Below are 43,203 nucleotides of genomic sequence, written 5' to 3'. Positions count from 1 at the left end.
TTCCTGGCCGCTTGCCTGCAACGCGAGGTCGCCGCTCGCGAGTCCCACGGCGGTGAGGGACGTATCCGCACCGCCCGGTTCCCGAGCAGGAAGTCCTTGGAGGAGTTCGATTTCGACCACCAGCGTTCCCTGAAACGCGACACGATCACGCATCTCGGGACACTGGATTTCATTGCAGGAAAAGAAAACGTAGTGTTCCTCGGGCCTCCCGGCACCGGCAAGATCCACCTGTCGATCGGGCTGGGCATCCGCGCCTGCCAGGCCGGACACCGGGTCTCCTTCGCCACCGCAGCTCAATGGGTCGCCCGCCTTGCCGAGGCAAGCCACGCCGGCCGACTCCAACAGGAACTGGTCAAACTCGGCCGGATCCCGCTGCTGATCATCGACGAGGTCGGCTACATCCCCTTCGAAGCCGAGGCCGCGAACTTGTTCTTCCAACTGGTCTCTTCCCGCTACGAGAGAGCCAGCCTGATCGTCACCAGCAACAAGCCGTTCGGCCGCTGGGGCGAGGTCTTCGGTGACGACGTCGTCGCCGCAGCCATGATCGACCGCCTCGTCCACCACGCCGAAGTCATCTCACTGAAAGGAGACAGCTACCGACTCAAAGACCGAGAAGACCTCGGTCGCGTCCCCACAGCCACCAAGACCAACGACTAAACATCAACAACCAAGGGGGTGGGTCCGTTTTCAGCCGCCGCAGCCGGATCCACATTCGGCCGCCGTTGACACACGGCTTTCGTGGTCTGGTTACGTAGACCGGTGACAGTGTACTTCGGCATCGTTCCCTCCGGGGTATTGTCGTGTGGCGTGGAATCAGCGGGTTGCTGTCACACTCGCTCCTTCCAGGGATGCCAGCATTGGCAGGAAATACGGGCGCCTCCTGCAGCACCGAGCTCCCGAGATTTGGGCGACATCTCGGTTGCTAGCTGGTTCCGGGCTAGCACCTAAACACTGGGCGCTCATATTTCGCCGGCTGCTTCGTCTGCGTGTCGCTCCGCTCCCTTCTCGATGATCTCTTCGAAGTTGATGCCGAATGCGTCGCAGAAGTGCCATAGATCGGCCACCAGATCCTCAACAACGGTCTCGAGCGGTTGGTCATCCGACCCATGCACCTGCTCAATTCGGGCAGCTAGTGCGTGCGCTGCCCACTGCGCACGCAGCGTGTTGTCGTGCTGCACGTTCTTGGGGTCGTCGGGCCGCAGTCGCGGGTGCAAGTCGGTTGGCCGCGCAAGAATCGCCTTCACCGCGGACATCGGCGCGCCGTCGACCGGTTCGTCGGCCCACGCCAGCAGCGAACGATCTTCAGAACCCACCACGGACGCCTCCCAGCTCGATCGTTTCTTCTGTCCATCGGCCGAGCCTGATCGCGGCCGAGAGCGGCAGCTCACGCATCACGTCCTGCATCTTCCGTCGATATCCGTCTGCGCCGTGGCGCAGCAGCTGGTCATCCGGGGTGACCTGGATATCCCTGCGCGGAAAGATCTCGATTCCGTTGACAAAGAAGGACTGGACTAGCTGTCCATCCTGGGCGTAGGCGCTGATCCTGATCAGCTCATCCATTGCAGTCATCTCCTGTGCCTGATGCGGATCCAGTCAAACTCATTGCTGCTCAATGTGATTTCTCCGATGAGATACGTTTTCCTCGTAGCGCGGTGTGTTGGATGCTGCGTTGCTACACGCGGCTCGCTGTCCTCACCAACCTGCAAAATGCGATCCCCGGCGTGGCGAAAGATTGCGAGCCAGTGGTGTGCAGATCTTCAGACGGAGCCAGCGAAACTGGACGCGCAAGCGGGGTGAGGGTGTGACGCGTCGGTGAGTGGCGGCTGGGTCCGAACCCATGCGAGCAGATCGTGTCCACCGGCGAACGCAGTAGATGTGACGAGAGCTGGGATGTCCTAGAGGTGTCGTCGCCCTAGAGTTGTGGCGGTGTGGTCAACTCAGCGAGGTGGGACGCTGCGTCAGAAGAGTCCGAAAAGCCGCCATGTGATCGGCTTGATCCGTAGGGGTCGGTTGTCGGCGTAGGACGCCATGAGGTGGCCGTGATTGGTGACGACTTGGTACGTGGTTAGCCATACGGCGAACCACGGCTCGGCTGGTGCGCCATGGCGCGCCGTTGCGTCTGGTGCCGGCATCATGGTCGAGTCGAGCTGCGGCAGGGTTGCCCGGTAGTGAGTGAGACGTCCACCGACCATTGGACAAGCCGTGATGGTGTATGCGGCGCACTGGGGATGCAGAGCCGGTTCGTTGGTGCACTGGCGCGGCAGATCGGACAGTCGCATCAGCAGTACGAGGCGGTCGCCTAGCTGTTGGCCACACACTCCGCACCATCCGCACCGAAGGGCATCTCTCATGCGAGTCCGGTCTACGGACCCGAAGAGGTATCGGCCGTCTGCAGTACGAGGGGTGATCCACGGGACCACCAAGCCGCCGACGGTCGGTAGATGTGCTAGCCACACCGGGATCGGGGGAATAGTTGTGCCGGTCATTGCTGTGTTCCTGTGCAGGGCTTCACTTTCGTGGGCTTCCTTGTCGAAGGGGCCGAACATCGAAAGAAGTGGCCCCAGGGCTTCTCGGTCGGTGCAGTGGGATCGGCAGTCAGTGGCCTAGTAACTCCGTTGCCACGAGGATCACTGGTGTGCAGAAAAGCGATCAAGACCGGATGTCAGGCCACCAGTTGCCGGGAACCTTCATGTCTTGCGGATTCATATGTTCGGGAAGTGCTCGCCGGGCGCTGCGCTTATTTGTCGCAGTGCCCTCCGGCAGGCCTGGAGTTGGTGGTGGCGATCGTTCTGGGGCAGGTTCCGTTGGTGGCTTCACAGCGACGACGTCAGCAGCGCTGTCCATGCAATCGCCGAGTTTCACAGGCCGCAGGGGAGGCCGTGCCCCCCATTGCTCACTGTGACGAACCTTCTTGACGGGGCTCGCAATGGCGAGCCGATCCCGAGCCTTTGCTGCGGTCGATGTCCGTGTTGACGATGTCCTCGCCAGCTAGTCGGATTTCTCCGGGTACTCCTGCTGTCAGCGGTTGGTCCTTGATCGTCGACACCGTCAGGTTGAACACTCTGTCGTAGTAGTCGTGCTCGAATCCGTCCGGCCAGCGCACGGAGACCTTCGCCGTGCCGTTGTACTCCGTGCCTCGCGTGACACGGACGAAGGTCGCGGTCTCCCCGCGGAAACTCGTCACCTGGTCGCCGGCCTGGATCTCCCTGCCGTCCGCGTCAGTCACTCGGTGCGTCGCGTCTGCCATGTCGGCCGTTCCTTTCGGTTTCGCGGAGCCAAGAAACCGGACTGGCCCCAGCGAGCGGGTGTATTGCTGGCAGCTTGGGGCAGCGAGTGCTCATGTCGTCTCATTCGGGTAGATCCCGAGGACCACGCCGCTGATCGCCTCGAGGTGCACCCCGAGGGGCACGGTCCGTTCGGCGTGCTGGCGTTCGGTGAACAGCCACGGCCAGTTATAGGGGGCATCGCCATCCTCCCAGTCGATCGACCAGGAGCCTGGCAAGCTGACCTCTCCATGCGTGTAGTCCCGGAGGGTCGGTCCGTCCTTCGGCATGCTCGATCGCCAGGCCTTCTTGATTTCGGCCAGCACGGCCTCCGCCAAGCGACGTGTCACCGGTCCCGGCCGCTGTACTTTGACCATTCCTCGGTCGGAACACCGGAAGGTACGGGCCTCACCGTCTGCACACTGAACCTCAAAGACCCGCCGACCCCGGTCGTCGGCCGATGTCGCGGCGTTGCGCACGACACCCCAGCCGTGCCGGTTGTTCACCCACATCGTGTGCCCTGGCTCTAGGCTGGAGCCGTAGACGAGGCGCGTGTTTGGTTCGGTCATGCTGTTCCCTCCGCCTCCAGGCGTCGTCCTCGGCTCCTCAGGCCTGTCGGCGCCGCGACTTTGTTGTGAGTCACGGCCGGTCGGTTCGTCTCCGGTACCTCGTCGGCAAGCTCCCAGTCGTACCGTCCTGGGCCGATCCAAGTGATGGAAAGTCCGCAGTATTTGCAGCGGTTGCCTTCTTCCGGAAGGTCGTCGGGAACGTGGGAGTTGCCCTCCCACCGGTAGCGCGGATACTCAGACATTGCTCCTTCTTTCTGCGGCTTCCGGCCTTATCGCCACCGGTGACCCGCTGCGGATTTCTTAATGACCCCAGGGCTCTCACACCTCCGCCAGAATGCCCAGCAACCGCACCACCTCGTCAGTGCAGGCACCGAAGTACTCGAACTCGTAGGCGTCGGCCAACTCCGCTTCGGCCTCGACAGCCGCCACAACGTCGCTCTGGTGGAGGCCGGATCTGTAGTATCCGCACTCCTCGAACAATTCTGCGGTGCTGTAGTCGTCGGCGAACTCGCCGGACAACGGAACGTGGGGGATCGAAGACATCGAAGAAATCTGGGATATCGTCCTCGTACATCTGGAGCGCCCGCCGCGCCGACTCAGCGCTTGCGTTCATATCCACCAGCCACACCGCCTGTGCCCTGCCGTGCTGTTGGCCCAACTCCTTCGCGCGCTGTTTGCAACTTTCGAAGGCGTCTACCTTCATCGCTGTCATGCCTTTCCGGCTTTCGAAGGACTTCTCTGTGGTAGAAGGAGCCGGACAAACCCGCAGGACTGCCCAGCGCCCAAATTGCACGGTCCGCGCCTTTCTGGAAATCTCTACCCACGGGCCTGCATGGCAGGCACATAGCAGCAGCACGACTCCACGTACTCTTCGCAGTCCACGCAGCAGCCGCAAATCTCACAGAACCCGTAGATGTCAACCATCTCTGCGGCAGACTCGCAAAGTGGACACCCGTCGCTGAAATCATGCAATGGCTCGAGATAGCCGAGGTTTGAATACCAGACGCCGTCGTCCCAGATTCCGCACTCTTCATTCAAGAGGTAAGAATTTTTTCGATAGTTTGGATCGACTGTCAAGATAGCCAGCTTGTTTCCTCTGCCCAGCCATTGAGTCAGGCGGCGTCGTCCCGCTCGAGTGGCGAATGACCCGAACGAGCTTTTCGGCAGAAAGTCCTCTGCGGCAACGCGAGTGTCTGATCTATTGTCTCCCCGTCGGGGGTGTACCTCTTTTGGCAGGATGCCGTTATGGGCAACGACAGTACGTCGATCGCCTCCCATGTAAAACGGGTGGCAATTCTGAACGCCGATAGATCCGTGAGTGCTGAGGCGACTGTGAAACAACGCGGGACCGTCAAGATTCTTCTTGCGCATGCGTTCGAAGGATTCCACCAGTTTTTCGGGGTTCATGCTGCGCCGGACCACGATTTGATTGCCTGTCACAGTTGCAAAACCGTGGCCATCGTTGTTGAGATGCGCGCCGTTCAAAAGTGCGTCCGTTTGCGGTGCCACGCCCGGCGGGTAGTAAGTCAGGAGGCACATGCCAGCTCCTCAAGCTCGCGCGAAAGCGGCGCATACTCGGGGTGTTCGCGGAGCCACGACACGAAAGCCCACCACGTCCACCCACCACGGTGGACGACATCCGAGACACGGAGTGTTCGCGAATATTCCACCGATGCCGCCGACAACCCCAGAGCTGCCTTCACTTCACGCGACTCCACCGTGCTGGCAAAAACACGGAGCTCGAACGTGTGATCATTTTGCGTGTTGATCGCGCGGTATCGATCACCTTTGAACCCCTTGGCATAGTCCTTAATGTGCCTTCGATCTGACTCGTAAAATGCTGCCCACTGCTCCGAGGTGCGGCGCGCAAGAATTGTTACTTGTTTCGCGTTTCTGTGCAGAAACTTCATCCACCGGTAAACGTGGGACGGTGAATCAAAAGCATCGCGACTGATATGGATATGCATGCCGTTTTCGAAGCCATCGGCTCCATCGTCTGCGAGATCAGAGAGCATTCCCCAGGGAAAGTGATCCATTGCCCAGTCATAGGACATTGGATGTGTCACAATTTCAAATCCGCAATCTATGGAACAATCCTCTTTGAGGTATCCTAGGCTGCCCAAGTGGCGCAGTGCCATTTCGGCGCAGTCCCGCTTCTCGCCGCTCGGGGTGTTGAGTTCCAGTTCTAGTCCGAGAAAGACCGGACCGGGACCGTGAAACCTCGGCACGGGTTTGTACGAGTAGCGTTCGATCAGGTCGGAGCTATTGTTATCGTCCGCTTCGCATTCCTCGCAGAGGGATGCGAAGCGTGTCAGGTCTCCGCAGCCCTCGCAATCCCAGAAGTCGTCCGCGCAGGAATCGCATACTTCGGTTCCGTCGGCGGTGTATCGAAGGTCGCGAGCGAATAGATTGCAGTGATCGCACAGCATGTAGATCATGCGGGCGCAGTGGGCGCAGATATTGCCGCCGTCCACTGTCTCGAAGGTATCTTCGGAACGTCGATCGCAGTGCTCGCAAATCGGGTAATCGTCGGCGCAAACCGTGCACATGGTGTAGCTATCCACCAAGCACGTTTCCGAGACCTGATCACCACATTGTTCGCACTCGATCTGGTCATCTATAATGGTGGCGGGCATAACAGAGCTACCTCTCTGGTATGTCAAGAGCCCTGGCAGGGACCGGAATTCCCTGTCAGGGCTCGCCTTTGCGTGCGCGACGCTTATTTTTCGACGCGCGCAGTGGCACGAACGGGGCGTGAACCCGTACACCCGCAAGATGCGGCATTAGCCATGTAGGGGAGGGTTTCTGCGAAAGTTTCGCGGACCCTTTCCTTTGGTTGGCTACTCGTGTCTCATTTGGGGGGCTCTTAACACTTTTGAGCCGCGCCATCAGTTAAGGTGTGCCGCATGGTCAATTGGCTTGCGTACGGAGTACTGTCCGTTTTGCTTTTCGGCCATGCGGCACACCTGTTGCGATGTGCGTTGGCCTACTGTCACTAGGCCGGTGCTTTCCGCCCCCGCTGCATTCCTGTCATCCTTCGGATCACGACGTTGTCGCTAGGGTCGTCGCGTTCGTCACGCTCGCCTAGGTATCCCCACGGGTGCGGTGCTATATCACGTGATCTCGGTATCCACACCGGCCACGCTTTTCCGTGCCAGAACTAGGCACGTCAACTAACCCCATTAATCTGTCCCGCTCACGCGGCGGACGCTCTGCGCGTCCAATGACCTCTTATCGGACCTGGCTAGCTGGCGCTGGCTTGTGCGCTTAGTGGCGGCATTCCACTCGTGGACGAGTGGCGCAAGCACATCTAGCACTCACAAACGCGGACCACGCCAGGAACGTGGGTTAGTTGCTCTGTTATCGCACGGCCCGTTCGGGCCGCATGACTGCGCGATGCAGTCGTTATGTCATTCAGGAACTTTGCAGTGTTAATTGACTCGCAGGGACGCCGTGCCCTGGTCTTCGCCAACTCCCTAGCTTGTCCTTCTGATATGTCTATTACACATCTAAATAGGACACCGTGCAACTTGGAGCCGTCTCTCGTTATTGTTTTGTGATCTGACTGGTTGAACGGGCGGGTTCAATGCGGTTGGTATGGGGATATGTGAGATGTTTTCGCCTTAAGGTCGCGCGGGTAGACGCGACCGAAGATGGTGAGCTGGCGCAGGTATGCATAGTTGCTGCAACTGCCCCGAGGGGGATTGAACGGGAATGTGCGGCAACTCTTTCGGGGTATTGACAAGCTGGCGGGGGAAGGGCTGACCTGGCGACGAATGGGCTCACATTGTCCGGGCTGTCTGGTTGATCGACGCTTCGAGCTGTCTATGGCGCCATCGCTTCGCGGGCGTTTTCTCGGCTTGACTTTGGCCCTGCGATGCAGGGGAGTCGAATGATGCTTCAGTGTGGTTTATTTTTTTCGCATTTCGGGGGTTACCTGTTGCTCTTTTCTCTAGTCGTCAACAGGTTCCCGTGGGGTACCGAGGCTGGGGAGGGTGAGGTAGGGGCCGTGGTGCTGTGACCAGCGACAAGCCGACACGGTGGAGCTTCCTGATTAGGAAGTAGATGAACGGGTGCATGAGTGGGCATACGATGAGGAATATGGGTCGCCGATGTAGGGTCTCATTTCCTGCTGCACTTTCTCATCGGCGACTGCATCTTGGCTGCACTTGTGCGGCAGGGTATGAGACTGGGCCGTTCGTGTGGAGCATCGACGTCTTGCTTATGGTCGGCAATGCGGCTGCCGATGGTCGGTTGTGGCTTCAGATCAGGTGGTTGGTGACGTCGTGGAGACGTTGCCGCTAGGGCAACCGAGTAAAGGGACGGTGTCTGTCGCCTTTCGGTGGTCCGTCAAGGAGCCTGAAGTCGTTATCTCGTGGGACGATATCGATGCTGGTGGGTTGAACAGGATCGTACCGTGGCGGACATTCCGTTGGCGGCGAGGGCAAAAACATTACTCGGGCGCGTACTGGTCGGCGACGGTGAAAGATCACGTCATTTATGAGTCGCGACTGGAGTTGGCGCGACTTCTGCTCGCGGATTTTGACGCGTCAGTGCATCACATTGTTGCTCAGCCGTTTCTGTTGAGGGCCACGGTGTCCGGGCGCGAACGCAAGCACGTTCCAGACTTCTTGCTGTGCACTGACGCCGTTCCCATCGTGGTTGATGTCAAGCCTGGTCACCGGGTTGCCCGGCCGGAGAATGCGTTCACGTTCGCCTGGACGAAACGGGTGGTCGAGTCGAAAGGGTGGTGGTACCAGGTGTGCAGCGAGCCACCACGCGTCGAGTTGGAGAACGTGCGCTTCCTGGCCGGCTACCGCCGCGACTGGCTGTTCGAAACTGGTTTGCTGGGCGAGTTAGGCGTGGCGGATCTGGACGGTCTTCCGTTGGGAGAAGCGCTGAAAGCTGCACCGGGTTACCCGCGGCCGTTGGTGCGGTCAGCCCTGCTGCATTTGCTCTGGACACAGCACTTCACGTTCGATCTCACCGTGCCGTTGAACCACGCCACCATGCTGAGGAGGTTGGCGTGAACAGCGCCTCTGTCCGTGTTGGGGTGGGGACGCGCTTTGTCTATGACGGCGAAGTGGTCGAGGTTGTGGAGATGCTGACCACTACCGCCGGCAACGATGTAGTCCTAAAAAACAGCGGCGACGGCCGGATTTCGCGGGTAGCGCTCAGAAAGCTCTTGACCTCCGGCCAGGTAAGAGTGATCCCTGACGGGCCGGGGCCTTCTTCTGACGGCTCCGTTGAGATCGCCAGCGTCGTGCTCGCTGAGCTTACCGAGACTGAGATGCACCAGGTCCGGGTGCGCGCCGCACATATCCGAGAAGTCCTCACGGGTTACCGCTCGGGAAGCAGTGACATCGTAGAAGCCGGGGAGCCTCGGAAGCAGTTCGACCCGCGCTTGCCTTTGACCAGCCGGTATAACGCAAAAGCGGTGGAGTTGGGGGTCGGCCTACGCACGATCAAGCAATGGGTGTCGGATTTCCGGAACGACGGCGAAGCCGGACTGGCACCCAGAAGGAGGCCGTCGGTCCGCCCTTCCAGGCGGACTGATGAGCGGTGGGTCGAGGTCGCGTTGGAGGTGATGGTCGAGCACACCGCGGAGTCGAAGCCGTCTCGGACGATGGTGATTGACCGGACGAACGCGCGGGTGGTGGCCCGGTTCGGTGAGGGAGTGGTGAAGTTGCCGTCGCGGGCGACGGCGTTTCGGGTGCTGGAGGAGTTGGAGAAGCGGCATCCGACGTTCCGGTTGAGTACGAAGCGGAACCGGGACATCGCCGACCGGCCTGATGGGGCTTATGGGAAGCTGCGGCCGACGAGGCCGGGTGAGTATTTGTTGATGGATACCACGCGGCTGGATGTGTTCGCGCTGGATCCGGTGACGTTGCGGTGGGTTCAGGCTGAGCTGACGGTCGCGATGGACTGGTACACCCGTTGCATCACCGGGCTGCGGATTACGCCGGTGTCGACGAAAGCGGTGGACGTCTCCTCAGTGCTCTATCAGTGCTATCGGCCGCGGCCTGCCGCCCCTGGGTGGCCTGAGCATGCGGTCTGGCCCGAGCACGGTATTCCCCGCAGCGTTCTGGTCGACACCGCCGCTTTCGCGCTGGCGGAGCAGCGGGGACCGGGTGCGGCGGGGCCGGCGGTGGTGCCGGAGACGATCGTGGTCGATCACGGCAAGGTCTATGTTTCCGAGCACGTGACCAGCGTCTGCCGGCGGATGGGGATTTCGATCCAGCCGGCCCGCCTGCGCACCGGCCGCGATAAGGGGCCGGTGGAGCGGTTTTTCCGCACCCTGCGGGAAGACCTGCTGCAGGCGCTGCCCGGCTATAAGGGCCCGGATGTTCACTCCCGCGGCCTGGACCCGGAATCGGAGGCGTTCTTCTTCCTCGACGAGCTGGAAGCGATCATCCGGGAGTGGATCGCGGTCTATCACCACCGGCCTCATGACGGCTTGGTGGAGCCGCACCTGCCGAAGCTGCGGTTGTCACCAGCGATGATGTTCGAGCACGGCCTGGCCCGCGCTGGCTATATCGAAGCCCCACGGGATCCGGATCTGGCCTACGAGTTCCTCCACACCAGGTGGCGCACGATCCAGCACTACGGGGTGGAGATCGACGGCCGCCGCTACAACGCCCGTGACGCGGTACTGAAGAAATACGAAAACGCCACCAGCCCCTACACGGGAAAGGCTCGGGGCCGGTGGCCAGTCCAGGTCGACCCAGACGACATCACCCGCGTCTACTTCCGCGACCCACAGGCCCGCACCTGGCACACCCTGTGGTGGGAGCACGCCCCCGCGCTGGACATGCCGCTCAGCGATGAAGCGCTGCGGTTCGCCCGGCGTCTGGCGGCAGAGAAATACACCTATCCCGACGACAAGATCGCGGTCGCTGATCTGCTGGAACGCTGGAACCTCGGCCTGGACCGGAGCCTGGTCGAGCGACGGATGGCACTGCGGCTTTCCCGGGAGCGCGCCGCTATCGACCTGCCCGAACAGGCCGGAGAACCCGACATCGCGGAGTTGCCATCGGTCGCCCGAGTCCTGCATCCCGCCGAGACCAGTGCCTCCGATGATCAGGATGCTGAGCGGGGGCCGGAGATGGGTGATGGCGACACCGACGACGAACTCGATGACTTCTACGCCGATGCCCTGGAGGATGTGTGACCGCATCACCAGCGGAAGCGGCCCCGGAAACCCAGTCGGGCCTGGACAACCTCACCCTGGCCCGCAAGGAAGGCTGGCACCGGTTCGTGCACGCCCCAGCCCGGCAGCGGCCGGATGCGCTGACACTCAAGCAGATCCGCGCCCTTCGGGAGGAGGCACGTGCGGACTATGACAAGCAACGGCGAGTCTGGCACGCCAACGTCGGTCCGCTGAGGACTCCGCAGCTGGCCGAACTGCATGAGGACTTGTGGGACATCGTCGACAGCAATGCCCAGGACGGTGACAAGGCCAAAGGCGCGATCGCCATCGATGCGTTCCCTGGTCTGGGCAAGACCACCGCGGTCCTGGCGTTCGCCAGGCAGTTCCATCTCCGCGAGATCACCGAGGACGGTGAGTGGACACCCGATGGGCATGAGCGCTGGCCGGTCTGCCGGGTCGGGCTGACTGGCAACACCGGGATGAAGGATTTCAACCGGGCCATGTTGGAGTTTTTCGCTCACCCCGGGACCAGTCGTGGCACCGCTGCGCAGTTCGCTCATCGTGCCCTGGACTGCATGCTCTCCTGCTACGTGCGGCTGCTGATCGTCGATGACCTACATTTTCTGCGCTGGCGGGCGAAAAGCGGTGTGGAGGTCAGCAACCACTTCAAATACATCGCCAACGAGTTCCCGGTGACGCTGTTGTTCATCGGTGTCGGGCTCGCCGACCGCGGCCTGTTCTCCGAAGGTTCCTCCTGCACCGACGCGGTGCTGGCCCAGACCGGGCGCCGGACCACGCCTTTGGACATGCGTCCGTTCACCGTCGACTCCGACACCGGCCGGTGGGAATGGCGGCAGATGCTGCTGGCGCTGGAACAACGCCTCGTTCTGGCCAACGTGCACCCGGGCATGCTCGCCGAGAACCTGTCGGATTACCTGTTCGCCCGCAGCACCGGTCACATCGGCTCCTTGATGACGTTGATCAACCGGGGGTGCCAGCGGGCCGTCCGCACCGGTGTCGAGCGGCTCGACCAGGACCTGCTGGACGGTGTGAAAAATGATGCTGCTGCGGAAACCGCTCGTCGTGAACTGAATGCCGCGATCCAGGCGCGCCGTCTCACGACTCGCGCCCCACAGGCTCGTGGTGCTCGATGAGGCCTGCTCGCACGTTGCCGATCCGGTTGGCGCCGCTGCCGGGTGAAGCGCTGGACAGCTGGCTGGAAGCTTTCGCGGAACGCTTGCACACCAGCATCTTCGACCTCGTTCGGTCTGCGGGGGTGGCTACGCGGTGGAAAACGCTGCGAGGCCGCAAACCGTGGGTGCACCACCTCGGCACTGATGAGCTCGCGGCGTTGAGCATGGTCACCGGAGCCTCCGCCGGAACCCTGGCGGCCATGACTCTGGACCGTTACGTCGGAACCGGTCTGGTCCCCGACCGGTCCGCGCGAGGGGGCGGCCGCACACGATGGTGGCGTGAACTGACCGGATCGCGGTTTTGCCCCCGCTGCCTGGCCGGCAACGGAAATCGGTGGATGCTGTCCTGGCGGCTGGCCTGGAGCTTTGCCTGCACCCACCATCACCTACTGCTGCGGGAAATCTGCCCGGCCTGCGAACGTCGCCACGTCTGGACCCGCACGACGCCACCACCCGGCTCGCCCGATCCTGGGGATTTCGGGTTCGACTCGTCGCGTGGTGGAGCACCCGTCTGCACCTTCCCCTTGGCAGAGGCGGACATAGTCCCCCTGGCCCCTGAGGAGCCCGTGCTGCGCGCCCAGCACCAGATCAACGCCACGATCACCGCGTTGCTGGCCGCGCGGCACACCGGCGCCGATCTGGCACCGTTACAGCAGGTCCTCGATGATCTGCACGCCGCTGCGCGCGCAGCGCTGGCGGCATTACGCACCTCGACCGCGCCACCCGAACCCATCACAGCGATCACACACAGCCTGCTCGCTCCCGACGGCTTTCCTGATCACCGATACCACGATCGGGTCGCTCATGTCGCTTTCGGCACGACCGCAGCGCACCTCATGCTCGCCACTGGACCGAGCGCACCGGACCCGGTGATCACCGACTGGCTCGCGCACGCCACCGCAGGCGGTTCCAAAGCCCACCTCTCCCGGTTGCTTGCTCAGTGGGACACCGCGAGCCCCGAACTTCAGGGCGCGCTGCTCAAACGCATCGGCCCGCACCTGGGCTCCGCCTTCCAGCTTCGCTACGGCATCGCGACCAGCACACCGCGCCGCCCGCGCTCCGGGAACAGCACAACGCGAGCGGCCAGCGTCCCCAGCCTGTTCTGGAGAGGATGGGCACTGCGTCTCAATCCCCAGGGCCGGTTCGACCCGCTGTCCTACCGTCAAGCGCTGAGTATGCTGCTGCAGATCGCCGGACTCGGAGACCTCGACTACACCGCCGTTCGGGACCTGCTGGGTCTGCCCTCGGCCAGCAACGTCGTCTGCTCCGGTTTCACCAAGAAACTCCGCCACAGCGGCGCCTGGGAGCCCGTGCTCGCCGCGCTCGGTCAACTCGCCCGCACTCTCGACGAGGAGCCCGCACCCATCGACTACGGGCGCCGCCGCCGATGGCGGCGCATTTCGGCCGCCGCGCTGGACCGCACAGCCTGGCGGGCCGCCTGCAAACACATCCGCTACCGCACCTCCGAGCGCCAGGAACGCTTCGCGCAGCTGCACCTGATCGAGCTGCTCACCGGCAGCCACCCCTACCTGTTCCGCGAGCCGCTGACGCTGTCCCCAGCACTCGACGGCGTTGACTACACCGCGTTCGTTTTCAGCCTTCCCTCGCAGCTATCCGCACATCTGCACCAGCAAGCGCAGACCCTGTTGCGACGCTTACGCATCGAGGAACCCGTGACCTGGGAACCTCCGTTCGACCGGGTCGGCACCATCGCCTGGCCAGGTCCACACCCTGACGACGTTCGCCCCGAACAACTCTGGGCCCTTGCCAGGGCAGGGCTGCCCCGCAGCGAGATCGCCACCCGCCTGCACACCACGTCCGAACACATTCACCTGACCGCTACCCGCCATCCGCAACTCTGGACTCGACGACGGCAGCATGGGCGCAGCCCCGAGCCGGTCACCGAAAGGCACGGCACAGCCCTACTCAGCGAGCATGAGCTGCGCGGCTATATCGACCAGGGACTCCGGCCCGGCCAGATCGCGCGACTCATCGGTTGCAGCCACCAACGGATCAGCAAGCTCATGGTCGGCAGCGGAATCGGCCCACGAGCGCCACGTGAAACGCTCCGCGGACTCGACCCGGCCTGGCTGCGCGAGCAATACGAAGACAACCAACGTTCCTTCACCGACATCGCAACCGAACTCGGCATCCCGGCATCGGATCTCGCCCGGCACGCCCGCAAGCTCGGACTCGCGATCCGCCGAGGTGTCGCCGCGCACCAGCACGTCCTCGCCGACCACGGCGGACCCGACGCATTCTCGGCCACCATCTGGACTGTCTTCGCGTCCCGCGGGGCCGAACAACGCATCACACGGCTGCTGGCGATTCCCGGACACCCCGACCTCAACCGTGCCGCCAGACATCTCGGCATCAGAAAGGCCATCCTCGCCGCGCAAGTCAGCCACCTCGAACGCGACGTCGGTGTCCCGCTCCTGGAGACCGCACCTGGCCCTGACGGCATCAGGCTCACTCCCGTCGGCGAGAAGTTCACACAAGAAGCACTCCCGGTCCTGGCCATACTCGATCGAGCAGGCGACGACACCGGTAATGACCCCCAGAGCTAACCCAGTGCTTCGTCGTGGCCATCCCTGGGAGAACTCGGGCCGGCCAGTCGTGGGTGGCGGCTACGTCGCTGCACCACCATGCCCGGCGGCGCACGAGCACCTAGCCCTGCCGCGCGGAGGCGTGCACGTCCTCCCCCTGTCCCGAGCCGCAGGGGGTGAGCATGACGGAAACCCGCAGGTGAGCGGAGTTTCCTCACCTGATCGATGAAATCTATGATCGCCGGAGTAGACATTCCCCGCTGAGTGTGTGTAATCTTCTGCTCGTCGCAAGAGAGAGAACGTCAGGTGGCACGGGAGATGACGAACTACCCGTGAGCAAGCGCAAGACGGTCAGGTCTGCCGGGGCCGATCAGTGGAAGGGGCTCCGGTAGGCGACCAAGGACAGTCGGCAAGGCGTGACCGGCATGTGCAAGAGGCCGGAGCCGACAGTCGCGTGAGGATAGGTAAGTCAGGAAACAGAGGAGAAGGGAAGGGTTGCACGCCATCGGATCGCCTGCCTCCGGCTGAGTTGCGCCGGGCGGGTGCCGCAGTCCCATCGGATTGGAAGGTGGTCTTCGGTTACGCGAACGCGATCCCCGCAGTCTCCGCCTCTAGTGCGGAGCACGCGGACACAGGAGGCCGATCTCACGGTCGGCTGATGGAAGTGGAACCCACAACCCTGGGGCCCCGGTGCCATGGCACCGGGGCCCCTCTTGATGCGGAGGCGCCGATGACCCCAGAAACCCACGACCCGCAGACCGCGGACGAGAAGTTCGATGACGAGCACTACCCCGCCTACACCATGGGCCGCGCCGCCGAGATGCTCGGCACCACCCCGGCGTTCCTGCGCAGCCTGGACGAGGCACAACTGATCGAGCCGCAGCGCTCCTCCGGTGGGCACCGCCGCTACTCCCGCTCCCAGTTGCGCCTGGCCGCCCGCGTCCGGGAACTCGTCGACCAGGGCACCGGTCTCGACGCCGCCTGCCGCATCGTCACCCTGGAAGACGAACTGCAGGAAGCCCGAGACCTCAATGGTCCGACGCCACCCTGACGATCCCTCTCTCGCAGTGGTAGCGACCGTGGCTGCGGCGACGGCCACCGCCTTCTGCCGGACCATGGCGATGCGCTCAGTCAACGTGATCACGCCTGGCCGGATCACCCGAGCTCGCTGATGACTTCGGCGAAGTCCCGCCAGCCCCGGTGTTCTGGGTTTCTGCGACGAGGTCGACGACGGTCAGCTGGTGATCCTCGTGGTCCCCAGCAGCACCCCCGCGACGACGTCTACACGGCGGTTTGCCGCGAACGCGGCCGCTGACCACACGCCGAGCGGCCGGGCTGAATGTCACGGCCCCTGGAGATACCCCGTCACTCGGCACTGACGCACCTCGGTGAGCAGGGCGCGGCAGGCGACCTGCCGGGGCGAAACCTGGTGGGATACAGGCCGGGCTGAACGTCGTTATCGGGTCCCGTCGTGTTCGAGTTCGGTGAGGCGGGTGTGGGCGGCGGCGAGGTCGCGTTCGAGTTCGGCGATGCGGCAGGCTGCGGTCAGGACAGTGTGGCCGGCGTCGAGGAGTTCGCGGACGCGGGCGGCGAGGGTGAGTTGGGTGCGGCTGTAGCGGCGGTGCCCGCCAGTGGAGCGGTCGGGGGACAGCAGGCCGGTGGCGTCGAGGCTGCGGAGGAACTCCGGCGTGACGCCGAGCATGTCGGCGGCTCGGCCCATCGTGTAGGCGGGGTAGTCGTCGTCGTCGAAGGCGGTGGCGGCCCGGTCGGTCGGGGGATGATCGGTCATCTCCACCTCACATGATGTGCGGGAATGGGCGTCCAGGCCCGCACTGTCGCGGGCCTGGACACCGGGTGATCAGTGGGTGGTGCCTTCGATGATCTTGCGGCCGCTCCCGTGACCGACTTCGATGCGCCGGGGCTTGGCCCGCTCGGCCACCGGCAGGGTCACGGTGAGCACCCCGTCGGTGTAGTCGGCGCTGATGTTGTCCACATCCAGGCCGCCACCCAGCGAGAGCTGGCGGGAGAAGGTGCCTCGGGGGCGTTCGGCGGTCAGGTAGCTGACCTCGGCATCGCCCTCGCCACTCGGCCGCCCGCGGCGCTGGGCGCGCACGGTGAGGGTGTTGTTCTCCGCGCTGACTTCCAGCGACTCGGGGTCGATGCCGGGCAGGTCGAACTCGACCACGTAGTTGTCCCCGGCCCGGTAGGCGTCCATGGCCATGGTCTGCGGTGCGCGGGCGCTGCCGAACACCTCGGCGGTCAACCGGTTGAGATCACGGAAGAACGGATCGAACGCCAGCGTCATCACCCACCACGTCCTTTCACACGCTCGTCGTCAACTCACACGCCATCAGCAGCGGAGCGCGGGGAGCGGAGCCCTCGGTCCGGACGCACCCCGGCACTCCGCGGGCAGAAATGACCGACAGCGCCTCACCTCCCTTGTTTTTGCTGGTAAACCCCTTGCCAACAGCCCTGCATCACTTATTCTGTAACTGCCAATGCAGATTTGCAAGACCACTGGTTCACAGTATATGTCGCCGTGTAGTGAGGTATTCGGTAGTGGAAGGTGGTGCAGGGGTGATGGCTGCGCGGCATGTGGTGTATCGGTGCGAGCTGGACCACGAGGTCCGGTGGCGCGGCTATGCGACCGGCGACGATGGCATCCCCGTTGACGTGCGCGCGGACTCGCTGGGCCAGGCCCAGCAGCTGATGGCCGCCACCGCCGTCGGCAACGGCCACCGATCAGAATGGGTCGAGCACACCGAACACGCGGCCGGTGATGGCCTGTGGGTGCGCGAAGCCCTCGACGACCGGGTTCTGGAGCGTGAGCACGCCACCCGGGTCCTGATGGAGACCCTCGGTGATCAGCGGTTGCGTGCCCGGCTGGCCACGCTGCCCGCCTGCCGGGTGGGTGGTGTGCCGGTGGTCGTCGGCGTGCCCGGTGACACCCTGGACTGGGTCCTGGGCCAGCACGACCGGCGCGGGACTCTCATCGTGGCCGCGGCGGTGACCAACCACCGCCTGTGGTGGAACGCGCTGGTGCCCGCCGATCGCGCCGCCGACACCGACCTGTGCGTGGCCGGCAGCCTGGCCGATCTCGATCTGACCGACCCGGAGGCCACCCTCGATGACTGGATGGCCACCACCGCCTGCGGAGGTCTGGTCCTGCTCGCCCCCCGGCACACAGCAGCCGGCACCCCGCCCGGCGGTCACGCGGCGCGATCCGACGCCTACACCGGTCGCCGCGCCGCAGCGCACAATCTCAGTGCCCGGCTTCTCGACCAGTTCGAGTCGACCGACGACCCACTGCGAGCAGCGCAGCTGCGCATGCGCAGCTGCGAGCTGGAAGGAGTACTGCACCGACTCGACGCCCCACGCCCCGGACCGGACTCGCTCCCGCCCGCGATGTAGCGCCGGTGCGGTAACTCCGAGCGGAAATGGCCTGTCGGAGGGAGTGCTCCCTTGCCTGTTCGGGTCCCCGGGGTGCTGAATCCCGGGGACTCGACCGTCAGTCGTCTTCGTCCAGATAACAACATGCTCGGCCGCTACTCGTTTCTGACTCCGGAGCTGGCCGGTGGCCTGCGGCCGCTGCGCGACCCGTCCGAACCCGACGAGGACGCCAGCGTCTAAGCCGTCTCCGGCAGGCCCTATCCGCCCCGAGTTTCAGGCTCCTCGCCCCGGTGGAATTTCTGAGATCGCCGTTGTAGACATGGTTGCTTTGTCCTGTTATGGTTTCTCACCACAGACGGAGAGCACTAAAGCGCCATCACCGACGAATCGGCGCCGCGAGTGATGGAAGTGGAGCTGTAGTGGCAGGCCCCTGGGGGCAACCGGCCGGTTGCCCCCAGGGAGTGAAAAAGGGGTAAGTCCGTAATCCGTACGCGAGTGAGAAGGGGGTCGTCGAGTCACTGTTTTCCCCGCCGCCCCACTCCCGGTGTTCGTGGATGGATGAGCGGCCTGAGTAGTGAGTAATTACCTTCTCGCGGCCCCCGGTGCACCACTGGTGCGCCGGGGGCCTTGTTGAGGGGTGAGGGAGCGGTATTGAGCCAGGATCGGCCCGGCGCCGGCGCGAAGTTCGACGACGAGGATTACCCCGCCTACACGATGGGGCGGGCTGCGGAGATGCTTGAGGTGACCCAGCCGTTCCTGCGGTCGCTGGAAGACGCTGGCCTCATTGATCCGCAGCGTTCGGCCGGGGGGCACCGGCGCTACTCGCGCCGTCAGTTGCGGCGGGCTGAACGTGCCCGCGAACTTATCGATCAAGGCACTCCGGTGGCGGCGGCGTGCCGGATCATCACTCTCGAGGACCAGCTCGCCGAGCACACCGGCCCGCCGGAGCCTGGCGCCCAGAGTTAGCTCGCGCGTCGACGTCGCGTGCGCCCTAGTCACGATGCCGCACAGGTGGTGTTCAGAGGCGAGCAACGCTGTCGCGATGCTGCAGAGATGAGGAGAAGTGCCCGTGCGTGCCCGACTGGCCACTGCATGGCTGTCTGTGGCGTGGGTGGCCTACTTCGTGGTGACCGGCGCCGGTTGAGGCCGCTGATCTGACCCGCAGCCTGCTGGGCCGACTCGCCGCCGCAGCCCACAGCGGCATGGTCTTTCTGAACAACCTCGCCACGTGACAGACCCCCGGCGCCCCCAAGTGGGAGAGCCGGGGTCTGCTCGCCGCGTCAAGAGGTGGCGGGTGTGATGGGCAGGAGGAGCCAGACGGTGATGTGGTGGCAGATCGCCGCTGCGGTCACGGCGGTGTGGAAGACCTCGTGGTAGCCGAACGTGCTCGGCCACGGGTCGGGCCACCGGGTGGCGTAGCAGAGGGCTCCGACGGTGTAGAGGACGCCACCGGCCAGCAGCAGCACCAGTCCCGCGACACCGGCGGTGCGCAGCAGATCGCCGAGGACGAACACCGCGACCCAGCCAAGGGCGATGTAGAGCGGCACACCGACCCAGCGCGGCGCGTGGGGCCAGGCGAGTTTGAGCAGCATGCCGCCAAGCGCTCCGGCCCAGACCACGCCCAGCACGATGCGGCCGGTGTCCTGCGGCAGGGCCAGCAGGCCGATTGGGGTGTAGGTGCCTGCGATCAGCAGGAAGATCATCGAGTGATCCAGCCGCCGCATCCACGTGCGGGCGCGCTTGGAGCGCCACGTGATGAGGTGGTAGACGGCGCTGACACCGAACAGGCCGAGCACCCCGGCCGTGTAGAGCGCCACGGCCACGGCTGTCGCCGGCGGGCCGGTCGTGGCGGCCAGGGTGATCAGCACCGTGCCGGAGGCGGCGAACCCGATCACGCTGGCCAGGTGAATCCACCCTCGCATCCGGGGTTTGACCGAAGCATAGGCGCGACGCGTCGTCAGAACTTCGCTCATACCACCAGGATACGAATGTTCGTGCCGCGCACGGCTGATGCGTTCGATCACGGACCTCCGGGCTCGTCGGCGGTAAACGGGGCGCGGAGGGGGCGCAGAGTCTCCTCGTCCTGATCCGTGCGCCGACGCTGAGGGGCTGGGGTGGTGCGGGGCGGGCCGGGCTCGAGGAACGCCACGGGCGCCACCGGCTTCCGGTCGCGGGATTTGTCTGCGCGGGGTGGGCGCGGGTCGTGACGCGGGAGAGCCCCGCGCCGGTCAACCTGCGCGGAGCCGCTCCGAGGCCCGTTGCCGGGGCGGAGGGAGGTGGAGAGGTTCACAGGAAGGTCCTTTCGGGAAGGCTCACCACGGGCGCGGCCTTTTTCGGCTTCACGTTCAGCGGGCCGGTGGTGGGTGGTCAGTCGGCGTCGGTGAGGAACACGCGTCCTCCGCCGTAGGCGGCGAGCTGGTGGTGGGCGCGGGCGATCGCCTCGTGCTCGGTGCCGGCGATACGCGCGGTGTGCTGGCCTTCGGCATCGGTGATCTGCCAGGCGTCATCGAACAACGTCCGCGCGACGTGGCGGCAGTGCCGCATCAGGCCATCACCGCCGCGGTGTGCTGCGAGGTGCAGGCGGCCGTGGTGGTGGCGAACTCGGCGCGGGGGCTGCGGCCCGGGAGTGCGCTCACTCCGGCCGCATGCAGCACGCGAAGCACCCGGGGCGCCGCGTTGACGATGTGGAGAGGGATGTGCCGATGGGCCGCGTAGGTGTGTGCGGCGACGAGGAGGTCGAGCCCGGCGGTATCGATGGTGCTGGCCCGGGCCAGGTCCACGAGCGTGTCCGGTGGTCCGGTCAGCACATGCGGCCAAAGCCGCTCGGCCAGCAGGGCGACTCCCTCGCCGGCGAGGTCACCATCCACTGTGAACACGGTGGGCAGGGTCGTGATCAGGCTGTAGTTAGCCCGCATCGGGCTCCAATACACGTCGAAGGATCCTGCGGCCTGGCGCAACGCAGAGAGTCGCCGCTGCAGGACCGCAGGCAGAAACAAGGTTCGGCTCCGGGAACCCGGCCCGCGCAAACGCGCTCGGCTCAACCGGAAGAGAAAGAAAACTGGTGCTGCAGCAGGCTGCGGCCCGCCGTTTCGTTGCGCGCCCAGTGGCGGGCAGCGTCGTCACGGCGGAGAGCGTGCTGCTGCGCTAAATCGGTTCGGCCCGTCTCAACCGCACCGCAAGTGGCGGGTTCGGGAGCTATGCCGGGTGAAACCGTAGTCCCCGGCCCGCACACCAGGTGCGGGCCGGGAAGAAACTCAGCAGAGTCTCAGACCGCGCGCACGAGGTCCGCCTGCGGGCCCTTGGGGCCCTGGCTGACCTCGTAGGTCACCTGCTGGTCCTCGTCCAAGCTGCGGAAGCCGCCGGCGTCGATGGCCGAGTAGTGCACGAAGACGTCAGGGCCGCCCTCGTTCGGGGCGATGAAGCCGAAGCCCTTTTCCGAGTTGAACCACTTCACGGTTCCGTTGGTCATGTCAGTCTCCTTCGGGAGCTGGGGTATGGCGGGCCACCACACCGTGCGGAGGCCCGGGCCGGGGGATCTCAGACGGCGGCTCACTCCAGCTACAACCAAAGAAAGAAGCCCGCCCGCATCAACATCCTGCGAGCATGCACAAAACACGAACCCAGAAATACAACGACCACCGATCACCCTACACGCCCCGCGTGCCGTCAACACCCGGGGCGCACCGGTGGACTCACTCAGCGCCCGGCTCTGGGGCGGCATCAGGTGGTGCCGAGAGCCGCGAAGCGCCAGCACACGACTCCGCCGCCGGGGCAGGCACATCGTGGCTTGGGCCACGCACCACGCGCCGCGTCGAGATGTCCCGATCAATCCACAGCAAAACCGCCCAGCGCCCGTTGAAGCAGCAAACGGCGGTTGACGTCACCGGCGGGCATCGCCTGGCGCGAGCAGGCTGGTGACCTCGGCGATCGCCTGGTCGGAGGGCTTGAAGTAGCGGCGGAGGTTCTCCCTTGCCACAGATAACAGGGTCGCTTCAGGCGTCGCCGCAGGTGTGTTCCCGCAGGCCGTGATCAGCGATGGCGCAGATAATAGAGCGTTATCTGGGGGAAGACTTCAAGAACCGGCGGCAGGCGACACCTCGCCGAACGGCGACCAGGATCGACGAGGGTCAAGCGCACGATCCGACACGGATGTTCCTCGGGCCCCGATCCACCGAGGAGCAGGACCTGCGGGCGATCGAACGCAGCCATCGCTGCCATCGTGGTCTGCGGTGTGGTGGACAGCGAGTCGTCGACCCACGTCACTCCCTGCCTGATCGCGATGGTCTGGAGCCGGTGCGGCAGGGGTTCGATCGTCTGGATGCCAGCACGGATGACGCTCGGATCGTTCTCCACGAGTGCGGCGGTCGCGGCGATGGCGGCACCGATGTTGACGAGGTTGTGGGCGCCGGGCAGAGGCACCTCGGCGACGTCGATGATCCGGGTAGAGCAGAGGTGGAGAGCTTCGTCGTGCACGTGCACCCCGTCAGGGCGACCGACCGGAAGGCGGCGGGCAGGACTCGTCGCTGCGATTGCCGCCGCAACGGGGTTTTCTGTGACATAGACGACCAGATCACTGGGTGACTGATGCGCTGCGATGGCGGTCTTGGCCTGCTGGTATTCGTCGAAGTCTTGGTGCCAGTTCAGGTGGTCGGGCGTGACCGACAGGACTACCACGATATGCGGAGAAAACGGCAGGTCGATCAGCTGGAAACTCGACAGTTCCAGCACGACGACATCATCGGACCGCAGCTCAGCGAGAAAGGCCAGCGGAGGGGTGCCGATGTTGCCGCCGACGAACACCCGACGGCCTGCGGTTCGCAGGATGATGCGATCGTGGTGCCCTGCCCTTGGTTCCGGTCACTCCGATCACTGGCGCCGGAGACCGACTGAGGAACTCGGAAACAACAGTTGTCACCGGCACTTCGGAGGGCAACGCGTCCGGGCGAACGCTGGGGCTACGCACAACAAGATCGACGGAGTCAAGTCCGGCCAGGTAGTCCTCACCGCTAGCGATGTCCAGCCCAGCAGGCACATTCGTTGCGTCTGCGCGGTCATGCACCACTACGGCGGCGCCACGCTGCCGCCAGTAGTCGACGGCAGCCCGGCCCTCGACCCCGTAACCGATCACAGCCACTCTCATCCAGTCCACCTCGGGCGTCATTGTCCTGCTTACCCGAAGGGACGCCCAGCCGGGCCAGAGGTGGCGTCTCCTCGGAAGGCGGTGGTGCTTATCCGGGCAGACACGGCCCATTGAAGAAATGCCATCAAACTGAGACGCCGGGGCTGACATGCCGACTGAGACACCGAGCAAGACCGCAGGTCAAACAAGATCAAGATGTCACGGAGTTTGAGACCCTACAGCCGAATGGTTCGCCTAGCGGATGGTGTGACTTAGCGAAGAGATGCTCCGACTGAATTTTGCGGCAAACGCGCAAGAGATTTCGAATTTGTCGCGCCAGTCGCGAGGCGCTCACGTATTCCTGAGGCAACCTGCTTGAAGGTTCAGTTGCTGATTGCTAATCTGCCTATTTGCCCTGTGGCTACGGAAAAATCATAGCTCATCTTGTCTATGTTTCTCGCCTGAGCGGAGGCTGATTTCAAATGGCAAAGGTGAATGCCAATGAACTTCTTTAGGTCACTGCTTGTTGGTGTCGGGTCTGCAGTGCTCGGGCGAGCGTTAGTGTGCTGGGGTCTGGTCGCTCGCCGATATCGGCGAGGTTAGTGCTGAGCAGGTGAACGGTGCGGCTGATGGCGTCGGTAAGTCCGAGTTCGGCTTGGACGCGCATGATGTCGCGGTAGATGGCTTCGTTTTCGGGGTTGAGCATGCGGGCGTGTTCGAGGAGCTGTAGTTGTCGGTGGGGATCGTGTCCGCGGTAGTGGGCGGCCATGCCGGCAAGGGCGTCGAGGACCGTGCGGTGGGCGTCTTCTCGGGGGCCGTCGAGCCAGAGCGCGGACATTCCGTCGGCGAGTTCTCCGCGGTAGGTGGCCGCGATGCGGGACCACGCTGCCATTCGTTGCTCGCTGGTGGTCGCGATGTTGCGGTCATGTTCGGCTTGGCGCAGCTGCCAGTAGTCGACCTGCACGAGGTCTGCGTTGAGCGCCACCGTCTCATCACGCTGGCTGATCACGTCAGCGGCGCGATCATCGGTGGCGTCGGTGAGGGCTTTACGGATCTGGGACAGGCTTGCGTAGAACGCGTTGTAGAGGCGGCGGCCGCGCGCATCCGGCCATAGGGCTTCACGGACTGCCGCGCGGGACGTGCCGTTGGGGTGCAGGGCGAGGAACACCAGCAGCGCTTTGTGTTTGGGCGCCAAGGCTGAGGTGAGGTCGTGGTCCTCGCCGTCCGGTGAATGCCAGGTCAATGTGGCAGGCCCGAATACCCCGAGCGTTACAGGCCGATCGTCCTGGTCGGCAGGATGCGCCATTCTGGCAGAAGTGACCGTCCGAGTCGAGCTCGGTGTGCGGTCTTCCCCGCTGTCCGAAGGCGGTTCTGCGTGGCTGTCCGCGCCATCAACGACGCCGTGGTCGTCGGTGTTGTCCACATGAATGCCGTCGTCTTCGGCCTCGTGTTCGGCCGTGGTCTCCCGCTGTGCATGCTCGGTGTCGGTGGTCGGGTGGGCCTTCGTGGTGTCGGCGAGCAGGTCGATGAGATCGCGGGTGTCGGTGGCGTCGAGGTGGAACAAGCGTGAACCGCGCAGTTCGTCGACAGCTGCGCTTGTTGCGGTGACGAGTCCGTCGGCCATCACGTGCACGGTGGCTCCGGCCGACCAGCTGCCCAGCAGGATGCCCGCGATGCCGCGCGCGGCGCCGTTGTCGAGAATCGCCTGGAGCCGTGGGTTGTGCCGGTCAGCGCCGACGACCAGCACAACGTCCAGCTTCCCCGGCATGTGTGTGTCACCGGCGGGCGCGTGGTGACCGGCAAGGTAGGTGGTTGCTTCGGCCAGGTCAGCTGTGATGCGCAGCCGCGATGAGGTGGACAGGTCCTCCGAGATCAGGGAGCGGGCGTCGCGAGCGGGAATGATGATGGTGGTGCTCGTGGTGGCAAGAAGTTGAACCAGGAGGGCGCGCGCGGCGGCCTCAGCGCCGGGTCCCGCCAGACCTAGTCCGTGGACGGCGGCGAGGTCAAGCGCACGAGCCTGGCCGTCACGAACTCCGATCTCGACGTCCTGCGCTGCCGAGTCAGCCTCGGGAAGGTCTGCATGGCCGACGAGCGACGGCGTGATCGGCTCGGTCTTGCCGTGGCCGGCATGGCGAGTCGAAGTCTGGCCTCCATCGAACGCTGACCGCAGTGCGTGCACTGCGGGCGCGAGTGTCGTCCACGGAGCCCGATCGCCACTTCCCGGTCGGTAAGTCCGTCTCCGCCGTCGGCGGCGGACGAGCAAGGCTAGTGCCACGACAGCGGCCAGACTGGCGGCCACAAGCCCGCTGCTACCAACGGCGAGTGCGGCGCCGGAGGTCGTGGTGACGGCACGCCCTGGGGATTGCTGCCGGTCAGGCGCTGGCGTCGGCTGCGGCTTGGGATCCGCTTGCGCAGCCTCGTCTTCTGGGCTGTCGACGGGGGCTTCATCGTTCTGGTGGTGGTCGGTGGCCGGGAGTGCGAGAGACCAGCCGGGGAAGACCAGGTCGGGGTCGCGCAGGACGCGTCCGTCTGGCTGCGGGTGGTGGGCGTTGAGCCGGAAGACTTCCTCCCATCGATCGCCGTCGCCGAGGTGGCGCTCGGCGATGGTGGTCAGGGTGTCGCCGGGTGCGGTCGTGACCCACTGAGCGTCCTCCGGGATGGCCGGCGGGGTGGGCACCTGGGCGGCGTCGGGTGGTAGCAGGAGGATCCAGCCTGGCTGGAGGTGGCGGGGGGCGCCGATGCGGTCGGCGTTGAGATCGCGGATTTCGGTCCAGCGGTGGGGGTTAGCGAGGTGGCGTTGGGCGAGGCCCCAGAGGGTGTCGCCGTGGGCGACGCGGTAGCGGGGGCAGTCCGGGCGCACGGCGTCGGCGATGTGGGTGGGGGTGCTGGGTTCGGGCGGCGGGATGGGGTCGGCGTAGCCGCCCGAACCCAGCGTTGTGGTGTCCCTGCTGGGGAAGGGCAGGACACCACCGGAGGGATGCTGCGGTGCGGTGACAGCAACCCGATCGGCCGCGGGGGACGCGGAGGCAGAGGGAGCGTTCAGCGAGATCACGACGCTGGCGAGCAGCGCGGTGGTCCATCCTCGAGGCCCGGTGACGTGGAGGCGGTCGCGCAGGGCTCGGGCTCCGTACCGGAGCAGGAAGACGAGGTCGCACAGGGTCCACCACATCAGGCACGCCCACGTGACCCATCCGGTGGTGAGGACGGCGAGCAGGAATGCTCCGTCGGCGCCGAGGTCCAGGCGCAGGGTGTGCCAGGTGTGCTCGGCCCAGTTCGCGAGTTGGTCGTGGATCGGCAGTGTTACCCAGGGCGAGGTGTCGAGCTCCGGCCAGGTCAACGCGGGGATGGTGATGACGTGTCCGGCGAACAGCAGGATCACCGGCATTCCGGCGAGTAGGACGAGGATCCCGATGCCGGCCAGGAGGATGCGGATTCGGCTCATGGCAGTCCACCTGGGCCCTGGGTGCCGGTGGCGAGCGCGGCGGTCGCCCGCCCGGTGACGGTGTGGGTGGGCCAGAGCAATCCGATCCGGGCGGGTTCGGAGTAGGTGACGGTGACCTGCACGGTGGTGCTGTCCAGGATGACCGTGCCTGTGTGATTCGTGGCAGTGAGGTAGCGCTGGGCGGTGGCGGTGGCGACGTGGGAGTCAAGGCTGAGAGTGTGGCCGCGGGTGTCCACCGCGGTCAGCGCGGCGCGGGCGGCCTCTGCCGCGATGGCGTCCGCGCGGACTAGGACGCGGAGTCGGTCGGCGCCGTCGATGAGGATCGCGAACACCAGCAGCAGGCATGGCACCAGCACCGCAGCCAACACGCTGACCGATCCCGCATCGCGCTGGCGTCTGGCGTGATGATTCATGACCGACTCCGGTGGGGATCGACGGGGCTGGTGAAGGCCGCATGCAGGGGAACGGCCACGGGCAGGCCGGGAATGCTGGTGAGGTCGGCCAGCGCCACCGCACAGCGCAAGGTGACGGTGACGATGCCCGGGGCGCCGACGCGTCCGAATCCGCTGGTGTCGGTGGTGAGCTGGATGTCGGTGCAGGCGAGGTCTTGGTCGGCCAGTACCCGAGCGCCGGTGTCGAGAGCAGTCGTGCGAGCAGCGGTGGGGGTGCGGGCCAGGCTGGCGGCGCGGGCGGCGGCGGTGGCGGCGTGCTCGACGGCGGTGTCGGCGCTGACCACGCGACCGCCTGCGACGATCAGTGCCAGCAGCATGAGCAGTGCTGGTGTGAGGATCGCCAGTTCGATGCTGGCCGACCCGTCGTCGCGGACGTAGCGGTTCATGGCTGTTGCCCGGGGGTGGTGAAGCGTTCCTTGGCGGCATGGGCTTCCTGCTCGATGCGGTCGAGACCGGGAATCGGCAGGATCAAGGGGGCGGTTGCCGTCACCCGCACCCGCGCCTGGCGGTCGTCGGCCTCGGCGCTGACTACTGGGTCCCCCACGAGGCCGCCGGCGCGGGTGAGGAAGTCGGTGGCCGCGATTCGGGCGTCACGCGCGGTTCCGGTGACCGTCCGCGCGGCCTGCACCCCCTGCTGTGCGGCCGACAGGCAAAGAGTGCGGGTGTGCCACCACACCCCGGCCTGCAGGACGGTGACGAGCAGGACCAGCGCCAACGGGGCGAGCACGGCCAGTTCCACGGCCACCGACCCCGCATCACCGGCACGGGGATTCGTGGTCGCGCGGTGCGGAAAAGGCCGGACTCTCCAGGGCGAGCGTGCGATGATGGGCGGCATGTCGCACACACGAGAGGACCATGGCGCGTAAATCGCCTGCGCAGGTGCGCGCTGATGCATGGCAGCCGTCGATGCCCGGGCTGGGCGTGCACGCAATTCCGGGACTGTCGCGCCCAGGCGTGGCTGCCCTCGTTCGGCTGGAACGGACGCGGTTGTGGCCGGGCGCCGTCGCCCACTTTCTGTATTTGTGGTCGCAGTTCGTTCGTGACCCGGCGCTTCGCCTGCGGGTGTCGGAACACGGTTGTGGTGTGCCGGAATGTTGCCCTCACCCCGATGAGCTCCGTCGGGTTCTGGAGATCGCGGCGCACGCCCTCCCACCGAAGGACGCTCGCCTGCTTCGCCGCCGTATCGCGCGACTTGACAAGCAGTCCTAACAGCCGTGACCACTCGGCGCCTCGCAGCGCTTGTCGCGTCGAGACCTGGATCGTTGATCGTTGAGTTGCTCACGACACCCCCTGGATGTTCGCCGCTGGCGCGGTTAGTGGATTTGGCCTTGGTATTTCTGGACGACTGCGGTGATGGCGGCACCGAGCCCGAGTGCGGCTGCCAGTCCGATCGCGGTGAGCACGGCTTTTTCGGTGCTCTCCGATCCGGTGTCGTCGAAACGGGCGTGCTCCCCACGCTGCTGCACGCTCTCGCTGGCGAGCGTGATCCAGACCGAGAGCACCAGTAGGGCGGTCGTGGCGTTCCGGCGGAGGAGGCGAATGGCAGACATGACGATCCCTTTCGATGGGCGCTGGGTTTGTGACGGTTAGCCCAGGAGTCGGGCGACGGCCGGGTAGAGGACCAGCAGCAGGATGCCGAGCATGAGCAGGGTGACCGGCAGGGTGAGGCGTTCGGTGCGGGTGTTGGCGTCGGCCTTGTCGGTGCTGATCGCGGCGGTGCGGAGGCTGGCTGCGTGGGTGGTCAGGCTGGTGTAGATCGCGGCCCCGTCCGCGGCGGTCGCCGCCAGGTCCGCTACCGCCACCAACTCCGGCAGTCGGATCATGGTGCCGAGCGTGCGGAGCGTGTCCCACGGTGAGTGTCCACTGTGCTCGGCGTGAGCGAGGGTGCGATGTAGCCGGGTCAGCAGCCAGTGGTCGCCGACTGCGGCGGCCTCGCGCAACGCCGGGCCGGGCGCGTGACCGGCAGTGCGCTGCTGGGCCACGAGGTCCAAGTAGACGGCCAGAGCCCGCCGCGCATCCTCCCGTGCCACCGCGGCCTGGTCGCGGAGGCGCGAGACCGGCACCACCACACCCACCAGTCCACCGGCGGCCACGAGCCCCACCGATACCCCGACCGGCACGCCCGTGACCGCGAGGGAAACAGCGAGAAGGGTGGCGGCGGCGAGGCTGCTCACGGCCCACCGTAGCCGTGTCATCACGTAGTCGGAGGGGCTGCGTTCGAGAAGGCCGAGGTCATAGGTGGGGATGCTCAGCCAGGGGTGCCGGGCGTGATCGGCTCGGTCGGTGGCGTAGGTCAACAGGCGCGCTCGCCAGGCCCGCCACCCGGTTGCAGGGATGGAGGTGGTGGTCCGGGTGGCGAGATGGCCGAGCGCGGCGGATACGTCCATCGGCGCGGGCCCGGCGATCGCGCGCAGTCCGAGGGCGAGGCCGATTCCGAGGACGGTGCCCATCCCCGCGGCCAGTACGAGTGCGGTGTTCATGATGGTCGCCCGTCGTTGAGGTAGCGGGGTCTGGCGGGCATCGTGGAGAGCTGGTGCATTCGCCATAGCGACACAGCGAAAATGCCTGCCACGACGGCCAGAACGCCTTGCCCGGTCCAGGTGTGAAGCGGGGCGAGGAACTCTCGGGCGAAGAGCACCAGACCGACGACCATGACGGTGGTGATGGCCACCAGGCTGCGCACGGTCGTGCGGGGCTTGGCGCGGTCTGCCTCGACCTCGCGAGTCGCGGCGGCGCGGGCGCGCAGCGCGGCGGCTTGGGCGTGCAGGATCTCCACCAAACCACGTCCACCGGTCCGCAGACGCAACAGCAACGCCAGCACGACCTCATCCACCACAGGAACACCGAACTCCGCGGCGAACGCCCGCAACGCCGTCTCCGGATTGTCGGTGCGCAGCCGGTCCGCCAAACGCCGAACCGGCGCGGCCAGCGGTTCCGGAGCGGTGTCGGCTGAGCGCGCGACAGCGTGGTGCAAGCCTCCGACGCCCGAGCCCAGCAGGTCCCCGACCCGCCGCGTCCACACCGCAAGGGCTTCCTGCAGCACGATGGCCTCCCGCGCACCGCGTGAGGCCAGCACGACAGGCAGGCCCACAACAGCTGCGATGGCGGCTGCGGCGGCCACCGGCCACCCGGTCACCCACCACACCACCGCCGCCACCAGCACGGCGAGCACGCCACGCCGCCACCACCGGAGCATCCACGGCTTCACCGCAGCGCGCCGCTTGTTCGTAGTCTCCTCGCGGGAGCGCATCGGAGGCGGGGGTATGAGAGAGAAGGCGCCGAGCAGAATCCCAGTTCCGAACAACACTCCACACAAGACAGTGACAATGGCGATCACGGCGTCTCACTCCTCTGATCGAAGTTGTTCCATTGGCCATCGGGCCGGTTGAAGAGGGTGCGGTCCAGGCCGTGGGCTTGCAGACGGGCCATCAGCGTCGGGCTGGGAGGGCATGTCGGGACGGCACGGCCGTCACCGGGGCGAGGGCCGAACAGCGTCGTTAGGTCCGGAATGGCCGCATCGCCCACGGGGCCGACTTCGACGATCTCGGTCACGAAGCGTTCCCGGCGGTCGGAGTGGTCCCGGCGGGCGAGGTGAACGATGAGGTCTAGGGCGGAGGCCGTCCACCGGTGCGCGGCTTCCACGGACAGCGGTGGGAGGGCGAGTTGCCCCAGCGCGGCGATGCGGTCCGGGACAGCGCGGGCCGATGTCGCGTGCAGGGTGCCCATTCCGCCTGCGGCGCCGTTACCCAGCGCCCGCAGCAGCGCAGTGATCTCCCCGCCGCGCACTTCGCCGACGATGACCCGGGATGGCGAGTGTCGGAGGGTTTGTTTCAGGAGATCGTCGAGGCTGATCTCTCCGACGCCTTCGGCGTTGGCGGTGCGTGCCTCGAACGCGGTCACCACGCGCTCGCCGTCGAGATGCAGCCCGAGCTCGTAGTCGTCCTCGACGGTCACGATGTGCTCGTGGACAGGGATTTCGGCGCATAGTGCACGCAACAGCGTGGTTTTGCCGGCGAACGGGCCGCCGGTCACGAGCAGGTTCACGCCCGCGGCCACGGCGACGGCGAGGAAGTTCTCAAGGCCGGGGTCGAGGGTGCCGCGACGGCGCAGGTCGGTGAGGGTGGTGTGGGTCAGGCGATGACGTCGGATGGCGATCCGCGGGCGGTCGGTGACCTCCCGTACTGCCGCCAATCTCGCTCCCAAGGACCCTCCTGCTGGTAGTCGCAGGTTCACGATGGGCTGAGCCGGGCTGAACTCGCGGGAGGTCTGCCCGAGCCGCGCGCACATCGCCTCTAGCTGTTCAAGAAGCTCGGTGTCGGAGTCGGCGACCGGGTAGGGCCAGCGTTGTAGGTGGCCGTCGGCCAGCTCCAGCCAGACTCGGTCGTGGCCGTGGATGTGGATGTTCTCCACGTCCTCCAGTTCCAGCAGTGGCTGGAGCTGGCCCAGGCCGAACACCGCGGCCAGCACCGCGTCGGCGAGCCGCTGCTCCTCGGCCACCGACAATGGCGGGTCGCCCCTGCTGGCGCGGTCGTGGGCCCATGCGGTGATTTCCGCGGCCACCACCGATGCACGTTCGTCGGCGCTGCTGTTCCGCAGGCGGGCAGCGACCTTTTCCCGCAACGCCTGCACGGTCGCGGTATCCGGTACCCTTCCCACGGTTTCGCGCGCGAGAGGCAGGTGTGTGCTGCCGTTGATTCCGGTGGTCATGCTGCACCTGCTTCCGGGACACCGTCGGCCACCCTTGTTGTGGGTGGGGTGAGGCTGCGGTGCAGCCGGAGGGCGGCCTTCCGGCTCGTGCGCAACAAGGCTGAGTGACGGGGCGGGCAGTTGCCGGCCGCGTCGGAGAAGAACTGGGCGGCTGCCGGGTCGTCGGGGAGCTCGACACCCACGGGGACACCTAGAGCCTGGGCGACTCTGTCGGCTTGGCGGCTTGTGGTGGCCGCTACCAGTGCTCCGAGCCGGGTGATCGGTATCAGTTCGCGCAGCGTGGTGATCAAGGGCAGTGCGGCTGAGATGTGCCGGAGGGTCGGGCGCACTCCGACCAGGACCAGGTCGGCTTCGGTGATCAGCGGCCAGGGCGTTTCCGGTGCCCAGCGGCCGGCGTCGATGAGGACGTCGGGTCCTTCACGGGCGAGATCGCGGGTGGCGCTGGCGAGTCGTCGCCAGCCGTCGTCCCCGATGGCTCCCGTCTGGGCGCGGGTCGTCACGCCTGCCAGCAGCCGCACATGGTCGTGACTGGGAATTTCCTGCACGTGTCCCGCCAGCCCTTCCGAGGGCACGGTGCCTAGGTGGCGGGTGGCGGCGGCGAAGCTGACCGCCCCGCACTCGGAGGTGAGGTGCCCGTCGACCAACCACGGGCTGCCCCATCCCCGCAGCAGGTCACCTCCGGCGGGATCGGCGTCGACCACCAGAAGCCGGTGGGGCCAGGCGGTGGCCAGTGCCGCGACCGCTGTGGTGATTCCGGGTGAGGCCTTTGCGGACAGCATTGTGATGACAGCCATGACAAACTCCTTTCACGAGAACGAAAAACGGAAAACTGCACTGGTTTCAGTGGGCGGGGCCGAGCAGTTTGACGAGTGCGCCGCCTGCGGCAGTGGAATCGGCCTGTTCGGATGCAGAGGAGTCGATGAGCAGGTCGACCACGATCGCGCCCTCGGAGTCCGGGGGTGATGTCTGGACCACGCGTGCCTGAAACCCGGTCCCGCCGGCCACCGTCTCCGACGTCGTACCGGAGCTCGACAGGCCCACGACCTCCACAGGATCGTTGGGTGCCAGTCCGCGGGCCGGATACCGTCCCGGGGGGAGGCGAACGCCGATCACCTGCTGTCCCCTGGCGGGCACGACTTGTGTGGTGACATCGCTGAAGGCCAGGAGGTGCCCGGCGCGCAAGTTGGCGGCGGCGATCTGCCCGACAACGCGGCTGCGGCCGGCATCCGCGACCCCGAATTGCCGTGCGCTCGGCGGAAGCTCCACAGTGGTCATGTCGGCGTCCCTGATGGGCTGTCCCCACGCCACATCACGGACCAGCTGCAACATGGGCTCGCGATCCCACGCCGCCGATACCACTGCGACCGTTCCCGCGACGGACACGATGATCAACCCGAGGGACGCGCTCAGCAGCCACCACCGCCGCTGCCGGGGAACCCGAGGAGCACGCACCGACGCGGGTTTGTCTTTGGGCTCGGTGGAATCGGGCTTGGTGACTGCGAAAATGCCGGTACTGGACATAGGTCTCTCCCTACGTGAATTCGCCAAAACACACGAGAAAACAAAGAAACGGACAACTGTTGGATTAGCGGATGCGGAGTGCTTGGGCCTCGGCCACTGCGAACCTCGCCGGCGCCCGCGAGGTCATCGGCGCCAACTCACCCCCGGCAGGTGAGCTGCCGGTCCAGCCCTGCCACGTGACCCGCCAGGTGATCGACCACTCCGCCGTCACCAGTGCACCAGGCTGATCGATCGATGGCTGCTCGTACACCACATCGCAGTCCGGCGAAGCAACGTGCAGCCCGAACGACCGCTCGTATGGTGTCCCCGGCCCCGCACAGGAAGTGACCGGTTGGCCCAGCCCGGGTGCCATCGACAACCGAACCGGTATGGCGGTGACCTCCGCCCACACTTCACCCGCCTGCACTCGCTGCGTTTGCGGACGCCAATCTTCAGGGGCAGTCCAGAACCAGGTGTGCTCACCGACGACTGTCGCCGGACGGCCATCCGGCAACCGCAGATCCGGGGAATGCCGCGGCGTCGGCAGCGGCAACCGCAGCCGTTGAGCTGCCTGCTGAGCGAGAACAACGGGATCCGGTGGGCCTGAAGCGCTCGCTGGGTTCGGTGTTTGCGGTGTGGCATTCGGCTGTGGACAGTGCCCGTTGTTCAGCGGTCCCAAGCACCATGTCGACAACGGCTGAGAGCTGAGCATGAACGCAGGGTCCTGTGTTTGCCCCGGGGCATCGCACATCACGGTCGGGCACAGCGGCACCAGCGCCGCCGGGCTGTTGCTCGGACGTGTGTTGCCGCCGGGCTTTGAGGTTGCGGGTCGCCCCGGCCGTCCCGGGGTGTTCGCGGAAAGACCGATCGAAGGCGGGGCGTGCCAGCCGCCAGCGTCGCCATGCTCGACCGTGACGTCTCCGTCCTGGGCCTGCGCCACCGGGACGGTCAGCGCCGCCAGTACGGTCAATCCGGTGAGAACGCACGGGCCGCGGGCTGTGGGGCACATCAGCACTCACCGCCCGGAAACTCGACCCGATCGACCCGCCAGACCCCGTCAGGCCCTTTGCTCAACGTGGCGTGAACGAGGTTTCGAGCGACGCCAACGTTCCTCGGCTTCCCGGATGCGAGATCGGCTTGGCCGGCCAGGCTCATGTCCTGGCAATCCTGCAGACTTGCGTGATCCCCGGTGATCTGCACCGACGACACACGGGCCATGACAGCGCCATACAGCCGGATTCCGCCAGCCAGCTGCTCGCGAGCGCGTGAGGTGATCTGATCGGCCAGCTCCTGCCCTGTTACGCGACGGACCTCGGCGTCCCATCCCGCACCGCGTTCGGTCGTGGAATTCCAGGTGATCCGCCAGAAGTCGCGATATGTGCGCTCCACTTCAGCACGTTCGTCAGCGGACGGGCCCGGCGGCGGGGCGATGTTTGGGGTGGCTGGCTGCGTGGCCGGCGGTGCTGTCGCACAGCCGGCCAGGACGAACCCGGCCGAACACAGCACAGCTTGCGCGGCTACGGACACAGGCGTCGAGGGCATTCCTAGTGGCCTTTCACGAGGTGTGGACGAGGACGGCGATCCAGCCGCCGAGGATCAGACAGGGACCGGCGGCGATGCGCGCGGTCCGGGCTCGTAGCGTGGTCGCCCATGCCAGGCCGGCGAGAATGCCGAGCACCAGTAGCGCCGCGGCGATGCCCACCAGCACGGTTCGCCACCCGATCCATCCGGTGTATATGGAGATCGCGGCGAGTAAGGTGATGTCGCCGTAGCCCAGCCCACCCGGAGCGATCCAGTAGGCGAGCGAACCAACGGCCAGAACCAGGACACCGGCGGAGACCGACCGCAGCAGCGCTGCCGGGGAGGAGACCGTGATGGCGTGGATGGTGAACATGACGACACCGCCTGCGGCCAGTGCGATCACCCACGGGCGTGGCAATCGGTGACAGGACAGGTCGATCCAGGCCAGCGCCACACTGCAGAGCGCCCACCACCACCAGGCGGCAAGCACGGGATCGGTGGCGAAGCGGCACCCCACGGCGAGAGTGACGGCGCCGTCGGCAGCGCTGAACCCGGCCATCGGCCAGGGGCGTGTCGAGCACACCACCCAGGGCCGCACCGCCCACGCCAGCAGCGGGCCCACCACGATGCCTGCGAGGACGAGAACCGCCACCACCGGCACAGGGCAGGAAAGTGTTGGCACGTGAACGACACCCTCCACTGATGTGAGGAGGGGAAGAAGGGGTCGGCACCACAATGTCACCTCCGAAACTGGGGACCAGGCTGCGAGAAAGTCCGAGGGGAGCTGGTTTTCGCGGCGGGTCCGGGGACGAGTGAGCCTGACAGTTGGCCGCACCTCGTGTCAGATTTTGGCCCCCGTCAACCGGAGTATGCGCCCGTTTGAGTGAATCCTCAGGCGGGACAACCACTTCCTGGCGCCCCGTCCGCAACATCCCGGGAGCAGGTTTCGCCGCGATCATGTTCTGGTTCAAGGGCTTTCGATGTTGAGAGACCCACGGCGCTAGGCGTCGGGCTCACTCGGATGGGTGTATCTGTTGGTGGAGTGAGGCCAAAAACTGACACGAGGCTTGATCCAGTGTCACGGTGGCGAGACCCACAACACGGGAAATCCCTTCGCAGTGAGAGCGATTTCCTGATTGGGCTTCCCGTTTCTCTTTTTCCTGCCGCGCTGTGCGCGGGAATGGAGTGATCCCTCATGCGAACCGTAGAACAAACCAGCAGATCCAGAACGCTGTTTATCTTGCGGTGGCAAGACGGCGAGGACTGGGGCCACCTGTCCGCGGTCACGGACGCGCCCAAGCCTGTCTTCCTCGGATTCGTCAACCGCGCCCTCGATCCCGTCTTTCACACGCTCAGCCGTGACTGCTCGATCGGCGCCGACGGATTCCGCGAAGTGTGGTTCACCGGAACCCTCTCCAGCGCGACCAGTCCGGCGAGGTGATCGGGTATGCGGCACCACGGGATCACGATCAACGGCATCGGAGCCGTCACCGGCGACCTCATGCCCGCCGCCGACGCCATCCACGCCGGTCACTACAGCGCCCAGCAGGCACAGCGGAACCGCCAGGAATCTGTCGCCGTCGCACCAGAGTGCACCGGACCGGAGCTCGCAACGTACGCGGGCCGCCAAGCCCTCCACGGCTTCCACTGCCGCCTGGACCTGCACCTGCACGCCACGATCCACGACCCGGGCCTCGACTTCTGGTCACCCAACTGCTTCGTCGCCGACCAACTCGGGCTCGACACCACCATGACCCTCGCGGTCAACGGCATGTCCAACAGCATGGTCGCCGGCCTCGAACTGGCCACCCACGTCCTCCAAGGCCAACCCGGCCACGCCGCGCTCCTCACGGCCGGCGACACCTTCCACACACCGCTGTTCGACCGCTGGCAAGCCGACCCCGGCATCACCTACGGCGACGCCGGAGCCGCCATCCTTCTCGGGCGCGACTCCCGTGTAGGTGCGGTGGCGGAGCTGATCTCCACCGCCTCCTGCGCGCAACCCCAGCTGGAAGGCCTCCACCGCGGAAACGCCGGCTGGTACAACGGAAACACCTACCGGCCGCCGATCCAGTTACGCCAGCGAAAAGCACACTGGCTGGCCACCCACGACGGACCCGACGCCCTCGAAACCGTCAACGCCACCGCCGTCAGCGCCGTCGTCAAGCAAGCGCTGTATGACGCCGAACTCGAACTCGACGACCTCAGCTACCTGCTCTGCCCGCACTACGGAGGCCCGCTAACCCAACGGCACTGCCTCGCACCGCTCGGGATCCCCGAAGAACGCAGCAGCGCCTTCCTCGCCCGCCGCTACGGCCACATGGGCGCCTGCGACCACATCGTCGACCTGCACCACCTCCTCACCCGACGCCTCGTCACCGCCGGAGACCACATCGCCCTACTGGGCATCGGCGTCGGCATGACCTGGACCGCGGCCATCCTCCGCATCACCAACTAACCGCCGCAGGCCGGTAACACACCCACACAGGGCGAATTCTCGCCCAGGAGAACTGCGCCCAAAAGGAGAAAGGAAAGGAAATGAAGAGAGAAAATCAGTACCTCCACAAGACAGCCGCGAACACGGTACGAGCCGCGTTGATCGCCGTAGCCCTGGCCGCGCTACCCGTCGCCGGAACAGCGCTTGCAGCCCAAGCCGCCACCCCCGACGACGACTGCATCGCCGGGTCATGCGGACTGCCACACTTCGAAGAACCACGCCAAGGACGCCCGAGCCAGCACGTCCTGTGATGCACCGCTGAATCCCTCGATTTCATCGGAACCCTGCTGGGATCCGCCTTCAACGGGTCTCGGATAGCGAAGTGTCTCTTCTTCATTCGCGAAATTCTGAGAGGAATGTTCGATGCGAAAAACGTGTAGTGTTGCGGTGAATCTGGCAGCTGCTGCGGGAATCCTGATGCTAGGCGTCACCGGCACAGCTCACGCGGAAGGTGCCTGCCCGCCCGGCACAGCGTTGTCCATCCAGGACGGTGCCCGCATCCACCGCGCGGCGGACCTGCAGTCGCCCGTCGACGGCGTCTATTACAAGGCCCACGCCTACCGTGTGCACCAGCTCGTCGGCGGAACTCCTACGACACCGGACTGGGTCAACCTGACCGATGACACCACCCGAGTCACCGGCTGGGTACACGGCGGCGTCGCTGGCTGCCTCGGTCTGACCCCACCCTCCACGTAGGACAAGAAGATAGAAGCATCACGTCACTTCGACCGCGAACCCTGAGAAAGGGTACGAAAACTGGAGAATCCCGCTGTGGGACGAGTCTTGACCACCTGTCGAGGCTCGTCCCACAGCGGGATTCACACGTGGCCTGGACGCCATGTGCACCGTCAGAACAGAAGCGTTGCCGGCGGCATTCTGTGGTGCCTGGGAGCCGGTCAGCTGGGGGAGTGGAACGCGTGTCCGTGGGCGAGCACGAGCTGAGGGTGCCGCAGGTGCTTGAGGGAGGCGAGGGGGTTGCCGTCGACCACGATCAGGTCTGCGGAGTATCCGGGCTGTAGCTGCCCCACGCTTGTGCCTATTCCTAGAGCTTGAGCACTTGTTACCGACGCCATCTCGATGATCTGGGCGTTCGAGAATCCAATGTGGGCATATAGTTCGAGGGCGTCGACGTAGTCGTCGAATCCTGAGCCTCGCAGGCCCGCATCGGTGCCGGGCACAAGGCGGATGCCCAGCTCGTCCATCCATAGGAAGCGCTCGATGATCTGCTCAGCGCGTTCCGGTCCGAGGCGTTCCATGAATCCCCGCCAGTCCGGAGGCCATGCGATACAGGCGTAGACGCCTTGGCTGGCCATGCGCTTGGCCACCTCGTCACGTTGGTCGTATCCGCCGCCTCCGCTTCGGAGCCATGTGCAGTGCTCGATGGTCGAGACGCCCGCATCGACCGCGGCAGCGATCGCGTCGGATCCGTGGGCGTGTGCAGCGACTGGCAGGCCCGCATTGGATGCTTCGTCAACGACGATCCGGAGCTCGTCCGCGGAGAACTGGGTTGCCCACATCGGGGGCGATTCTGGGGTGATGTGGCCGCCGCTTGCCATGACCTTGATGAGGTCTGCCCCACGGTCGGCCATGTCCCGGACATGCTGGCGGATCTCGTGTTCGCCGGAGACTTCACCGCCGAAGAAGTGGCAGTGACCACGCGGAATGGTCAGCGGTGCGCCGGACGCCACGATGCGGGGCCCGCTTAGCTGGCCGCGAGCGATGGCATCCCGCAAACGGAAAGCAAGACCCTGGCGATCTCCGAGGTCTCGGATGGTCGTGACCCCACTCCGAGCAGCTTGTTGCGCACGGCCTGCCATTCCGAGCAAGAGATCGGTGTCCTCGGTGACGAGGTATTGCTCCAAGGGGGCTGAACCAGCGTCGAGCGCCAGGTGCACGTGACAGTTGATCAAGCCTGGCAGGATGGTGTGGTTCGGGTAGTCGCGCCGGCGAACGTCGCTGCCAGCTTGTGCTTCGACTTCGGGGCGAGGGCCGACGGCGAGAATCGTGTTCTCGTCAATCAGGATGGCGCCATCGTCGACCTGATGGCCGGCTGGACCAAGCAAGACGCGCTCAGCCGTGATCAGAAGTCTCATCGTGCCGTCTCTCTGGTCAGGGGGTCATGTGGGCATGGTCTGCTTGGACAGTGCTTGGGCGAGGGCGAGGAGCTGCTCGATGTCGGCACCGAGGTCGGGGCCGTCGGGAGCAGCGATGAGTACCGCGGACCGCCCGCTGGGGCGTGCCCCCTCACGCTGGCGACGCAATGCCTCCTTGACGACGCCGACTTGTTGATGCGCGGGCCGATCGGTATCGAAGCCGGAGTCTGCAAGGTGCGGGCCCAGCTGGACCAGGCCGTCACGAATCTCGATCAGTCGGCGCCAGAAGCGGCGATGTATGCGCCGTGGCGAAAGCCGATCGAGCCACAGGCTCCGGGGGCTGCGCTCGAGTGCGTCCCCAGGAAAGACTTCATGCAGCCTTGCCCACAACGGATACAGCTGGTGGTAGATGCTCCGATGGCGGGCCCAGACGCGGAATGCCGAAATGCGGGTTGCCAATCCAGCCCAACAGACCCCAACCACGAAGATCAGCAGCGCCACGGGAACCAGGCTGTCGACAGTACTCGCGAACGATGGCGGCACGTTGCCGCCTGCCCAGCGGACGACGACGATGCCGGCACGGATCACCGCGATGCCTGCTTCACCAACCAGGGCGACGGCCGCGAGTCGAAGGCCAACCCGTGTGCGGCGACCGGACTCAGCGGCGTAGCGCCACGCCCACATTGCGGCTGATCCGGTCACGTAGGCGACGTAGGCCGTGCCTACGAGATAGAAGACTGCAACGCTCGGTACTTGGAAGGTCACCGGCAACGTACCGCGCGTCGGGAACGCGCTGTCCGCGTCAGGAGTGACAACAACAGCTAAGGCCATGCAGGCCGAGACGCCGAGCACCAAAGCTGTTTCCCGCCACGCTCGAGCAGTGCCTCCTGCAGCGGCGAAGAGGAAGAAGAGAAGCAGGAAGAACCATGAGGCGTTCAGCGCGATGTTCATGACCAGCTTGCCGAGACTGGCCGTCAGGGCACCACCTGTGAGCTCGCGAAGAGCGGCAACGGTCGAAGGCGCAGCGAACAAGCGGCAGAACAAGCATGCGACCACAGCGCGCAGAGCGAGGTCCCGTGGCGAGCGGGCCAGCCGATAGCTGAACCACGCGAGGGCGACGATGATGGCCAGCTTCGTCAGGCTCACAGCCAGTCCTGTTGCTCGCCAAGCGCCTGTTGAGCACGCCGCGCTCGAGGCGTTTGAGAAGGAAGCGCGACCTGCTCGAGCACCGCGGCGCGTTCCAGCAACAAGGTCGCCACGGTTTCGGCTTCACGTTCCTGGTCGGTCTCGTAGTGCGTACGTCGCAGCGCACGGCGGACGTGATCAGGAGGGATGTCGGGAAAGGACTCGTACCAACCGGCCTCGTCACCGTCGTCCGAGGAATGACCGCTGATGATATGCCCAAGTTCGTGGGCGATGATGTGCTGCTGGTGGGCGTTCGTCGTTTCCTGCTGGTAGAGGATGAAGTCGACGACAGGGGTCGCAATCCACAAGCCGAATGGCCCGGGTACGTCCAGCGGGTAGGGCGACAACTTGAGCGGCTTTCCCCGGCGAGCTCCTAGACGGCGGCAGACCTCGGCCATGTCCGTCGGGCCCACGATGCCAAGCTCGTCGAGTTCCTCGCGAAGCGCTCGCCGAAGCCGGGCCTCACCCCGAGCGCGGCGCATACGCAGAACAAACAGCCGACGCCGAGATCTACGTGCTGTTGTGCCCGTTCCCTGAGGGTCTTCCACAGCGCATCACCTCATATCGCCGCCGGGCGTTTCCTCCGTCCGTGCGCAACGGTGGAGGCGTCGGCTGCACTACCGCCGAGCGAAGCTGCTAGGCCGCCGCTCGCCTACAGCGCGGAAAACGCCTGCAGCGACGCCAGCTGCTGCGCAGCGCGGAGATCCAGTGTCCCTACGTGGTGCTGGTCTGACAGCGACAAGAACGTCTTGTCACCGAGAAGGGTGATCTCTACTCGCCTGGAACTCGATGTACTCGATCACGCTGGCTAACTGCTCAGGCGACAACTTCTCCGCGCCTCGTGCGAGAGCGCGCAGCTTGCCTTCGCCGAACTTCGCTAGCAGCGAGTACTGCTGAGCCAGCTCTCGTCCACGCTCACTGTCTGAGAAGTAGTCCAGCTGCACTCCGAAGAACTCCGCCAATGCCTTGACCGTGGCGTGACTTGGCTCGCGCTCACCGTTGATCAGGTTGTACAAGTGGGTCTTCGACAACCCGACAGCGGCAGCAACCTCGCGTTTCGAGTACGCCGAGCCGTCCTCACGTCGGACCGCGTCGAACAACAGCTCCAGCTGCTCCCCGAACGTCTTGCCCGACTCGGCTTCCGGCATCGGACACCTCCCTTCCAGTCCTACAAGGGTGTCCCCTTTAGTGGACAAGTGCAAGTCCTTAGTCCATTCGAGTTGACCCACTGGCCACGGCGGCGTACTTTCGACCATCCAAGTCCTCAATAGCGGACAGCCTGGTCGGGCGTCTGACTGAGGTTGCCCGAATCCCGTACTCACGCACCGGTGGTTCACCCGAAGCAGAGCGGCGCTCGCCTCGTCATCGAACTGCCGTCCCACAGGAGCCGGTTCGTTCTCGATGGTCACTATTTCGGGGGTCGCTTGTGTTTCGCGAACAAGAATGGAGAGTCCGCAGTCATGGCCGCTGCACCACGTCCACCTCCCAGGACGCATGGTTCCCTGAGCCAGCCCGCGGTGTCGACGGACTCGCCCGCCAACGTGGTCAGGCGGTCGAAGCTTGTGCCGGCTGCCCGGTCCGGACTGAATGCCTCGTGATCGCCCTTAGCCATGAGGCGGATGAAGGCGTCAGCTGGGGGATCTGGGGAGGGGTCTGCGCGCGCGACCGCAGAGAGGCAATCGATCGCGCGACCGGGCGCCTCTCTAGCGCACCGGATATCCGACGCCTAGCTCACGAAATTCTCGTACACGTGAGGCAGAGTCGAGCTCGGTCTCGGGCTGAGCGCGTCCTTGAAAAGCCCGGCCATGAATCCTGCGTCGATCGAATCGCCTGAAGGTAGTGACTGAGTAGGATGCTGCCGGTCGTTTCGCTGCTGACCGAGATGGACGGCGCGCCGGATTACTGGGCTGCTGCACCCGCGTCGACGGCAAGCAGGCCCGGCTCCGAAGCTGGTCGGCGGCCCGGCGCCAAGCCGCCGACCTGACCGCCGGAGGAGTCGAGGCAGCCGCACCTCCGTAGTCCGCTACAAGCGCACCGTCTCGCCCGGCGGCCACGGGCCCCTACCTGCCGCCCGGCTGAGCGAGGAACCAGTCGCCACCTGGGCGCGCCGAATTGCGTTCGGCGACCGCGCGACAAGGTTGCGGTGAAATCGTCGGGCGGCGAGCTGGTGTCGCTGAGCTGTCACTCGATTGGTCCACGGAGAGGCGGTCTGCAAAATCCTTGGGATCGGCGTGCCGAGGACGCCGCCGCAGTCCGCCCGTGCTCGTTTGAGGCTGATGACAGCTTCCTTGCCGACACCCGCATACACATGGGGCACGCTTCAGCAGAATGACGTCACGCGTCAATGTTGACGAAGTTCGTCAGTTGTGGCGTAGAGTGCCATGCATGGCAGGAACGGATATCTTCGATCACATCGCTGCGTTGGCCTACCCGATGCCGACGGACCCGGCGCAGTGTGACCCGCCCGACTTGATCGCTGACGCCCAGGACCACGTGCGGGAGCTGCGCGAGGACTACGCCCACAACTTGCGAGGGGCCTGGGAGGCCGAGGACTGGGACCCGCTGCTGACCGAGAT

General features: G+C 65.5%; 45 protein-coding genes (1 of these 45 running past the window's edge). 15 read left to right on the top strand and 30 right to left on the bottom strand.

Going from position 1 to position 43,203, the window contains the following annotated elements; all coding sequences use genetic code 11:
- On the top strand, positions 1-657 hold a 657-nt coding region (gene istB / locus BLW84_RS20785), incomplete at its 5' end, for an IS21-like element helper ATPase IstB (RefSeq protein ID WP_093267681.1).
- A gap of 302 nt (positions 658-959) precedes the next feature.
- Here the strand turns inward: istB and BLW84_RS20780 are convergent.
- From BLW84_RS20780 to BLW84_RS20750, 7 genes are all read right to left on the bottom strand, one after another.
- On the bottom strand, positions 960-1,313 hold the full coding sequence (locus tag BLW84_RS20780) for a hypothetical protein (protein WP_143061037.1): 354 nt from the start codon (positions 1,311-1,313) through the stop codon (positions 960-962).
- Entirely contained in the window at positions 1,303-1,560 is a 258-nt protein-coding gene (locus tag BLW84_RS20775; RefSeq protein WP_093267647.1) for a hypothetical protein, read from the bottom strand. The genes BLW84_RS20780 and BLW84_RS20775 overlap by 11 nt, the downstream gene beginning before the upstream one ends.
- A gap of 1,333 nt (positions 1,561-2,893) precedes the next feature.
- The gene (locus BLW84_RS20765; RefSeq protein WP_093267643.1) at positions 2,894-3,247 is read right to left on the bottom strand and encodes a hypothetical protein; all 354 of its coding nucleotides are present in this window, start codon (positions 3,245-3,247) and stop codon (positions 2,894-2,896) included.
- Between the two features lie 90 nt (positions 3,248-3,337).
- Positions 3,338-3,832: a hypothetical protein gene (locus tag BLW84_RS46365; RefSeq protein ID WP_143061036.1), complete on the bottom strand. Its 495-nt coding sequence runs from the start codon at positions 3,830-3,832 to the stop codon at positions 3,338-3,340.
- Between the two features lie 318 nt (positions 3,833-4,150).
- Positions 4,151-4,375, bottom strand: a complete 225-nt coding sequence (locus BLW84_RS20755) for a hypothetical protein (RefSeq protein ID WP_093267639.1) — start codon at positions 4,373-4,375, stop codon at positions 4,151-4,153.
- Between the two features lie 273 nt (positions 4,376-4,648).
- Complete coding sequence (locus BLW84_RS46360; RefSeq protein WP_143061035.1) at positions 4,649-5,371, bottom strand: class II glutamine amidotransferase; 723 nt, start codon at positions 5,369-5,371, stop codon at positions 4,649-4,651.
- Positions 5,359-6,468, bottom strand: a complete 1,110-nt coding sequence (locus BLW84_RS20750) for a hypothetical protein (protein WP_218157392.1) — start codon at positions 6,466-6,468, stop codon at positions 5,359-5,361. Before BLW84_RS20750 ends, BLW84_RS46360 begins: the two co-directional genes overlap by 13 nt.
- 1,650 nt (positions 6,469-8,118) lie before the next feature.
- Here BLW84_RS20750 and BLW84_RS20745 point away from each other — a divergent pair.
- From BLW84_RS20745 to BLW84_RS20725, 5 genes are all read left to right on the top strand, one after another.
- The gene (locus BLW84_RS20745; RefSeq protein ID WP_218157391.1) at positions 8,119-8,862 is read left to right on the top strand and encodes a TnsA-like heteromeric transposase endonuclease subunit; all 744 of its coding nucleotides are present in this window, start codon (positions 8,119-8,121) and stop codon (positions 8,860-8,862) included.
- Positions 8,859-11,003 carry a helix-turn-helix domain-containing protein gene (locus tag BLW84_RS20740; RefSeq protein ID WP_093267636.1) on the top strand — a complete coding sequence of 715 codons (2,145 nt, stop codon included), beginning with the start codon at positions 8,859-8,861 and terminating at the stop codon, positions 11,001-11,003. The genes BLW84_RS20745 and BLW84_RS20740 overlap by 4 nt, the downstream gene beginning before the upstream one ends.
- Positions 11,000-12,136, top strand: a complete 1,137-nt coding sequence (locus tag BLW84_RS20735) for an ATP-binding protein (RefSeq protein ID WP_093267634.1) — start codon at positions 11,000-11,002, stop codon at positions 12,134-12,136. The genes BLW84_RS20740 and BLW84_RS20735 overlap by 4 nt, the downstream gene beginning before the upstream one ends.
- Positions 12,137-12,150: 14 nt before the next feature.
- The gene (locus BLW84_RS20730) at positions 12,151-14,742 is read left to right on the top strand and encodes a TniQ family protein (RefSeq protein ID WP_177226598.1); all 2,592 of its coding nucleotides are present in this window, start codon (positions 12,151-12,153) and stop codon (positions 14,740-14,742) included.
- A 709-nt stretch (positions 14,743-15,451) separates the two neighbouring features.
- A complete protein-coding gene (locus BLW84_RS20725) occupies positions 15,452-15,772 on the top strand; it encodes a helix-turn-helix domain-containing protein (protein WP_093267631.1) in 321 nt (106 codons plus the stop codon).
- Positions 15,773-16,177: 405 nt separating this feature from the next.
- On the opposite strand, the gene BLW84_RS20720 is transcribed toward BLW84_RS20725, so the two are convergent.
- Positions 16,178-16,510 carry a helix-turn-helix domain-containing protein gene (locus tag BLW84_RS20720; RefSeq protein WP_093267630.1) on the bottom strand — a complete coding sequence of 111 codons (333 nt, stop codon included), beginning with the start codon at positions 16,508-16,510 and terminating at the stop codon, positions 16,178-16,180.
- Between the two features lie 69 nt (positions 16,511-16,579).
- Positions 16,580-17,026 (bottom strand): Hsp20/alpha crystallin family protein, encoded by a 447-nt coding sequence (locus BLW84_RS20715; RefSeq protein ID WP_093267629.1) that lies wholly within the window; start codon positions 17,024-17,026, stop codon positions 16,580-16,582.
- A gap of 275 nt (positions 17,027-17,301) precedes the next feature.
- Between BLW84_RS20715 and BLW84_RS20710 the strand changes: the two genes are divergently transcribed.
- The 3 genes from BLW84_RS20710 to BLW84_RS20705 all read left to right on the top strand — a co-directional run bounded on the left by BLW84_RS20710 (position 17,302) and on the right by BLW84_RS20705 (position 19,077).
- Positions 17,302-18,132: a hypothetical protein gene (locus BLW84_RS20710; RefSeq protein WP_177226597.1), complete on the top strand. Its 831-nt coding sequence runs from the start codon at positions 17,302-17,304 to the stop codon at positions 18,130-18,132.
- Positions 18,133-18,183: 51 nt separating this feature from the next.
- Positions 18,184-18,351: a hypothetical protein gene (locus BLW84_RS47590; protein ID WP_177226596.1), complete on the top strand. Its 168-nt coding sequence runs from the start codon at positions 18,184-18,186 to the stop codon at positions 18,349-18,351.
- Between the two features lie 411 nt (positions 18,352-18,762).
- Positions 18,763-19,077 (top strand): MerR family transcriptional regulator, encoded by a 315-nt coding sequence (locus BLW84_RS20705; protein ID WP_245761264.1) that lies wholly within the window; start codon positions 18,763-18,765, stop codon positions 19,075-19,077.
- A gap of 314 nt (positions 19,078-19,391) precedes the next feature.
- On the opposite strand, the gene trhA is transcribed toward BLW84_RS20705, so the two are convergent.
- The 15 genes from trhA to BLW84_RS20635 all read right to left on the bottom strand — a co-directional run bounded on the left by trhA (position 19,392) and on the right by BLW84_RS20635 (position 33,352).
- A complete protein-coding gene (trhA, locus tag BLW84_RS20700; protein WP_177226595.1) occupies positions 19,392-20,084 on the bottom strand; it encodes a PAQR family membrane homeostasis protein TrhA in 693 nt (230 codons plus the stop codon).
- A 394-nt stretch (positions 20,085-20,478) separates the two neighbouring features.
- Positions 20,479-20,655 (bottom strand): hypothetical protein, encoded by a 177-nt coding sequence (locus BLW84_RS47585; protein WP_177226594.1) that lies wholly within the window; start codon positions 20,653-20,655, stop codon positions 20,479-20,481.
- A complete protein-coding gene (locus BLW84_RS20695) occupies positions 20,655-21,026 on the bottom strand; it encodes an STAS domain-containing protein (protein WP_093267626.1) in 372 nt (123 codons plus the stop codon). Before BLW84_RS20695 ends, BLW84_RS47585 begins: the two co-directional genes overlap by 1 nt.
- A gap of 350 nt (positions 21,027-21,376) precedes the next feature.
- Positions 21,377-21,580 carry a cold-shock protein gene (locus BLW84_RS20690; protein WP_093267624.1) on the bottom strand — a complete coding sequence of 68 codons (204 nt, stop codon included), beginning with the start codon at positions 21,578-21,580 and terminating at the stop codon, positions 21,377-21,379.
- 560 nt (positions 21,581-22,140) lie between these two features.
- Positions 22,141-22,911 (bottom strand): Mur ligase family protein, encoded by a 771-nt coding sequence (locus BLW84_RS20685; protein WP_177226593.1) that lies wholly within the window; start codon positions 22,909-22,911, stop codon positions 22,141-22,143.
- An 830-nt stretch (positions 22,912-23,741) separates the two neighbouring features.
- The gene (locus BLW84_RS20680) at positions 23,742-26,615 is read right to left on the bottom strand and encodes a LysM peptidoglycan-binding domain-containing protein (protein WP_143061034.1); all 2,874 of its coding nucleotides are present in this window, start codon (positions 26,613-26,615) and stop codon (positions 23,742-23,744) included.
- A gap of 53 nt (positions 26,616-26,668) precedes the next feature.
- A complete protein-coding gene (locus tag BLW84_RS20675) occupies positions 26,669-27,085 on the bottom strand; it encodes a hypothetical protein (protein ID WP_093267618.1) in 417 nt (138 codons plus the stop codon).
- Entirely contained in the window at positions 27,082-27,510 is a 429-nt protein-coding gene (locus BLW84_RS20670; protein WP_093267616.1) for a TadE family protein, read from the bottom strand. Before BLW84_RS20670 ends, BLW84_RS20675 begins: the two co-directional genes overlap by 4 nt.
- The gene (locus tag BLW84_RS20665; protein WP_177226592.1) at positions 27,507-27,869 is read right to left on the bottom strand and encodes a TadE/TadG family type IV pilus assembly protein; all 363 of its coding nucleotides are present in this window, start codon (positions 27,867-27,869) and stop codon (positions 27,507-27,509) included. The genes BLW84_RS20670 and BLW84_RS20665 overlap by 4 nt, the downstream gene beginning before the upstream one ends.
- Before the next feature lie 568 nt (positions 27,870-28,437).
- Positions 28,438-28,674, bottom strand: a complete 237-nt coding sequence (locus BLW84_RS20660; RefSeq protein WP_093267612.1) for a hypothetical protein — start codon at positions 28,672-28,674, stop codon at positions 28,438-28,440.
- 36 nt (positions 28,675-28,710) lie between these two features.
- Positions 28,711-29,604, bottom strand: coding sequence for a hypothetical protein (locus tag BLW84_RS20655; RefSeq protein ID WP_093267610.1), 894 nt, complete (start codon positions 29,602-29,604; stop codon positions 28,711-28,713).
- Positions 29,601-30,374 (bottom strand): type II secretion system F family protein, encoded by a 774-nt coding sequence (locus BLW84_RS20650; protein WP_143061033.1) that lies wholly within the window; start codon positions 30,372-30,374, stop codon positions 29,601-29,603. Before BLW84_RS20650 ends, BLW84_RS20655 begins: the two co-directional genes overlap by 4 nt.
- 83 nt (positions 30,375-30,457) lie before the next feature.
- Positions 30,458-31,831 (bottom strand): TadA family conjugal transfer-associated ATPase, encoded by a 1,374-nt coding sequence (locus tag BLW84_RS20645; RefSeq protein WP_093267606.1) that lies wholly within the window; start codon positions 31,829-31,831, stop codon positions 30,458-30,460.
- Positions 31,828-32,625 (bottom strand): CpaE/TadZ family protein, encoded by a 798-nt coding sequence (locus BLW84_RS47580; RefSeq protein ID WP_093267605.1) that lies wholly within the window; start codon positions 32,623-32,625, stop codon positions 31,828-31,830. Before BLW84_RS47580 ends, BLW84_RS20645 begins: the two co-directional genes overlap by 4 nt.
- 46 nt (positions 32,626-32,671) lie before the next feature.
- Entirely contained in the window at positions 32,672-33,352 is a 681-nt protein-coding gene (locus tag BLW84_RS20635) for an SAF domain-containing protein (RefSeq protein WP_093267603.1), read from the bottom strand.
- 71 nt (positions 33,353-33,423) lie between these two features.
- On the opposite strand from BLW84_RS20635, the gene BLW84_RS47575 reads away from it, so the two are divergent.
- Positions 33,424-33,579 (top strand): hypothetical protein, encoded by a 156-nt coding sequence (locus BLW84_RS47575; protein ID WP_177226590.1) that lies wholly within the window; start codon positions 33,424-33,426, stop codon positions 33,577-33,579.
- A 760-nt stretch (positions 33,580-34,339) separates the two neighbouring features.
- Here the strand turns inward: BLW84_RS47575 and BLW84_RS20625 are convergent.
- Both BLW84_RS20625 and BLW84_RS20620 read right to left on the bottom strand, forming a co-directional pair.
- Positions 34,340-34,720 (bottom strand): hypothetical protein, encoded by a 381-nt coding sequence (locus BLW84_RS20625; RefSeq protein WP_093267601.1) that lies wholly within the window; start codon positions 34,718-34,720, stop codon positions 34,340-34,342.
- A gap of 166 nt (positions 34,721-34,886) precedes the next feature.
- Positions 34,887-35,504 (bottom strand): prepilin peptidase, encoded by a 618-nt coding sequence (locus BLW84_RS20620; protein WP_218157390.1) that lies wholly within the window; start codon positions 35,502-35,504, stop codon positions 34,887-34,889.
- A 588-nt stretch (positions 35,505-36,092) separates the two neighbouring features.
- Between BLW84_RS20620 and BLW84_RS20615 the strand changes: the two genes are divergently transcribed.
- From BLW84_RS20615 to BLW84_RS20605, 3 genes are all read left to right on the top strand, one after another.
- Positions 36,093-36,293, top strand: coding sequence for a hypothetical protein (locus BLW84_RS20615; protein ID WP_143061029.1), 201 nt, complete (start codon positions 36,093-36,095; stop codon positions 36,291-36,293).
- A gap of 6 nt (positions 36,294-36,299) precedes the next feature.
- Positions 36,300-37,310, top strand: a complete 1,011-nt coding sequence (locus BLW84_RS20610) for a ketoacyl-ACP synthase III family protein (RefSeq protein WP_093267596.1) — start codon at positions 36,300-36,302, stop codon at positions 37,308-37,310.
- A gap of 426 nt (positions 37,311-37,736) precedes the next feature.
- On the top strand, positions 37,737-38,045 hold the full coding sequence (locus tag BLW84_RS20605; protein ID WP_143061028.1) for a hypothetical protein: 309 nt from the start codon (positions 37,737-37,739) through the stop codon (positions 38,043-38,045).
- 200 nt (positions 38,046-38,245) lie between these two features.
- Here BLW84_RS20605 and BLW84_RS20600 read toward each other — a convergent pair whose 3' ends face one another.
- From BLW84_RS20600 to BLW84_RS20585, 4 genes are all read right to left on the bottom strand, one after another.
- Entirely contained in the window at positions 38,246-39,442 is a 1,197-nt protein-coding gene (locus tag BLW84_RS20600; RefSeq protein ID WP_093267592.1) for an amidohydrolase family protein, read from the bottom strand.
- Between the two features lie 24 nt (positions 39,443-39,466).
- Positions 39,467-40,588 carry an MAB_1171c family putative transporter gene (locus tag BLW84_RS20595; RefSeq protein WP_093267590.1) on the bottom strand — a complete coding sequence of 374 codons (1,122 nt, stop codon included), beginning with the start codon at positions 40,586-40,588 and terminating at the stop codon, positions 39,467-39,469.
- Positions 40,585-41,040 carry a M48 family metalloprotease gene (locus BLW84_RS20590; protein ID WP_425441729.1) on the bottom strand — a complete coding sequence of 152 codons (456 nt, stop codon included), beginning with the start codon at positions 41,038-41,040 and terminating at the stop codon, positions 40,585-40,587. Before BLW84_RS20590 ends, BLW84_RS20595 begins: the two co-directional genes overlap by 4 nt.
- A gap of 339 nt (positions 41,041-41,379) precedes the next feature.
- Positions 41,380-41,775: a helix-turn-helix domain-containing protein gene (locus BLW84_RS20585; RefSeq protein WP_093267586.1), complete on the bottom strand. Its 396-nt coding sequence runs from the start codon at positions 41,773-41,775 to the stop codon at positions 41,380-41,382.
- Between the two features lie 278 nt (positions 41,776-42,053).
- On the opposite strand from BLW84_RS20585, the gene BLW84_RS50140 reads away from it, so the two are divergent.
- Positions 42,054-42,461, top strand: coding sequence for a WhiB family transcriptional regulator (locus BLW84_RS50140; RefSeq protein ID WP_093267584.1), 408 nt, complete (start codon positions 42,054-42,056; stop codon positions 42,459-42,461).
- A gap of 551 nt (positions 42,462-43,012) precedes the next feature.
- Positions 43,013-43,203, top strand: partial view of a hypothetical protein gene (locus tag BLW84_RS20575; RefSeq protein ID WP_093267582.1) — the start only. Its footprint extends 223 nt past the window's final position; 191 of the gene's 414 nt are visible here — the first part of the coding sequence; the start codon lies at positions 43,013-43,015; the stop codon falls past the right edge of the window.

Origin of the sequence: Saccharopolyspora shandongensis (assembly GCF_900106995.1) — a bacterium.
Lineage (GTDB): Bacteria > Actinomycetota > Actinomycetes > Mycobacteriales > Pseudonocardiaceae > Saccharopolyspora > Saccharopolyspora shandongensis.
Note: the sequence above shows the minus strand (reverse complement) of the source record. Positions and strands in the feature narration are given on the sequence as shown.

Coding starts and splice junctions, on each gene's coding strand:
- BLW84_RS20655 (WP_093267610.1), bottom strand. CDS start 29,604: ATGAACACCGCACTCGTACTGGCCGCGGGGATGGGCACCGTCCTCGGA.
- BLW84_RS20675 (WP_093267618.1), bottom strand. CDS start 27,085: ATGAATCATCACGCCAGACGCCAGCGCGATGCGGGATCGGTCAGCGTG.
- BLW84_RS20750 (WP_218157392.1), bottom strand. CDS start 6,468: ATGCCCGCCACCATTATAGATGACCAGATCGAGTGCGAACAATGTGGT.
- BLW84_RS20645 (WP_093267606.1), bottom strand. CDS start 31,831: ATGACCACCGGAATCAACGGCAGCACACACCTGCCTCTCGCGCGCGAA.
- BLW84_RS46360 (WP_143061035.1), bottom strand. CDS start 5,371: ATGTGCCTCCTGACTTACTACCCGCCGGGCGTGGCACCGCAAACGGAC.
- BLW84_RS47575 (WP_177226590.1), top strand. CDS start 33,424: ATGCGGAGTGCTTGGGCCTCGGCCACTGCGAACCTCGCCGGCGCCCGC.
- BLW84_RS47580 (WP_093267605.1), bottom strand. CDS start 32,625: ATGGCTGTCATCACAATGCTGTCCGCAAAGGCCTCACCCGGAATCACC.
- trhA (WP_177226595.1), bottom strand. CDS start 20,084: ATGAGCGAAGTTCTGACGACGCGTCGCGCCTATGCTTCGGTCAAACCC.
- BLW84_RS20715 (WP_093267629.1), bottom strand. CDS start 17,026: ATGACGCTGGCGTTCGATCCGTTCTTCCGTGATCTCAACCGGTTGACC.
- BLW84_RS20660 (WP_093267612.1), bottom strand. CDS start 28,674: ATGTCTGCCATTCGCCTCCTCCGCCGGAACGCCACGACCGCCCTACTG.
- BLW84_RS46365 (WP_143061036.1), bottom strand. CDS start 3,832: ATGACCGAACCAAACACGCGCCTCGTCTACGGCTCCAGCCTAGAGCCA.
- BLW84_RS20635 (WP_093267603.1), bottom strand. CDS start 33,352: ATGTCCAGTACCGGCATTTTCGCAGTCACCAAGCCCGATTCCACCGAG.
- BLW84_RS20710 (WP_177226597.1), top strand. CDS start 17,302: ATGGCTGCGCGGCATGTGGTGTATCGGTGCGAGCTGGACCACGAGGTC.
- BLW84_RS47585 (WP_177226594.1), bottom strand. CDS start 20,655: ATGCGGCACTGCCGCCACGTCGCGCGGACGTTGTTCGATGACGCCTGG.
- BLW84_RS20690 (WP_093267624.1), bottom strand. CDS start 21,580: ATGACCAACGGAACCGTGAAGTGGTTCAACTCGGAAAAGGGCTTCGGC.
- BLW84_RS20585 (WP_093267586.1), bottom strand. CDS start 41,775: ATGCCGGAAGCCGAGTCGGGCAAGACGTTCGGGGAGCAGCTGGAGCTG.
- BLW84_RS20670 (WP_093267616.1), bottom strand. CDS start 27,510: ATGAACCGCTACGTCCGCGACGACGGGTCGGCCAGCATCGAACTGGCG.
- BLW84_RS20610 (WP_093267596.1), top strand. CDS start 36,300: ATGCGGCACCACGGGATCACGATCAACGGCATCGGAGCCGTCACCGGC.
- BLW84_RS20725 (WP_093267631.1), top strand. CDS start 15,452: ATGACCCCAGAAACCCACGACCCGCAGACCGCGGACGAGAAGTTCGAT.
- BLW84_RS20755 (WP_093267639.1), bottom strand. CDS start 4,375: ATGTCTTCGATCCCCCACGTTCCGTTGTCCGGCGAGTTCGCCGACGAC.
- BLW84_RS20720 (WP_093267630.1), bottom strand. CDS start 16,510: ATGACCGATCATCCCCCGACCGACCGGGCCGCCACCGCCTTCGACGAC.
- BLW84_RS20775 (WP_093267647.1), bottom strand. CDS start 1,560: ATGGATGAGCTGATCAGGATCAGCGCCTACGCCCAGGATGGACAGCTA.
- BLW84_RS20765 (WP_093267643.1), bottom strand. CDS start 3,247: ATGGCAGACGCGACGCACCGAGTGACTGACGCGGACGGCAGGGAGATC.
- BLW84_RS20695 (WP_093267626.1), bottom strand. CDS start 21,026: ATGCGGGCTAACTACAGCCTGATCACGACCCTGCCCACCGTGTTCACA.
- BLW84_RS20650 (WP_143061033.1), bottom strand. CDS start 30,374: ATGCGCTCCCGCGAGGAGACTACGAACAAGCGGCGCGCTGCGGTGAAG.
- BLW84_RS20680 (WP_143061034.1), bottom strand. CDS start 26,615: ATGCCGGTGATCCTGCTGTTCGCCGGACACGTCATCACCATCCCCGCG.
- BLW84_RS20600 (WP_093267592.1), bottom strand. CDS start 39,442: ATGAGACTTCTGATCACGGCTGAGCGCGTCTTGCTTGGTCCAGCCGGC.